This window comes from Selenomonas sp. ND2010 (assembly GCF_000702005.1).
Taxonomy (GTDB): domain Bacteria; phylum Bacillota; class Negativicutes; order Selenomonadales; family Selenomonadaceae; genus Selenomonas_A.
Map to the genome: position 1 here is coordinate 68,572 of NZ_KL370848.1, position 57,671 is coordinate 126,242.

The 57,671-nt window shown below is 50.8% G+C and carries 55 protein-coding genes (2 of these 55 only partly in view); 2 read left to right on the plus strand and 53 right to left on the minus strand.

Annotation, left to right across the window (positions count from 1 at the left end; translation table 11 throughout):
* The 5 genes in view from rnmV to T504_RS0113145 are tightly spaced (at most 23 nt apart) and all read right to left on the minus strand, a layout consistent with a single transcriptional unit that may run on beyond the window.
* Nucleotides 1-11, minus strand: the beginning of a protein-coding gene (gene rnmV / locus T504_RS0113125) for a ribonuclease M5 (RefSeq protein WP_033171507.1). Its footprint begins 535 nt before the window's first position; 11 of the gene's 546 nt are visible here — the first part of the coding sequence; the start codon lies at nucleotides 9-11; the stop codon falls past the left edge of the window.
* A 23-nt stretch (nucleotides 12-34) separates the two neighbouring features.
* Complete coding sequence (locus T504_RS0113130) at nucleotides 35-706, minus strand: dTMP kinase (protein WP_033171508.1); 672 nt, start codon at nucleotides 704-706, stop codon at nucleotides 35-37.
* The gene (locus T504_RS0113135) at nucleotides 703-2,181 is read right to left on the minus strand and encodes an aminotransferase class I/II-fold pyridoxal phosphate-dependent enzyme (RefSeq protein WP_051635407.1); all 1,479 of its coding nucleotides are present in this window, start codon (nucleotides 2,179-2,181) and stop codon (nucleotides 703-705) included. Before T504_RS0113135 ends, T504_RS0113130 begins: the two co-directional genes overlap by 4 nt.
* Nucleotides 2,181-3,458 carry a sensor histidine kinase gene (locus T504_RS0113140; RefSeq protein ID WP_033171509.1) on the minus strand — a complete coding sequence of 426 codons (1,278 nt, stop codon included), beginning with the start codon at nucleotides 3,456-3,458 and terminating at the stop codon, nucleotides 2,181-2,183. The genes T504_RS0113135 and T504_RS0113140 overlap by 1 nt, the downstream gene beginning before the upstream one ends.
* 17 nt (nucleotides 3,459-3,475) lie before the next feature.
* The gene (locus T504_RS0113145; protein ID WP_074513796.1) at nucleotides 3,476-3,661 is read right to left on the minus strand and encodes a hypothetical protein; all 186 of its coding nucleotides are present in this window, start codon (nucleotides 3,659-3,661) and stop codon (nucleotides 3,476-3,478) included.
* A gap of 176 nt (nucleotides 3,662-3,837) precedes the next feature.
* Between T504_RS0113145 and T504_RS0113150 the strand changes: the two genes are divergently transcribed.
* Nucleotides 3,838-4,299, plus strand: coding sequence for a nitrous oxide-stimulated promoter family protein (locus tag T504_RS0113150; RefSeq protein ID WP_033171511.1), 462 nt, complete (start codon nucleotides 3,838-3,840; stop codon nucleotides 4,297-4,299).
* A 114-nt stretch (nucleotides 4,300-4,413) separates the two neighbouring features.
* Here the strand turns inward: T504_RS0113150 and T504_RS0113155 are convergent, their stop codons facing one another.
* The 5 genes from T504_RS0113155 to T504_RS14075 form a co-directional block, all read right to left on the minus strand.
* On the minus strand, nucleotides 4,414-5,598 hold the full coding sequence (locus T504_RS0113155; protein ID WP_033171512.1) for an FtsW/RodA/SpoVE family cell cycle protein: 1,185 nt from the start codon (nucleotides 5,596-5,598) through the stop codon (nucleotides 4,414-4,416).
* A 12-nt stretch (nucleotides 5,599-5,610) separates the two neighbouring features.
* Nucleotides 5,611-6,261, minus strand: coding sequence for a tRNA (guanosine(46)-N7)-methyltransferase TrmB (trmB, locus tag T504_RS0113160; RefSeq protein WP_033171513.1), 651 nt, complete (start codon nucleotides 6,259-6,261; stop codon nucleotides 5,611-5,613).
* Between the two features lie 21 nt (nucleotides 6,262-6,282).
* A complete protein-coding gene (locus tag T504_RS0113165; protein WP_033171514.1) occupies nucleotides 6,283-8,199 on the minus strand; it encodes a sigma-54-dependent Fis family transcriptional regulator in 1,917 nt (638 codons plus the stop codon).
* Between the two features lie 190 nt (nucleotides 8,200-8,389).
* A complete protein-coding gene (locus T504_RS0113170) occupies nucleotides 8,390-9,535 on the minus strand; it encodes an acyltransferase family protein (RefSeq protein ID WP_033171515.1) in 1,146 nt (381 codons plus the stop codon).
* A gap of 9 nt (nucleotides 9,536-9,544) precedes the next feature.
* Nucleotides 9,545-12,901, minus strand: coding sequence for an EAL domain-containing protein (locus T504_RS14075; RefSeq protein WP_051635408.1), 3,357 nt, complete (start codon nucleotides 12,899-12,901; stop codon nucleotides 9,545-9,547).
* A 180-nt stretch (nucleotides 12,902-13,081) separates the two neighbouring features.
* Here T504_RS14075 and T504_RS0113180 point away from each other — a divergent pair, with 180 nt between their 5' ends.
* Nucleotides 13,082-13,414 carry a hypothetical protein gene (locus T504_RS0113180; protein WP_033171516.1) on the plus strand — a complete coding sequence of 111 codons (333 nt, stop codon included), beginning with the start codon at nucleotides 13,082-13,084 and terminating at the stop codon, nucleotides 13,412-13,414.
* A gap of 51 nt (nucleotides 13,415-13,465) precedes the next feature.
* Here T504_RS0113180 and T504_RS0113185 read toward each other — a convergent pair whose 3' ends face one another.
* The 43 genes from T504_RS0113185 to T504_RS0113395 all read right to left on the minus strand — a co-directional run.
* Nucleotides 13,466-13,900 carry a F0F1 ATP synthase subunit epsilon gene (locus T504_RS0113185; RefSeq protein WP_033171517.1) on the minus strand — a complete coding sequence of 145 codons (435 nt, stop codon included), beginning with the start codon at nucleotides 13,898-13,900 and terminating at the stop codon, nucleotides 13,466-13,468.
* 3 nt (nucleotides 13,901-13,903) lie between these two features.
* Nucleotides 13,904-15,319, minus strand: coding sequence for a F0F1 ATP synthase subunit beta (gene atpD, locus T504_RS0113190; protein WP_033171518.1), 1,416 nt, complete (start codon nucleotides 15,317-15,319; stop codon nucleotides 13,904-13,906).
* A gap of 23 nt (nucleotides 15,320-15,342) precedes the next feature.
* Entirely contained in the window at nucleotides 15,343-16,197 is an 855-nt protein-coding gene (gene atpG / locus T504_RS0113195) for an ATP synthase F1 subunit gamma (RefSeq protein ID WP_033171519.1), read from the minus strand.
* A gap of 19 nt (nucleotides 16,198-16,216) precedes the next feature.
* Nucleotides 16,217-17,734: a F0F1 ATP synthase subunit alpha gene (atpA, locus tag T504_RS0113200; protein WP_033171520.1), complete on the minus strand. Its 1,518-nt coding sequence runs from the start codon at nucleotides 17,732-17,734 to the stop codon at nucleotides 16,217-16,219.
* 24 nt (nucleotides 17,735-17,758) lie between these two features.
* The gene (locus T504_RS0113205; protein WP_033171521.1) at nucleotides 17,759-18,301 is read right to left on the minus strand and encodes a F0F1 ATP synthase subunit delta; all 543 of its coding nucleotides are present in this window, start codon (nucleotides 18,299-18,301) and stop codon (nucleotides 17,759-17,761) included.
* The gene (atpF, locus tag T504_RS0113210) at nucleotides 18,295-18,798 is read right to left on the minus strand and encodes a F0F1 ATP synthase subunit B (RefSeq protein ID WP_033171522.1); all 504 of its coding nucleotides are present in this window, start codon (nucleotides 18,796-18,798) and stop codon (nucleotides 18,295-18,297) included. Before atpF ends, T504_RS0113205 begins: the two co-directional genes overlap by 7 nt.
* 39 nt (nucleotides 18,799-18,837) lie before the next feature.
* A complete protein-coding gene (gene atpE, locus T504_RS0113215) occupies nucleotides 18,838-19,089 on the minus strand; it encodes a F0F1 ATP synthase subunit C (RefSeq protein ID WP_033171523.1) in 252 nt (83 codons plus the stop codon).
* A 45-nt stretch (nucleotides 19,090-19,134) separates the two neighbouring features.
* The gene (atpB, locus tag T504_RS0113220) at nucleotides 19,135-19,815 is read right to left on the minus strand and encodes a F0F1 ATP synthase subunit A (protein WP_033171524.1); all 681 of its coding nucleotides are present in this window, start codon (nucleotides 19,813-19,815) and stop codon (nucleotides 19,135-19,137) included.
* Between the two features lie 40 nt (nucleotides 19,816-19,855).
* Nucleotides 19,856-20,224 (minus strand): hypothetical protein, encoded by a 369-nt coding sequence (locus T504_RS0113225; RefSeq protein ID WP_033171525.1) that lies wholly within the window; start codon nucleotides 20,222-20,224, stop codon nucleotides 19,856-19,858.
* Between the two features lie 343 nt (nucleotides 20,225-20,567).
* Nucleotides 20,568-20,810, minus strand: coding sequence for an AtpZ/AtpI family protein (locus tag T504_RS0113230; RefSeq protein ID WP_033171526.1), 243 nt, complete (start codon nucleotides 20,808-20,810; stop codon nucleotides 20,568-20,570).
* Nucleotides 20,811-20,862: 52 nt separating this feature from the next.
* Nucleotides 20,863-22,026, minus strand: coding sequence for a non-hydrolyzing UDP-N-acetylglucosamine 2-epimerase (gene wecB, locus T504_RS0113235; protein WP_033171527.1), 1,164 nt, complete (start codon nucleotides 22,024-22,026; stop codon nucleotides 20,863-20,865).
* Between the two features lie 58 nt (nucleotides 22,027-22,084).
* The gene (locus tag T504_RS0113240) at nucleotides 22,085-23,158 is read right to left on the minus strand and encodes an MraY family glycosyltransferase (protein WP_033171528.1); all 1,074 of its coding nucleotides are present in this window, start codon (nucleotides 23,156-23,158) and stop codon (nucleotides 22,085-22,087) included.
* A 103-nt stretch (nucleotides 23,159-23,261) separates the two neighbouring features.
* Complete coding sequence (locus tag T504_RS0113245) at nucleotides 23,262-23,726, minus strand: deoxycytidylate deaminase (protein WP_033171529.1); 465 nt, start codon at nucleotides 23,724-23,726, stop codon at nucleotides 23,262-23,264.
* The gene (locus tag T504_RS0113250; protein ID WP_033171530.1) at nucleotides 23,716-24,132 is read right to left on the minus strand and encodes a RuvC family protein; all 417 of its coding nucleotides are present in this window, start codon (nucleotides 24,130-24,132) and stop codon (nucleotides 23,716-23,718) included. Before T504_RS0113250 ends, T504_RS0113245 begins: the two co-directional genes overlap by 11 nt.
* 57 nt (nucleotides 24,133-24,189) lie before the next feature.
* Entirely contained in the window at nucleotides 24,190-25,407 is a 1,218-nt protein-coding gene (locus tag T504_RS0113255) for a DUF3084 domain-containing protein (RefSeq protein WP_033171531.1), read from the minus strand.
* Between the two features lie 40 nt (nucleotides 25,408-25,447).
* On the minus strand, nucleotides 25,448-26,548 hold the full coding sequence (gene lptG, locus T504_RS0113260) for an LPS export ABC transporter permease LptG (protein WP_033171532.1): 1,101 nt from the start codon (nucleotides 26,546-26,548) through the stop codon (nucleotides 25,448-25,450).
* A gap of 14 nt (nucleotides 26,549-26,562) precedes the next feature.
* Nucleotides 26,563-27,282, minus strand: coding sequence for an LPS export ABC transporter ATP-binding protein (gene lptB, locus T504_RS0113265; protein ID WP_033171533.1), 720 nt, complete (start codon nucleotides 27,280-27,282; stop codon nucleotides 26,563-26,565).
* 27 nt (nucleotides 27,283-27,309) lie between these two features.
* Nucleotides 27,310-27,996, minus strand: coding sequence for an LptA/OstA family protein (locus tag T504_RS0113270; RefSeq protein WP_033171534.1), 687 nt, complete (start codon nucleotides 27,994-27,996; stop codon nucleotides 27,310-27,312).
* Nucleotides 27,993-28,544, minus strand: coding sequence for an LPS export ABC transporter periplasmic protein LptC (gene lptC, locus T504_RS0113275; protein ID WP_033171535.1), 552 nt, complete (start codon nucleotides 28,542-28,544; stop codon nucleotides 27,993-27,995). The genes T504_RS0113270 and lptC overlap by 4 nt, the downstream gene beginning before the upstream one ends.
* Nucleotides 28,541-29,455 carry a lysophospholipid acyltransferase family protein gene (locus T504_RS0113280; RefSeq protein WP_033171536.1) on the minus strand — a complete coding sequence of 305 codons (915 nt, stop codon included), beginning with the start codon at nucleotides 29,453-29,455 and terminating at the stop codon, nucleotides 28,541-28,543. Before T504_RS0113280 ends, lptC begins: the two co-directional genes overlap by 4 nt.
* A gap of 42 nt (nucleotides 29,456-29,497) precedes the next feature.
* A complete protein-coding gene (locus T504_RS0113285) occupies nucleotides 29,498-30,064 on the minus strand; it encodes a KdsC family phosphatase (RefSeq protein ID WP_033171537.1) in 567 nt (188 codons plus the stop codon).
* A 1-nt stretch (nucleotide 30,065) separates the two neighbouring features.
* Nucleotides 30,066-31,037: a KpsF/GutQ family sugar-phosphate isomerase gene (locus tag T504_RS0113290; protein ID WP_072022755.1), complete on the minus strand. Its 972-nt coding sequence runs from the start codon at nucleotides 31,035-31,037 to the stop codon at nucleotides 30,066-30,068.
* Between the two features lie 58 nt (nucleotides 31,038-31,095).
* The gene (gene kdsA / locus T504_RS0113295) at nucleotides 31,096-31,926 is read right to left on the minus strand and encodes a 3-deoxy-8-phosphooctulonate synthase (protein WP_033171539.1); all 831 of its coding nucleotides are present in this window, start codon (nucleotides 31,924-31,926) and stop codon (nucleotides 31,096-31,098) included.
* Nucleotides 31,927-32,005: 79 nt separating this feature from the next.
* Nucleotides 32,006-32,737 (minus strand): 3-deoxy-manno-octulosonate cytidylyltransferase, encoded by a 732-nt coding sequence (gene kdsB, locus T504_RS0113300; protein ID WP_033171540.1) that lies wholly within the window; start codon nucleotides 32,735-32,737, stop codon nucleotides 32,006-32,008.
* 36 nt (nucleotides 32,738-32,773) lie between these two features.
* On the minus strand, nucleotides 32,774-35,263 hold the full coding sequence (gene lpxK / locus T504_RS0113305; protein ID WP_033171541.1) for a tetraacyldisaccharide 4'-kinase: 2,490 nt from the start codon (nucleotides 35,261-35,263) through the stop codon (nucleotides 32,774-32,776).
* Nucleotides 35,264-35,281: 18 nt separating this feature from the next.
* The gene (gene msbA / locus T504_RS0113310; protein WP_033171542.1) at nucleotides 35,282-37,012 is read right to left on the minus strand and encodes a lipid A export permease/ATP-binding protein MsbA; all 1,731 of its coding nucleotides are present in this window, start codon (nucleotides 37,010-37,012) and stop codon (nucleotides 35,282-35,284) included.
* On the minus strand, nucleotides 36,999-38,174 hold the full coding sequence (gene lpxB / locus T504_RS0113315; RefSeq protein ID WP_033171543.1) for a lipid-A-disaccharide synthase: 1,176 nt from the start codon (nucleotides 38,172-38,174) through the stop codon (nucleotides 36,999-37,001). Before lpxB ends, msbA begins: the two co-directional genes overlap by 14 nt.
* Nucleotides 38,175-38,315: 141 nt before the next feature.
* A complete protein-coding gene (locus tag T504_RS0113320) occupies nucleotides 38,316-39,119 on the minus strand; it encodes an LpxI family protein (protein ID WP_033171544.1) in 804 nt (267 codons plus the stop codon).
* 25 nt (nucleotides 39,120-39,144) lie between these two features.
* A complete protein-coding gene (lpxA, locus tag T504_RS0113325; protein ID WP_033171545.1) occupies nucleotides 39,145-39,960 on the minus strand; it encodes an acyl-ACP--UDP-N-acetylglucosamine O-acyltransferase in 816 nt (271 codons plus the stop codon).
* A 198-nt stretch (nucleotides 39,961-40,158) separates the two neighbouring features.
* Nucleotides 40,159-40,599: a 3-hydroxyacyl-ACP dehydratase FabZ gene (fabZ, locus tag T504_RS0113330; protein ID WP_033171546.1), complete on the minus strand. Its 441-nt coding sequence runs from the start codon at nucleotides 40,597-40,599 to the stop codon at nucleotides 40,159-40,161.
* A gap of 38 nt (nucleotides 40,600-40,637) precedes the next feature.
* Nucleotides 40,638-41,468, minus strand: coding sequence for a UDP-3-O-acyl-N-acetylglucosamine deacetylase (gene lpxC / locus T504_RS0113335; protein WP_033171547.1), 831 nt, complete (start codon nucleotides 41,466-41,468; stop codon nucleotides 40,638-40,640).
* A 75-nt stretch (nucleotides 41,469-41,543) separates the two neighbouring features.
* Nucleotides 41,544-42,413, minus strand: a complete 870-nt coding sequence (locus T504_RS0113340) for a lysophospholipid acyltransferase family protein (protein ID WP_033171548.1) — start codon at nucleotides 42,411-42,413, stop codon at nucleotides 41,544-41,546.
* Nucleotides 42,414-42,491: 78 nt separating this feature from the next.
* A complete protein-coding gene (gene lpxD / locus T504_RS0113345) occupies nucleotides 42,492-43,511 on the minus strand; it encodes a UDP-3-O-(3-hydroxymyristoyl)glucosamine N-acyltransferase (protein ID WP_033171549.1) in 1,020 nt (339 codons plus the stop codon).
* Between the two features lie 21 nt (nucleotides 43,512-43,532).
* The gene (locus T504_RS0113350) at nucleotides 43,533-43,982 is read right to left on the minus strand and encodes an OmpH/Skp family outer membrane protein (RefSeq protein ID WP_051635409.1); all 450 of its coding nucleotides are present in this window, start codon (nucleotides 43,980-43,982) and stop codon (nucleotides 43,533-43,535) included.
* A 21-nt stretch (nucleotides 43,983-44,003) separates the two neighbouring features.
* Complete coding sequence (locus T504_RS0113355) at nucleotides 44,004-45,137, minus strand: hypothetical protein (RefSeq protein ID WP_051635410.1); 1,134 nt, start codon at nucleotides 45,135-45,137, stop codon at nucleotides 44,004-44,006.
* Between the two features lie 102 nt (nucleotides 45,138-45,239).
* Nucleotides 45,240-45,704 carry an OmpH/Skp family outer membrane protein gene (locus tag T504_RS0113360; RefSeq protein WP_033171550.1) on the minus strand — a complete coding sequence of 155 codons (465 nt, stop codon included), beginning with the start codon at nucleotides 45,702-45,704 and terminating at the stop codon, nucleotides 45,240-45,242.
* Nucleotides 45,705-45,847: 143 nt separating this feature from the next.
* On the minus strand, nucleotides 45,848-47,143 hold the full coding sequence (locus T504_RS0113365) for a hypothetical protein (RefSeq protein WP_033171551.1): 1,296 nt from the start codon (nucleotides 47,141-47,143) through the stop codon (nucleotides 45,848-45,850).
* A gap of 28 nt (nucleotides 47,144-47,171) precedes the next feature.
* Nucleotides 47,172-49,082 (minus strand): BamA/OMP85 family outer membrane protein, encoded by a 1,911-nt coding sequence (locus T504_RS0113370; protein WP_033171552.1) that lies wholly within the window; start codon nucleotides 49,080-49,082, stop codon nucleotides 47,172-47,174.
* A gap of 36 nt (nucleotides 49,083-49,118) precedes the next feature.
* Complete coding sequence (locus T504_RS14080) at nucleotides 49,119-49,679, minus strand: hypothetical protein (protein ID WP_051635411.1); 561 nt, start codon at nucleotides 49,677-49,679, stop codon at nucleotides 49,119-49,121.
* A gap of 163 nt (nucleotides 49,680-49,842) precedes the next feature.
* The gene (locus T504_RS0113380; RefSeq protein WP_033171553.1) at nucleotides 49,843-50,475 is read right to left on the minus strand and encodes a sigma-70 family RNA polymerase sigma factor; all 633 of its coding nucleotides are present in this window, start codon (nucleotides 50,473-50,475) and stop codon (nucleotides 49,843-49,845) included.
* 36 nt (nucleotides 50,476-50,511) lie between these two features.
* Nucleotides 50,512-54,855, minus strand: a complete 4,344-nt coding sequence (locus T504_RS0113385; RefSeq protein WP_033171554.1) for a translocation/assembly module TamB domain-containing protein — start codon at nucleotides 54,853-54,855, stop codon at nucleotides 50,512-50,514.
* A 48-nt stretch (nucleotides 54,856-54,903) separates the two neighbouring features.
* Entirely contained in the window at nucleotides 54,904-56,382 is a 1,479-nt protein-coding gene (locus T504_RS0113390) for a TolC family protein (RefSeq protein WP_081823482.1), read from the minus strand.
* Between the two features lie 71 nt (nucleotides 56,383-56,453).
* Nucleotides 56,454-57,671 carry the 3' portion of an MlaD family protein gene (locus T504_RS0113395; RefSeq protein WP_033171556.1) on the minus strand. The gene runs 69 nt beyond the window's last position, so the window shows 1,218 of its 1,287 coding nt (coding positions 70-1,287); the start codon falls outside the window, past its right edge; the stop codon is at nucleotides 56,454-56,456.

A 57,671-nucleotide genomic window follows, 5' to 3' on the forward strand; every position in this document is an offset into this window, starting at 1 on the left:
TCTTTTATCATAAAACTCCTCGTATCCTTCCGGTTTAAAGTACAGTCTTGACCGCCTCATAGACCTCGTCATGAATTGCCGCAATGCTGCGGGGCTCGCCGCCTTCACTGCAGATGACTTTTGACCAGTCATATTTGGCCGCCAGTTCCAGATAGGCCGCATGGCAGCGGTGCAGATAACTGGTATCCTTTTCGTGGATATCCTTCTCTGCCCCTGTTTCCTTGGCCCGGGCCGCAATGAGCTTGTCGGCAACATGGGGGGCCATATCGAGAAATACGACTTTGTCGGGGACAGGCAGACCGATTTTCACGAACTCGAAATCCCAAAGCCAGTCGAGGAACGCTTCGCGCTCCTTGGCATCGGTGAGCTTAACGGCCTGATGGACCATGTTGCTTGTCGTATAGCGGTCAGCCAGGATGATATCGCCATTGTCGTAGAATTCTTTCCACTTCATGCGGAACGACGCATAACGGTCAACGGCGAAAAAAGTCGAGGCCGCAAAAGCGTTGACATCCTCGGCATGGCCGCCAAAGTCCCCGCGCAGGTACATGCGCACCAGCATTGACGAGTCGGCCTCATAATCGGGGAACTCGATGCGATGGACGCGATAGCCATCCCGGACCAAATGGTCGTAAAGGGCCTTGGTCTGCGTGGCCTTGCCCGAGCCATCGCCGGCTTCTATAATGATGAGTTTTCCTTTGCTCACGATTCTTTCACTACCTTTAATGTCTCTAGATTGGTATCCTGCGGCCCCACTACTTTGAGCCCGAGCTGCTGCATGGCACGAATATAGGCAAGACTTGATGGGTCAATTCTATCCCCCGGCGCCAGTATCGGAATCCCCGGCGGATAGAACATCAACTGCTCTGCGGCGATGCGCCCTGCCGCCCTGTCAAAAGGAACCTGCTCATAGGCGGCAAAGAAGGCCTCCCGCGGCGTCATGCCAAGTTCTGGCACGGCAGGAAGCTTTGCCGGAACCGAGAATCTTTCCCCTGCGGAAAAACGCGCCGAAAGTTTTTTCAGAGCCTCCAGCAAAACAGCCGTCTCATGCTCCGTATCCGCATACGAAATAATAAATAGCAAATTATAGGCATCGGAAAGCTCGCATTGAATCTTGTACTCATGACGCAAGACTTCTTCGGCCTGTGGCCCGCTGATGCCCAGCTCCCGAAGGCTAACCGTAACTTTCGTGAGGTCAAGGCCCGACGCCCCTTCTGTCTGCAGATAATCAGCTCCAAAGGACCACAGCCCATCGATCCGATTGATATCCTGGCGGAGTTTTTCCGCGAGTTTCACCGCACGGCCAACTTTCTCGGCGCCATCTTCAGCCAGCTGCAGACGGGCGATGTCAAGTGACGCGAGCAATAACTGATTGGGACTTGTCGACTGCAAAAGGCTTGCTGCCTGACGGACACGCTCCGCGCGCACGCGCGGCCCCTTGACGAGCAGCATGGAAGTCTGCGTAAGGCTTCCGACAATCTTATGCGTACTTTGCGCCGCCATGTCAGCCCCGGCGTCGATGGCCTGCGGTGGCAATTTATCCGAAAACTTCAGATGCGGACCATGGGCTTCATCCACGAGCAGCAGCATGCCATGCGCGTGCAATTCGTCAGCAATGGCCGATAAATCCACGGTGACCCCATAATAGGTCGGATAGACCAGTGCCAATGCCTTAGCCTCGGGATGCTCGGCAATAGCCCTGCGAATATCGCTTAGGCGCAAGCCCATGGCAATGCCAAGCCGTTCGTCGATTTCCGGCTGGATAAAGACAGGCTTTGCCCCTACCAGAATGATGCCGCCAATCATCGAACGGTGTGCATTGCGCGGAACCAGCACGGTATCCCCAGGACGGAGCGCCGCCATCAGCATTGTATGGATGGCACCGCTCGTGCCGTTAATCATAAAATAGGCCGCATCGGCACCATAAAGCTCCGCGGCTAGTTCCTGCGCTTCGCGGATGCACATCGTCGGCTCATGGAGGTCGTCGAGTTCCTCCATCAGCGAGACTTCCTCGCGAAGTCCCTCCTCCGTAATGAGATTTTTGAGCAGTGGATGCGCGCCGAGCCCCTGTTTATGTCCCGGCGTATGAAAAGCGAGAGCGCCGTCTCGCGCGTAAGCCTGCATAGCCTCCGCAATCGGCGCTCTTAGCTGATTTGATTGGATTGAACGATCTTTTTTCATCACGATTTTTTACCCTTATCGGGAGTGTTGATTACCTTTACGTCTTCCTTCTTGGCACCAGGAAGCTTGTTGGGTACGCGCAGATGTATGCGGGTGCCCTTGCCAATAGTAGACAGCACATTGAGGTCCGCACCGATAATCTTGGCGCGCTCCTTCATGCCCATAATGCCAAACTGTCCGGCATGATCCGTACCATCTGCCAGGATTTCGCCCGCCGGAACATCGGGAATCTCGGGGTCAGCCTCCGCATCGAAGCCCTTGCCCTCATCCTCTACCAATACCGACAAGGCCTGCGGCTGGTATAACAGGCGAACCCGCGCCTTATCCGTTCCCGCGTGATGCGCGACATTGTTCAAAGCCTCCTGCACCACACGGAAAATGGCAATCTCTACGTGTTTCGGCAAATCATACGATTTGCCATCGACACTGAAATCCGTCGACAGAATGCCACGGGAAGCCAGCCGTCCCACCAGCTGATTGATTGCCGGGGCTAGTCCCAAGTCATCCAGCGCCATCGGACGCATGTCGAAGATAACCTGACGCACATTGCTCAAGCAGTCACGAATCTGCTGCCGCAGCTCCTGCAAGGTACGCTTAGCTTCTTCCGGGTCATAATCAATGAGTTTTTCCGCAATCGAGGTCTGGAAAATGAGGTTTGCCAAATCCTGCGCCGGGCCATCGTGAATCTCTCGCGAGACACGATAGCGTTCCTCTTCCTGCGCCTTGATGATGCGCGCCCCAACGAACTTATCCTTCTGGACCGCTTCGATTTTCCAGACTACCCCGCTGACCTGCGAGCTCAAATACGAAAGCACCGAGCCAATCGCCAGTGCCAGATGCTCTGCCTGAACCAGCATCACCTGCAAATGGCGCAGGCGAAGTTCCAGTTTGTCACGCTGCTGTCGCAGGGCCTGTTCCTTCTCCCTCTCGACACCGAGCTCAACCTGGACGTTCTTGACTGCTTCATAGCTGGCACGGATTTTCTCTTCGGAATAATCCTGGAAATTGCCGCTGACCATGACCAGATGCTGTTTTTCCCGCTGCTCTTTCTTCGCCAGCTCATCCACCCGGTCAATCGTCTGCCGCGCCTGCTCTTTTAATTCCTGCAGCTGCTTTTTACTATTTTCAACCTCTGTACGGGCTGTTTCGTATATTTCAAAAATCTGCGATTTACTATTTTCAATCGTGTCAATGGTATTCGTCAGGATGCTTTTCAGGGAACCTTCCTTGATACCACCATTGCCATCCATCAGGGATTCATTGTTGAGGGCTGCCATACTGTTCCTCCCTATTTTTACTTCTTATGCCGCTTGTTAAACCAGCGAATTACCAGCAACCCCAAAATCGCTCCTGCCAAAATCTGCAAGTCCGACATCCTGAATAAGGAATCCGCTCCGTTTTCCTGGACCTTTGTATAAATTGCACCAATTACCAGCAATACCACCAGTAAATTGGATATTGCTTTGCCATGTTGTTTCAAGAAAGAAATACTGCTCACCTCCGGGTATGCACACTTATCCCAACTTACTCTCCTTTAAATTTTACTATGAAAAATCGGGAAGTCAAGCGAGACTTGCTTTTATCCCCAAATACCTTTAAAATAAAAGAAGTGTCAAAACTTTGACCCATTTCTAACATACTGAAAGGTGATTCAATATGAGCATTTTTTCTCGTTTCTTGCCGACAAGGAAACCGGTAGAAATAAAGAACAACATCCCGAAAGAAAAAGCCAACATCCGCAAGACCTTCGGCATCTATTGCCATAGCCATCACAAAACTTCCGGCGATACGCTTTGCCCCAAATGCACAGCACTACTCGCCACGGTTATGACCAAGATGAACCGCTGCCCGTACGGTATCACCAAACCAATCTGCGATCGTTGTGACCGCACCGTCAACTGCTTTGGCTCCAAACAGGCCCAGGAATTCCTGCATGTCATGGGTTCCAGTCAGAAGCGCATGTTCCTGCGCCACCCCATCATGGCTTTCAAACACAAACTGGCCAGCATGGGCGTTGATTATGCCAAATATCAGCAGGCAAAAAAAATCGACGACAAGGTCAAAGCCAAAGAAGAAGCGTCCAAGAAACGCGCCAAAGACAGAAAAGCAAAAAAATAACCAGCTGAAATACAGCGCCCCGTTGACCTATTTGCCAACGGGGCGTTTTCTATCATTACGCAAAAAGTCCGAGGACTCTTCGCCGCGAGTCCTCGGACTTTTTATCGCTGATATTTATTTTACCAAATGCAAGGAAGGGCGTTCTTCCTTGTCTTTTTTTTCTTCCGAATCGGATTGCTTCGAGGCAAATTGGGGCTGCGGTTTATGACCGTGGTCGCAGATGTTTAATAGAATTCCCATCGCTATCATCGTGACCAGCAGGGAAGATCCGCCATAGCTGATAAAGGGCAGCGGTACACCGACGACGGCGAACATGCCGCCAACCATGGCCATATTCGCCAAAGCCTGTCCCAAGATGAGCAGCATGATGCCCGTAGCCAAAATCTGTCCGAATTCATCTTCTGCTCGATTCGCAATGCGGACACAAAAGAAAATCATCAAGGCGAACAACAGGAAAACCATCAAGGCACCGACATAGCCATGCTCCTGACAGAAGATCGCGAACGCAAAATCCGTATGGGCCTCAGGCAGATACTCGTATTTGCTGACGCCATCGCCAAGCCCCATGCCCCAAAAGCCACCGGAGCCGATAGTCGACAACGACTGAACGGTCTGATAACCGATTCCCTGCGCATCCGACCATGGGTCAAGCATGATCTTGATTCGGTTCAAGCGATAGGGCTGCAGGAAAATCAAACCTACAACACCGGCTAGGACAACAGCTCCCATGCGAACGATTTTCATAACGTTCATCCCGGCTACCACGGACATGATAAGCGGCACACCGCAAATAATCGCCGCCGTTCCCAAATCCGGTTCCAACTCCGTAAGACCGGCCATAATCGCGATAATACCATACTGCAGATTGACGACCGATATCTCTTTGCCCCGTTTTATCTGACTGGCCAAAACCGCCGCTGCCAGCATCAGGCTGAGCAATTTGGCAAACTCCGCCGGCTGGAAGGCGATAGCACCGACGCCCAGCCAACGCTTAGCACCATTGACGCTGTTTCCCACCACGAGAACGGCCGCTAGCGACACAAGCATCACCATCAGCAGCATCGGCATCCAGTTGCGCCAGCGCCGGTAATTGATGCGCCGGCAAACCAGAAAAGCAATCAACCCGATTCCGAGCCAAATCGTATGGCGAATCAAAAAGTGATACGGTGTCTCATAATCGATTGTCGACAGGACGAAACTAGAACTAAAAACGTTAATCGTCCCCAAGACCAAGAGAATAACCATGATGACGATGATCGGTTCTGCATCATTGCTCCACAGGGTCTTCCTTATCCGCATGATATTGCCCCCTTACGGAAAGATAACCTCACAGCGGTTAATCTTCTCACCAAAACCGCTGAACTTGCGTTCATACTCGGTCATGATGTTGTCGGGACGGTTCTCGGCATGAAGGTCAAACGAAACATCGCGGACCGGCAATTTTGCTTCCTCGAACTGCTCCAGGGAAAAATCAAAAAGCGGACGATTATCCGTCTTGAAATGAAGCTCACCCGGCTTCTTCAAAAGACGGCGGTATTTCTCCAAAAAGCCCACATGGGTCAGGCGGCGTTTCGCATGACGCTTCTTCGGCCATGGGTCACAGAAATTGATGTAGAACCGATCTACCTCATCTTCCGCAAAGATGTTTTCGATATTGTTAATATCAAAAACGAGCAGACGCACATTGGTAAGTTCCTTTTCCGCAATCTTCTTGGCAGCGGAATAGAGCACATCCTGCTGAGCTTCAATGCCAATATAGTTGATATCGGGGTTGCGCTCTGCCAGCTGGCTGATGAAATCGCCTTTTCCCGTTCCCAATTCAACATGAAGCGGTGCCTGACGGCCAAAAATCTCCGCCCATTTCCCCTTTTTCTCTTCACCAATCTCCTGATCGCGGCTGATGACAAATGCATCAAATTCGTGGATTGCCTCATCCACCCAGGGTTTTCTTCTTAAACGCACAATCTTGCTCCTTTATCCTCGTTATTTCTTCTCCAGGCCATATTTCTTGAGGTAACGATACAGCGTAACACGGCTGACATTCAAGAGGTTTGCCAAGCGGCTGACATTCCCACCGGCTGCCTGCCAAGCCTTGACGAACACCTCTTTATCTTCTTTCCATTTGTTATCAGGTTTAACATCGCCCATCAGGCTGATGTTAGCCGGGCCGATTTCAGCTCCCGGCGTATTGAAGAACGCATACTCCAACACGCTTTGCAACTGCTTGATGTTGCCTGGCCAATCGTATTCTTCCAGAACTTTCTCCGTCTCCGGCAGAATGCGTTTCGACTCCATCTGATGCTGTTCAGCCAGCTCGCCGATAATATGACGGGCAAGCGCTGGGATATCTTCCCGACGACTTCTAAGGGCCGGTACGCGAACCACGCTGCGGCTCACAATGTCATAGAGCTCACGTGCAAAGAGCCCGCGCTCGGTAAGGCGTTTGAGATCGCTGTCGCACGCCGCGATGATGCGGACATCAATCGTGCGCTCGACGGATTCGCCCACACGGCAAGTCTTGCCTTCATCCAAGGCACGCGCCAGCTGCTGGGCAATGTTCTTCGGCATTTTCTCGATCTCGTCGAGGAACAGCGTACCACCCGAAGCCAGTTCCAGACGCCCCTGATGGCTAACCTCTGGATTCAGCATGACACCGAAAAGCTCCTGCTCGAGAAGTTCCGGCGTAGCATCGCCGCAGCGAAGCGTGATAAGCGGACCTGCGGCGCGCGAGCTTGCCTGATGGATACCATGCGCCATGCGCTGCTTGCCGGTACCAGCCTCGCCCTGAATCAATACATGATGGTGGTTCTTGGCAACGCGGGCCGCCTTATTGCGAACACTCTGGAACGTCGAACCGTCACCGACCATAGAGTTGAGGCTGTATTTTGCCGTGTAGCCAGCGGCATGTGCCACCAGGGTACGCAAATCTTCAATCGGCATGGAGACGACAACGACGCTCTGAACCGCCTGATCCTCATCCCGTTCCAACGGCACAACCGTCGTAATATCTTCATACGTCTTAGCCGGCGTAATCCAAGTGACTTCTTTATTGTAGGACGGCACCCCACGGAATCCCTTGTAGATTGGGGTGTGCTGATAGTTCATGATGACATCGTTGAGGTTGGACGTATGGCGGCCGGCCTCATTCTTCTTCGCACCGATGCCCTCAAGACGCGTATGACCGAGCTGGTTTGCATAAGCGACCTCACCACCTGGCATGACATGATAGACGGCAAACGGCGTTGCGTCGAGGATTGCCTCCTCGGCCTTGATGCGCATTGCCTCAGTCAGATGCTCCTCCAATGCGGTCTTCATCGTCAAGAGCAGCGAAATGACCGCATCCTGCGGCATAGCAATCTGCTCCATCGATACCAGCGTGATGATGTAATGGAACTCGCCATTTACCTTGACTGGCGCCGAGCAAGCGTCACCGAGCTGACACTCTTTGACCCACATCTCCGGTCCAAACATCCAGAACGGCGTCTGATGCTCGTAAGCAATGCAGATGGACGACGTACCGACTTCTTCTACACCGACGCGGGTTCCTTCGATTTCTCCCGGCGTCATTTGGTAAAACGGCAGCGAATAGCTCTTGAGCACCGTGCAGTCTGCATCGACGAGCAACAAACTCAGATTGTACTCCTGGAAAAATTCGCGAATCCCTTCGCTGAGTTTGCTCAAGTAATCAATCGCATCGCGGTGCTTGTTCTGCAGCTCCAAGAATTCCTCCTTGGACAGCTTGTGCTCCACTTCCATTTTCTCGCGATTGATGGCAAGACTCTGGCTCTTTTTCCAGGACTCCGCCACCCAAGGATGGACGTTCGGGTCGAGTATCCCCTCTTCCGTGAATTTCTGATAATAAGCTTCGAGTTTGCTTCTGCTGCGATGTTCTCTAATCATAGCTCAGCCTCCTGTTAATCCTCTATTTCCTTTTCCGGATCTCTTCCGGAATTTTCTCGTTTCGTAAATATCGTAACTTACATTTTACCAAGCATCCCGTTATCATGCAATTCCTTTTGTCCTATTTCCCAGCAAAATCTATAAATTTGACTCGCTAAAAAGAACAAACTTCAAATAACCGCCGATGTGGTTAAATCTTGATAAAGATACGGCGACGATACAAGTACTCTGCCAATCCCCACCAACAGCTGCACCAAAGAACCGTAAACAAAAAAATACTAAATGGAATTCCCCCGATTCCCTTGACCGTCATCCCCCACAGCCGTGGAAAAAGTGCCGCCTCCGGCGAAGGCAACATCCATAAAAGCGTAAGTGCTGCTCCCGTCAACATATAAATCAAAATAGGATTCATGCCAAAGACGCGGAACGGATGAAAGCAAAACGACGACAGTTTCGGCAGAAGCGAAAACAGGACATGCAACAAGAGCGCGAGCAACATAAAGGCACTGCTGGTAAAGAGTACATAAGGGGCTGTCCACAACGGCTTGCTTATGATGTCCACCTGATTCCAAATAACCCCTGCACCAGCCAATACGATGCCATAGCTTAACAATTGCAATAGCGCCTCCGGCGTGTTCTCCAACAGCAACCGTCCTGCAAGCATTCCCAGCAGCATCGAAGCCGTGCAGGCAATGGTCCCATAAAGCCCTTCCGGATCAAAGGATGCCCCCATGTAGCAATGGGCTGATCCCGGAATGACCTGATCGATAGCCGAACTGATATTGTCCGCTTGCGCAAAAGGCGCATCCGGCGAAAAGCAATGAAATCCCACGGATGATACCAACAGAAAAAAAAGTGCGGCCATAAGCAAATCGATTTTCGTATGCAAAACGCGTCCCAGCACAATGCCCACGGCATAAACCATCGCCAAGCGCTGCAACACCCCAAAGAGCCTTCCCTGGCCCCACAAATCCGACCAAAGCGACCCAACTGCCGTCCCCGGCAGAAGTAGATGCTGGAAAAGAATCGGCATGACGTTGTATAAAATGCCGAGCAGGAACAAAATCCCAGCCCGATGCATTACCTTGCCGAGCATCTCCGGCCACCATTCCCGCTCATGCTTTTGCAGCCAGATGGCAGCTGCCGCTCCCATCGCAAATACAAATCCTGGGAACGCCATATCGGCAAACGATATTCCCTGCCACGTCGTATGAAGCATCCAGGGATATGCCTGCTCAAAATCTGGCACGGCATCTACCATTATCATGCATACGATGGCCAATCCTCGAAATACATCGAGGGATTCCAACCGCTCTTTCTTTGCTTTGATCCGCATCAAAAATCCTCACTTTTTCAATTTCTTTTTGCCAACCTGGTAGAGTTTCTCCACAGAATCTGCTTCCGTGCAAAGCGTGATGCTGCACAACAGCTTTAACTCTACTGTCTTTTGCTGCACCACAAACGCGCCTCGAAACTGCTGCTGGATATCCGCCACCCGGTTCTCAAGTTCCCCAGGTTTCTCAAAGTAACTAAGCACCCCGAATACGCCACCTTTTATCCGCGCCACCGAGCACTCTTTTCCACAACTATTACGCAGCCGGTCCGCAATCAAACGCAAACATTCATCCACCGAAGCAGATTCCAGCGGCCTCATCAGACTCCTATAATCCTCCCATTCTACAAGAATAAGGCCAAATTTACGGCCGTGATACTGCATCTGTTCCTCATAATCAAAATACACTTCATAAAAGCCTTTTTCGTTCATGAGATCCGTTACCTTATCCTGCCGCACATCGCTCAGAATATTTACCATGCGTTGCTGCAGCCTGTCCGCATCCCGAAAATATCCCATCAATCCAACAATCCGGCCGCGATCATACAGCGGCCATTTGTTGCAAACAATCGAATGCGCAATCCCCTTGATGATGCAATTCCCCGGTGCATCACGAACCACCTGCCCCTTGGCAATAACATCAAGCTCATCGCTCTTATAGGGCTGATCGTCCACATGCCAGTGCATCTCCTCGTCATTTTTGCCGACGATATCCTCCAACGATTTTATCCCGTAATAATCGAGGAATGCCTGACTGACCCCCAGAAAGCGGCGATTTTCATCTTTCCAAAAATAACAATCCTGGGTCTGTCGCATAAGATTGCGCCAAAGCATCGCTTGCTGCTGCTGGTTACGCCGCGCCTGCGAAAAGGTCTCTTTCCCCTCAACATCGCGGTTTTCGCTCTGCATGATGGTTTCTACCAAGGACACATCTTCGAGGTTTGCCTGTTTTACGCACAACAATACAAGATTATCAGAATTATTGTCCATATGCAACCAAATATACTGCCGCCAGGAATAGGTTCCATCCTGATTTTTGGTTCGGAAGAAGCCTTCCACATAACCCACCTGACTCTCAGCAATGTGCTCATGCACGTCCATCTCGGTCACAAAATCCAAATACCGCTGCCGGTCATCCGGATGAAGCAGCTCTTCAACCATATACCGGCGATAATCTTTGAGACCATAGGCATTACCCTTCGCCTTGCTCCCATCCTGTTTGGAGACCAGCACCGGCTCGGCACAATCCCGTTCGAAATCAATCAGCACGATATCCTCAAACAGCGTACTGACCTCGCGCATCACGCGGTCTAGCCGCTTCTTTGCCACATTCTCACTATCGGACGATAGATTGATCAGGGTGACCCGGTACAAGCATTTATGCTCATACGCCGCTGAACACTCAAACTTCATCATCAAATACTGCCCGCGATTGGAATAGAACATCACGTCTTCTCTTTTATTCTTTCGCAGTTTATTGACAAATTCCCTAAGCCGCAAATGAAGCGAAGAAAATCTGGAATTTATCGTGCGCTCAAGCTGGGAAATTCCTTGAAGTTCCATTTCCTTGAGCTGTTCAAAAAACGCCCCATTGGCATATAACACCCGAAATACTTTCCCATCATCTTCAAAAATCGCCGTTGGCTGATCGGTAATCACATTGATGCGGCCAGCCTGATCGTAGTAGTGCTGCCAATCCAGCGAGGCAATCTTCAGTCCCTTGCTGATGATATTGTCGATGGATTCCTGGAACGGAAGTGGCTTGCCAAACAAATATCCCTGCACTTTCTCACAACCAATACTGCGCAAGAATTCAAACTGCTCCTCCGTCTCCACTCCTTCTGCCAAAGTTTGGATGCCAATTTTCTTGGCCATATCGACCGTCGAAGTAAGAATTGCCTGTGACCGGTCGTTGAAGGACGATAAAAACATCATATCGAGCTTTATCTCATCGAATTGATAGTCCTTCAAAACGTTAAGGGACGAATAACCACTGCCGAAGTCATCCATCCAGACCTGATAGCCGGCATCATGGAATTTCTGGATCTCTGTCTGCATGCAGAGCCCATTATCAAAGAGCATACTCTCCGTGATTTCGATATGGATCATATACCGTGGAATCCGATACTTATCCACGGCTTCTTCAATCTGCTGGAAAATATTGCAGAGCAAAAAATCCAGCCGCGACAAATTGAACGACACTGGCACGACTACCAGCTGCTTATCCATGCGCTCCCGCATCAACCGGCAGGTCTCACGAACAATATAGATATCCAGCTTATAGATCTGCCCGCTGTCCTCCAAGGCACTGATAAACTGACCAGGATTCAAAAAGCCATAGATCGGGTCTATCCAACGAGCCAACGCCTCCATACTGCAAAGCTCTTTCGACAGCGTGCGAACCACTGGCTGATAATAAAGCTTTATCCAATGGTATTCAAGTGCCACGTCGATATGGCTCGATACGTATTCGTAGATTTCCAGTTGCTTATGAATCTCCTTCGAATAATACTGTACCGAAGCGGTAATCTTATTCCTGATACTGTCGCATGCTATCTTAGCAAAATCAAGCGCAACAATCGGTTGAATCGACTGCTTGTCTTCCCACTCAAATACCCCGGCTTTCATTTCCAGCAGCATTTCATCGCTTATCGCTTTTATTGCTTCTCGGACCTTTTCCAGACGCTCTTGAATGCTATTTTCCTGTGTCAACACCCCAAAGTGGTCATTATTGAGGCGCGCCACATAGTCCTGCGGAAAAATATCCTGCAGGATTTTCCCCACTGCTTTGAGGCAGGCATCCCCAGCCTCAAGCCCATAGCGAATGTTATAGTGCTTGAAATTATGTATGTTTACGAAAATAAATGCCACCGGTCTCGCCACCGGTGAATTCATCATAGATTGCAGTAATTTCTGCGATGCCTCCAAAAAACGCCGCAGACTCATGAGCCCGGTCACCCGATCGACTTCGAACGTTTGCGACTTTATCTCGACATCCGCAATAAAGACATAATAAAGAAGCCCTTCTTCCGGATCATCCACCAAGCGGCCAAAATCCTCGACATAGGAAATGGCCCCTTTTTTCGTCGTAATGAAATAAGCCACATGATCGAACCGTTTATCATGCGTTTCTACCTGATACGCGATATCCTGTTCAACCGCCTCGAGTTCATTGCGATTTACCATACCGCGAAAACTACCGCCTACATATTGATAAAACTCCGAAAAAGTCTCACACTCAAAAAGCCTCAATACCTGCTCATTCGCATATAAGATTTCTTCTGACTCATCAGCTCTATAAATAAAGAAACCGCCTGGCAAAAAATCCGTTTTCGCCGCCAGTTTTTTTCCTACTGCTCCGATGTTCATCGTTATTCACCCTATCCTTTCAGGCGAGTTCCGGCATATTAGTATTTATAATCTTCGCGCAAAAAAATCGTATTCCTGCTATCTTTACGCCGAATCCGAAAATATGCTTCACGATTTGTATCGTTGCATCGTGTCATGGTATAATGATTTTGTTGATTTTAAAGCAAAGGAGCTTCCATTATGGCAAAGCAATATAAAAAATTACAGAAAAAAGTTTATCCTAAAGTCGAAGACCCACGCAAAAAAGAGCAAGAAAAAATCGGAAAAGACTATCTGCTGTTGGCTGTCATTTCCTTTACCCTGGTAGTTACCCTGTTCGGTTGGCAGACTTTCGATGCCCTGAACCGGGCGATGTATGTCCTGCTCACCTTCTCGCTTGCCATGACGTATATTTACCGCCATGCAAAGATTTCCGAGAACGCTCGTATTTACGTAAATCGAGCCAGCCTTTGCTCGATGGGTCTTGCCATCGGCATGTTCTGCCTTGCCCTCTGGCATGAGTTCAACAAATAAAATTCTATCAAAAAAGAGCTATCCATTCGGATAGCTCTTTTTGCTGTTTGGTTATTCCTGAAACTCGGTCTTCGTTGCCCGCAGGCGTGCCATAGCACGCTGCATAGCGAGCTGAGCCCGCTCCACATCGATATTCTTGGCTTCAGGTGCCCCCTGATGAAGAAGGGCCAGACGCTCTTTGGCGCGAGCCATAGCATCTTTGGCGCGATTGATGTCGATATCAATCGGCTGCTCGGCTGCCGTGGCGAGCACCGTAATCTTATCCGGCGTAACTTCCATAAAACCACCAGCCACTGCAATGAGCTGTTCATCGCGGTCAGCGCCAAGACGCACGCGCATGGCATGCGGTACCAGCCCTGTAACCAGCGGAGCATGTTTCGGCAGGATGCCGAGCTCGCCGCCCGTGGAACGGACGATGAGCATGCTGATGTCTGCGGAGTAAACAACTTTATCCGGAGAGACAATCTCTAGCTTGATAGTCGCCATAGATTATTCCTCCTCTTTAAGTTTCTTAGCTTTCTCCACAGCTTCGTCAATCGTACCTACCATGTAGAATGCATTCTCCGGCAGGTCGTCATATTTACCTTCAAGGATTTCCTTGAAACCGCGAACCGTCTCTTTGAGCGGTACGTATTTACCCGGGGAACCCGTGAACACCTCAGCAACGTGAAACGGCTGCGAGAGGAAACGCTGGATCTTACGCGCACGGGATACCGTGAGTTTATCCTCATCGGAAAGCTCTTCCATACCGAGGATGGCGATGATATCCTGCAGCTCTTTGTACTTCTGCAGAACGGCCTGAACGCCACGAGCAACTTCGTAATGTTCCTGACCCAGGACTTCCTGGTTGAGGATACGGCTCGTGGAATCGAGCGGGTCAACGGCCGGATAAATACCGAGCTCAGCAATCTGACGGGAAAGAACCGTCGTTGCATCAAGGTGCGTAAACGTACCTGCCGGAGCCGGGTCCGTAAGGTCATCGGCCGGGACATAGACAGCCTGAACCGACGTGATGGAACCCTGCTTCGTGGACGTGATACGCTCCTGCAGAGCACCGATATCCGTGGTCAGCGTCGGCTGGTAACCTACTGCCGACGGCATACGGCCGAGCAGTGCGGATACCTCCGAACCAGCCTGAATGAAACGGAAGATGTTGTCGACGAACAGCAGCACGTCCTGATGCTGGACATCACGGAAATACTCTGCCATCGTAAGGCCCGTCAGAGCAACGCGCATACGTGCTCCTGGCGGCTCATTCATCTGACCATAGACGAGCGCGGTCTTGTCGATAACCTTCGACTCCTTCATCTCGCCCCAAAGGTCATTACCCTCACGGGTACGCTCACCGACACCAGCGAATACCGAGTAACCGCCGTGCTCTTTTGCGATGTTGTGGATAAGCTCCATGATGAGGACCGTCTTGCCGACGCCTGCACCACCGAACAGACCGATTTTACCACCGCGGGCATACGGAGCGATGAGGTCAACGACCTTGATACCCGTTTCGAGAACCTGCGTGCTGGTCTCCTGCTCATCGAATTTCGGAGCTGGACGATGAATCGGCCAAGCTTCCTTGTTGCCGACCGGAGTCGGGTCATGGTCAACCGTCTGACCAAGGACGTTGAAGATACGGCCGAGAACTTCGTTGCCGACCGGAACCGTGATCGGAGCACCGGTATCGACTGCTTCCATCCCACGGGTAAGACCATCGGTAGAGCTCATAGCGATGCAGCGGGTTACGCTGTCACCCAGATGCTGCATAACCTCAACGACGAGGTCGATGTCAACATCACCAGCTTTGCCTTTGATCGTGATTGCATTGAGAATTTCCGGCAGCTGCCCTGCGGGGAATTCAATATCTACGACAGGTCCGATAACCTGTACAACTTTACCTTTTGTTGCCAATGGTAAACCTCCTAACGATGCTCTTATTTCAGAGCTTCAGCGCCGCCAACGATTTCAGTAATCTCGTTGGTGATGCCTGCCTGACGTACCTTGTTGTAGTAGAGGTCCAGCTTGCTCATGAGTTCTTCCGCGTTATCCGTAGCGTTGCTCATTGCATTCATGCGGGAACTCAGCTCCGATGCAGCGGACTGCAGCAAAGCCGCGTAGACCGTCGTATACAGATACTGCGGAAGCAAGAAACCAAGTACCGTAGCCGCATCCGGCTCATAGATGTACTCGGCATGAACTCCCGTATTCTCCCCGGCCTCGGACTGGAACGGCAGCAACTGAACGGACTGCGGCTCACAGTTGATGGCGGAAATGAACTTCGTATAGACCATCTGCACTTCCCGGTACTGCCCGGATTTGAAGCGCTCCACGATATCATCTGCAATATTCCGGGCATTTTCAAAGGACGGGCGCTCGCTGATACCGATGTAGCTCTCAGCGATCTTATACCCACGGTTCTTGAAATGGGCTACGCCTTTGCGTCCTACCACGACGAGTTCCGTGTCGTCCTTCGATTCTACAATAGCTTCTGCTGCTTTGCAGGCATTGCCGGAATAAGCGCCAGCCAGTCCTTTATCGGCCGTGACCAACAAGATGAGCTTCTTGCCCTCTTTATGGGTCTCGAGAAGCGGATGGGAAAAATCAGCCCCGGCATTCGCGGCGATTTCCTTCACGACTTCCATAACCTTCTCGGCATACGGGCGATTGGCACTAGCTGCTTCCTTTGCATGACGCAAACGCGAAGTTGCAACCATGTTCATGGCACTCGTGATCTGCTTGGTACTCTTTACGCTTTTGATGCGCTGGCGGATATCCTGTAAACTAGCCAAAAAGAATCACCTCGCTGTCTTATGCCATTTTGTATGTGATGGTTTCCTTGAACTCCTCAATAGCCTTCGAAAGTTCAGCCTCAAGCGCATCATCGAGTTTCTTCTGCTCGATAATCTTGTTGCCGACTTCCGGATGCTGCGTGCGCATGAATTTCAGGAAATCATCCTGGAATTCTACCACCTTCTCCACAGGAATATCGGTCAGGAAGCCTTTGACAGCCGTATAGATGACCATGACCTGTTCCTGGACTAAGAGCGGGCTGTACTGAGCCTGTTTCAGCGTCTCTACCATACGAGCACCGCGGTCGAGCTGTGCTTTCGTAGCCTTGTCCAGATCGGATGCGAACTGCGAGAACGCAGCGAGCTCACGATACTGAGCAAGGTCAAGACGCATGGTACCAGCAACCTGTTTCATAGCCTTGATCTGAGCGGAACCACCGACACGGGATACCGACAGACCGACGCTGATAGCCGGACGGATACCGGAGTAGAACGAGTTCGTCTCGAGCATGATCTGACCATCGGTGATGGAAATGACGTTGGTCGGAATATAAGCCGAAACGTCACCAGCCTGCGTCTCGATGATTGGCAATGCCGTAATGGAACCGCCGCCGAGCTCATCGCTGAGTTTTGCCGCACGCTCCAGCAGGCGGGAATGTAAGTAGAATACATCGCCCGGATAAGCCTCACGCCCTGGCGGTCTTCTGAGCAGCAACGACATAGCGCGGTATGCAGCTGCATGCTTCGTAAGGTCATCATATACGCAGAGGCAGGCTTTGCCCTGATACATGAAGTGCTCAGCCATAGCGACGCCGGCATACGGAGCCAGATACTGCAGCGGAGCGCTGTCAGCCGCCGTAGCAGCAACGACAATCGTGTACTTCATGGCGCCAGCTTCTTCGAGCGTCTTGACGACACGAGCAACCGTCGATGCCTTCTGACCGATGGCAACATAAACGCAGATACAATCCTGATCCTTCTGGTTCAAAATCGTATCAACGGCGATAGCCGTTTTACCAATGCCGCGGTCACCAATGATGAGCTCGCGCTGGCCACGGCCGATTGGTACGAGGGCATCGATAGCCTTCAGACCAGTCTGCAGCGGTTCATGGACCGATTTACGGTCAGCGATGCCCGGTGCATGATACTCAACCGGACGCATGGTCTCCGCTTTGATTTCGCCTTTGCCATCGATTGGACGGCCGATAGCATCGACAACGCGGCCAATCATAGCTTCGCCTGCCGGTACCTGCATGATGCGGCCCGTGCGTTTTACCTGCGAGCCCTCTTTGATTTTCGTCTCACCGCCTAAGATAACGGCACCGACGTTGTCCTGCTCAAGGTTCAGGACCAAACCATAAATATCATTGCCGAAATCGAGCAGCTCGCCAGCCATTGCCTTCTCGAGGCCATGGATATGGGCAATACCGTCACCGATTTCGATAACCGTTCCAACATCATCGACGTTAAGATCTACATTGTAGTTCTTAATCTGGTCTTTGATGATGGCTGTTATTTCTTCCGGATTCATTTTCATAACTTCGCTGTCACCCCAGTTTCATCAATTGTTAGCCAGTAGTTCTTTTCTAAGCGATTCGAGACGTCCAGCGACACTGCCATCAATACGGCGGTCGCCAATCTTGACAACTACGCCGCCAATAATGTCCTTGTCCTCATGCAGGCGGAGTTCCACCTGTTTGCCGGTAATGCTCTCAAGCTTAGTCTTGATTGACGAAGCCTGTGCGTCATCCACCGGTGCTGCCGTCGTCACATCCGCAATCAGGATGCCTCTGGCTTCATTCGAAAGCTCACGATACGACTCCTCGATGGCCTCGAACAGCGCGATACGGCGCTTGTCGATAAGCAGCATCAAGAAATTGTACACGTTCGCGGAAAGCTCACCTTCAAAAAGCTTCTGAATCAGCTCTTTTTTAGCCTTTGTCTCGACCTGCGGATTGGAAAGGAACGCGATTGCTGCCGGAACGGTTGCAAGACCGCTGCGGACCTCAGCCAGTTCCCTGCCATACTCCACAAGCTTATCTTCCTCCTGGGCAATCTCGAAGATTGCCGTGGAATATTTACGTGCAAGCTGTAAGTTTAGCATGGCAGATCACCAATCTTATCTTTATCAAGCTTATCGACGAATTCCGTGATAAGCTGCTCATTCTCAGCTTTATCGATGTTTTTGGAGATGATTTTGCCAGCAGCAGCCATGGAAAGAGCCACGACCTCGCCCCGGAGCTGTGCCACAGCACGCTCGCGGTCACGCTGGATTTCAGCCTCAGCAGCCTTCTTCATCTGCTCAATTTCGCGTTTCGTCTCAGCACGAGCGGCCTCGCGTTCTTCGCTGGCGCGCTTTTCCGCGTTGCGGATAATATCCTCAGCTTTGACGTTGGCAGCAGCCAGCTTCTTTTTGTAATCAGCCAGCAGCTTATCAGCTTCCGCTGCATCGGCATCTGCTTTATCAAGGCTTTCTTTGATTCTATCCTCGCGGGCTTTGAGCATGTTGACGACCGGCTTATAAGCCACAGCGCGCAGCAGAACTACGAGAATGACGAAGTTAATGATCTGCGCGAAGAATGTCATATTTAACTCGATCAATTACTATGCCCCCCCTTTTGTCGTTTTTCACCAAAAAAATTATTTGATGAGCGGGTTAGCATAGAGCATGATCAGAGCGACAACCGTTGCGATGATTGCCATTGCCTCGATCAGACCTACGGAAATCAGCGTATTGGTGAACAGCGTGTTTTTAGCCTCCGGCTGACGCGTAATACCCTCGATGAAACGGCTCGTTACCATACCATCACCAAGGCCTGCACCGACTGCTGCAAGACCCATGCAGAGACCTGCACCGACTAAAGCTGCTGCTACCATAATTGCATTTTCCATGAAAAAATCCTCCTTAAAAATGTAAAAACTTCTCAGATAGTAGAGTTATGATTCCTCTTCATCTTTCTTTACTGCGTTGGCAAGATATGCCATCGACAGCATTGTGAAGATAACGGCCTGAACTCCGCCGATAAAGATACTGAATGCGAGCCAGGCAACAGCCGGGATTGGCATCCAGATTGGCATGAGTTTCAGCAGGACGACAATGAGAATCTCGCCTGCCAGGATGTTACCAAATAGACGAAATGCCAATGTAATTGGTTTGGCAATTTCCTCGATTGCGTTGATGATTACGAATACCGGCGTCGGCTTGAAGAAATGAGCGATATAATGCCCACCTTTCATAAAGATTCCCAGTACATGTACCATGACAATAACCAGGAGTGCTAATGCCAGCGTAGTGTTCAAATCATTGGTCGGCGATGCCATCTTCGGTACAAGTCCCAGCCAGTTGGAAACCAGCAGGAACATGAACAACGATACGATAAACGGAGCCAGGAAACGGCCGCGTTCGCCCATCATTGCATCCAGCTGTTCATGCAGCCACAAAACGATAATCTCCACGACATTCTGCCAGCCCTTCGGAATGATCTTCAGGCTGCGGGTGGCCAGAAAAGCAATCAGTAATACGATAGCCATGGCTAGCCAAGTCATGTACAGCGTTTCCATATTGAAGGAAAAGCCCATGATTTGTTCTGTTCCGCGATGAACGACCTCTTCGCCCATACACTCAACCTCCTTCCCAATAAAACCTAGAAAATATCCTTTACCGCAAATTCATGTGGATCAGCAAGAACATCGCCATTCCATAGCAAAGAAGAAAGCCCAATGCAGTCACACCGAATACCTTCGCAGAAATATTTATGGCTGTCAGCAGAACCAGCAATAATACCACGATCCGCAAGACCAGTCCCCAAAGCATCTGCTTCGCTGCGCCACCAGTGGGTGCCTCGGCAATCCTCCACAATCGCCAGGCCATGTTCCAGACAAATACCAACGCCGCCATATAGCCCAGCAGCAAAGCTCCGATCAGTCCGCCTTCTCCCCTTGCGAGCAAAAGGCTTCCCAACATCAGCGTCAACACTGCCAGTCCCCAAGACAAGCGCTTTATGAAAATCGATAAAACTTCCTTCATATTCCTCCTCCAACGTCAGGCAGAAAACTGTCCATCGTCTTCGTTGAATATCGGCGCGACAAGGACGATCCCATAGAAGAGACGCGCCCCGCCTAAAAATCATATTTCGACATGAAACGATAAAACCCTTTACTAATTCTGCAAATAAATACAAAAAAAAATCAGCCGTTTATCCCTCATTTTGTCATAAATAATGATTATTTATACTACGATAAATCAATACAATTGGTTTATCGTAGTCGGTCGCAATGCCTATTATATTCGATTGATTAACGAATAGCAAGACTTTTTTCGCCAAAATATAAAGATAGCAACAATTCACGAAATATCGTATTTTTACTCATTACAAGAGATTGCCCTGTTTGAGCTGACGATATAGCGTATAGAGTGCTCCCGGAAAGCCGATAAGGATGCCCGCCAGCTTTCCCATATAGCCAAGGCCAAAATTCTCATCCGCCAGATTTCCCAGGAATACACAGATTCCTACAAAAACCACCAGATAAATCCCGATACCGCCCAGCACCGAAAAGGCCTTGACGGCCTGGCGCAGGCCTTCATGCCTTTCTTCCCCCGATTGTTTTTCCATCGGTTTCCCTCCTAAAAAAGGGACTGCCGCCAATGCAACAGTCCCTTGCTTATTATTTTCCCATGAATACCGTCGGGCGTTCCCCTACCATCTCATAATGGTAAAGAATTGCCTGAATGATGCGTTCCGATGCCTTGCCGTCACCGTACGGGTTGACCGATTCCGCCATGCGGCCGTATTCTTCCTCATCCGTGAGCAAAAGTTTTGCTTCCTGATAAACGCGCTCACGGTCCGTACCGATGAGTTTGACCGTACCAGCAGCAACAGCTTCTGGACGCTCCGTGGTATCGCGCAAAACGAGGACCGGCTTGCCCAGTGCCGGAGCTTCTTCCTGTACTCCGCCCGAATCCGTAAGAATCAGATGCGCACGGCTCATCAGATTGGCAAACGGCTCGTAATCCAGCGGATCGATCAGATGAACTTTGCTGAGTCCGCCCAGCTCCTCACGCACAACTTCGCGGACCTTCGGGTTCTTATGAACCGGGAAGACGATTTCCACATCATCAAACTCTTCCGTCAGCTGACGCAGGGCCTTATAGACATGACGCATCGGTTCCCCAAGATTTTCGCGGCGATGAGTCGTCACGAGAATGATGCGCTTGTTCGTGAAATCGATATGACGCAGCATCTCATCGTCAAACTCATAATCATCACGAACCGTGTGATGGAGGGCATCGATTACCGTGTTGCCCGTTACAAAAATACTTTCCGCCGGAACATTTTCAGCCAGCAGATTTGCCTCACTGGTTTCCGTCGGGGCAAAGTTAAGATCCGAAATACAGCCCGTAAGCTTGCGGTTCATCTCCTCCGGGAACGGCGAATACTTGTTATGCGTGCGCAGGCCAGCTTCAACATGACCCACCGGGATCTGATGATAATAGGCCGCCAATGCACCAGCAAAGGTCGTGGTCGTGTCACCATGAACCAAAACGATATCCGGTTTTTCCTCCGTCATAACCTGATCCAAGCCCTTCATCGCCTTTGTCGTGATGTCGAAAAGCGTCTGTCCCTGCGCCATGATATCAAGGTCGTGGTCCGGCGTGATACTGAAAAGATTCAATACCTGGTCCAGCATTTCGCGATGCTGGGCGGTTACCGCCACCACCGGCGTAATCTTATCGGAATGCTTCTGCAGTTCCAAAACGATTGGCGCCATCTTGATTGCCTCCGGACGCGTGCCGAAGACCGTCATTACCTTGATTTTCTTCTTGTCCATTAAAAATCCCCTTTCTATAAATAAAGGCAGGACTTACGCCTGCCTTCCGGGTTCTGTTTCACTGTCTTCCCGCAGCAGCACTGTGCTGATGCGAAGAATCATTCATGTGGAAAATGCCAATCTTCTTGGCGCCAAAAAATACAGCCAAAACAACCACGCAGACGATGAGAATAGCAAATTGACTGCTTACCTCGGTGAGTGCTACGGCACTGAGTCCAAGAAGTGCACTGATGACATACATCAAGAGAACCGCCTGACGCTGGCTGAAGCCAAGATCCAGCAGACGGTGATGCAAATGCCCCTTATCCGGCTTAAAAATAGGAACGCCACCGCGATACCGGCGCACAATCGCAAACGTCGTATCCAGGATTGGCAATCCTAAAGCCAGGATTGGCACGATAAGCGCAATCGTCGCAGCACATTTCACTGCGCCGATGACCGAAATGCCAGCCAACATGAAACCAAGGAACATGCTGCCGGAATCGCCCATAAAAATGCGTGCTGGGTTAAAGTTGTAATAAAGGAAGCCAAATGCTGCACCGGCCAACGCTGCGGTAAGCACGGCTACCAAAAGGATATTCTGCTGCAAGGCCACGAGGAAGATGGTGATTGCCGCAATGGTGGATACACCAGCAGCCAGACCATCAAGGCCGTCAATGAGATTAACCGTATTGGTAAGGCCAACAATCCAGAAAATCGTTGCGGGGATGGCAAACCATTCCGTGTAGATATAATCCCCAAATGGGTCCGTGACGAAATCAATGCGGACATCAAAGGCGATAACCAGAACTGCTGCTGCGATTATCTGACCAAGCAGTTTAACCTTCGCCGGCAGGTTTTTGTAGTCATCGATGATACCTACCAGAACGATAAGCGAACCGCCCACCATCAGGCCAACCAGCTCCGTCATGACTTCATCCGTAACTTGTACGAAGGAAAGAAGCGTGAGCATTGCCACCATGAAGGCAGCATAAATGCCAAGTCCACCAATACGTGGAATCGGCTTTTTATGTACTTTTCTCGCATCAGGAGCATCCATCGCTCCCGTCTTGGCCGCCAAAAAGATCACGCCTGGCGTAATAAGCAGCGCCACACCGGCAGCAATAACAAACGCCAACATATAATCTGGCATACAAGTTGCACCTCTTTTTCAAAAACATTCATTTTTTCATAGCAAGCCTATTTTACCGCAGTGGGTGTCTAGTGTCAATGGAAAGAAGCTGAATGGACCGGAATTAATCGTGAATCTCATCCGGCCGGCAGGTTACGATACTGCCATCGGTTTCGTAATAAACGACTTGGGCCAGCTTCGCATTGCGGAGCATCCTGCGACAAAGCAGGCACGGTTTGCCCGAAGCCAGGCTGCCGTCGGCATTGATGCCGACAATGTAAATCGTCGCGCCTTCCATATCAGACGGGTCTGCGTTGATAATAGCATTCTGTTCGGCATGAACGGCTACGCATAATTCATAATTCTGCCCCTTCGGTACGTGAAGCCTTTCCCGTTCACAAATGCCGGTATCGATGCAGTTTGCCTCACCGCGGGGAGCACCATTGTACCCCGTGCTGATGATGATTTTATCCTTGACGATGATCGCTCCATAACGGCGGCGCAGGCAGGTTGCCCGGCGGCCAACGGCTTTCGCAATATCCAGAAAATATTCCGTCCAATCCGGACGCTGTTGTTTTTCACGACTCATGATGACCTTCCTCCAAACTCTTTAAATAGCGATGTCCCAGTATGACCGCTACGAAATCATCCACCGGCTCCGGCGGGACCTGCATCGTTACCGGCAGCAGCCGCCGCCAGCCCTTGGGCGGATGAGCCTTCCAATATTCGCCCTTAGCCAATTCCGTCGTGCGGTACTCATCCAATACCACAACAGCAAGTTCTGGCAAAGCCGTTTGGATGCGCGCCCGGGCCTCTTTGCTCGTCGTCCCATTGCCTTCTACTAAAACTTCATAACCGTATTTCTGGCGGGCTTCTGCCAATTCTGCCTCCAGCCTTGCCGTTTCAATGACCTTCTGCCAAATCACCCGGCCGTCTTGGGCTAGTACGGCAAAGCCGCATTTGTCGCGGCCCGGGTCCAATGCTGCTATATTCATCGATTCCTCCTGCAAGAAAGCCTCCCTCAAAGAGGAAGGCTTTCTTTCTCATTCCTGTTAAGGTAAATTCCCTTGTTGTTCGACTCGAATTTTCAGCCGCAGCGGTCCAATCGCATCGGTTGCGCCATTCGCATAAGCCGATAATATCCAGGAACCATGCTTTCCGCGCAAGGATCCTACGATATCATAAAACTGTGCTCCCTCAATTACTCCGACAGTGCCACGAATGGGGTCGGGAAGGATCCCTTTGGCCGTAGCCGCCCGATTGACCTCGTTGAGGAAGTCCATGACTACCTGCTCCGGCTCGCTGTCCGACTTACCGGTCAGCATATACGGCTTAGCCAGAATGAATTCCTTATCTTCGTATACCGTGCTGTTCTTGTAGAGTTCCAATGTCGTCCGGATTGCCTCGCCGCGGACAAGATTGCCGGCAGCTACAATGCGGACAACCATATCGTTGCGGCTGGCTGCAATCGTCTTCACAGCCTCGGCGTATTCGGGCTGATAAATCCAGATATCCTGGTCCGATTTATCCTCACCGAGCTTTTCCGATACGTTGCGGTTGGCCAGTTCCGCCAAGGCCCGCAGATCGTTATCGACTTCAAACTGCGTGCGGCCGCCACGAACCACACCACTGGCTATGACTTCCCCGGCCTGATAAACGATGTCTCCCTCACGGATGGTAATCAAACCATCGCGGAGATTCTGTGCATGCCGTTCCAGCACTGCATTATTCTCGGTAAGCGTCTTATTGGTGCCTGTCAGCAATTCGTTCTGGGCACCCAACGTGGAATTTTCGGCTGCCAAAACGTCATTGCGATGCAGCAAATCGAGTTTTGCCGCCTCCAGCAGGCGATTGCCCTCCTGCAGCCGGGCCGATTTTTCTTCGAGCTCCTGCTGCTGTCCCTTGAGCTTTTCCACATCGTCTTTCGACTTTGCCAGTGCCTCATCGGTCTGCTGCTGCTCAACCTGTGCCTGCTGCAAGTCGGCCTGTGCTTGATTCAAGCTGTCCTTTGTCTCCCGCATCGTGCGATTAAGCTGCTCCATGCCAAAAAGCGCTGTGCGGACATTTTGTGAAGCAGCCGCCATGACGCCAAAGGTCAGGGTAGTAATACAGATACCGGTAAAAATCGTGATGACAACGGATGTATGGCGTGGCCTAAGGCCAAAAAGCGACAACCGCTTCTTACCGATTTTTGTTCCGAGCCGATCGCCAATAAACGCAATTGCGCCACCGGTAATAATCAGCACGACAATCAAAAGGACTCCATACATCCTTCCTCAATCCACCTTTCACAATAATCAGCAGTCATCGTCAGCGTGATGCTCTGCGTATCAGGAAGAAACCAGCAATCAAGCCGACGATATTCGGAATCCATACCGCCAGCATCGGCGCAATCGCACCGCTGCGTGCCAAGGCATTGCCCATTGTCATCAACGCATAATAGAAGAAAATGATGATGACACTCATGGCAAATCCTGCCGACGAAGAATTACGCGTCGGCTGCAGGCCAAGCGGCACACCAATCAAAGCAAAAATCAAGCTGGCCATCGGCACCGTAACGCGCTGATAAAGTTCCGCCTCGAGCTTATTGGTATTGATATACTGCGTCTTCATGATTTCGATTTGGGCTTTGAGTTCCTTCATCGTTAACTCTTCCGGGTCTTTTTGTTCCCGGACAATCTGCTTCGGATTCGCCTTTATGGGAAGCTTTTGGGAATCGAAGCGCATCGTATGCTCACTCTTGCCAGCTTCCGTCGCAATATCGTAAATCATGCCATTGTGCATATTCCACTCATTGCCACTCCACTCCGCATACTCAGCATTCTCGACATGGCTGACCTGGCCCTCATCATTAAATTCCTGCAGGGTAATCCCCTGCAGAGTCTGCGACTCTGCATCATAGCGGCGCGCATAAACCAACCGCTGGATCTTATCGTGGTTGAGGTCTTTCAAAATGATGTGCTCTTGCGACTTCATCCCGGTATTGCCCTGGATTTCATAATAAAGAACGTTGCGATAAGCCGTATTGGCCCATGGCACAACATATTCATTGAACGCAATGGCACACATGCTGACGATAAGCCCCATCAAAATAGCCGGTGCCGCAATACGGCCAAAACCGATACCACAGGACTTCATCGCCGTAATCTCGCTGGAGCTCGACAAACGGCCAAACGTCAGCAGGCTCGCCAGCAGCATCGACATCGGGAAGGTCCACATGATAACGGCTGGCAGACCAAAGATGAAGATTTTTACTACGGCTTGCAGCGAAGCACCATAATCCGTAATATACTTGGCGATCTTAAAAAGCGTTCCCGAACCGATAAAAACTGCGGAGAAGGCACAGATGCCGAATAAGAAGGTCATGAACACTTCCCGAAATATGTATTTGTCTAAGATTCTTATATGCATCGTTTGTTCTCCAATCAAAGGGTGAAATTCTCACCCAGATAAAATTTCTTGGCGATTGGGCTGCTCGCAATCGTCTGGCTGTCGCCTTCCAGCAGGATTTTGCCTTCACTCAGGATATAGGCGCGATCGACAATCTGCAGCGTCTCACGGACATTGTGGTCGGTAATCAGGATGCCCATGCCGCGCTGGCGAAGATACTGGATAATATCCTGAATATCGGCTACGGCCAGCGGATCGACACCGGCAAACGGCTCATCGAGCAGAATAAACTGCGGCTCAAGTGCCAGGCAGCGGGCAATCTCAACCCGTCGTCTTTCACCACCGGAAAGTTCCGTTCCCTTGCGCTCCTGAACATGACCGATATGAAACTCTTCGATGAGCTCCTCATATTTGGCCTGCTGTTCCGCCGGGGACAATTTTGTCGTCTCGAGAATTGCCATGATATTTTCGCGCACGGTCAATTTCCGGAAAATCGAAGCTTCCTGCGTCAGATAACTGATTCCCAGTTCTGCCCGCTTATACATGGGCGAACTCGTGATGTCAATGTCCGAAAGGTATACTTCGCCAGATGTCGGATGCTCAAGTCCCACAATCATATAAAACGTCGTCGTTTTACCGGCACCATTCGGACCGAGGAGACCAACAATCTCCCCCTTTTCCACACGCAGGGAAACACGGTTCACCGCCGTGCGTTCCTTAAATTTCTTTACCAGATTCTTCGCTTCGATATGCAAAGCCCTAACCCTCCAACAATATACTGCTTATTTTACCTTAGCCGCCCCATCGCTTGCAAGGTAAATCGTCAAACGATTGCTCTTCATCGTATTGTTATCCTGAACTGCCCAGGCATTGCCCGTTACGACAACGCGTCCCTGTTCCTTACCATAGTAATCCATGCGATCGCCACCGGCTTCCATGTCCTTCGGCGGACTAACGAGATGCGCATTGCCCGAACCGACATAATGGGCATCGTCCAGCCAACCTTCCAGGCGATTGGCCGTAAAGGTGCCGTCCGCACTAGAAATCGTACCGCCGGATGCAATCAACACATATTTATTCTGGTTCGGGTAGTAATCCACCTGCTCACCACTGAAACTTTTATCGCCCTGAGTGCCATAAACACCACCAGTAGCCAGCATGTGATTCTGTCCATCCGTCATGACTTTCGCACAGGTAATGCGCGTATCATCCGTAGTCGCAACGACATTTCCCTCTACAGTACCTTCCTGCGTTTTGGTATTATACGTTGCCCGCTGGCCCGTGACGCGCGAATTCCCACGCGTCATCGTCACACCGCCATCGGCTGATGCCAGCCCTGTGCTCATATCGTATTCCACCGTATCGGCATTGAGTTCCGCCGGCTCTCCTGCGGCACTGATACCATGCATTGGCAGGACCGCGCTGACGGCTAATGCCAGCAATATCTTTTTCATTTTGCTCGATTTCATTCGCTAGTTCCTCCCTTGACAAGGTGTGCCTTGCCGACAATTTTGATTTTATTGAAGCCATCGGTGCTCTCGATGCGGTCACCAGTTGCCTTCATATCATCTTTCACAGCAGTTGCATCACCGACAGCTGCCAGCAATTCGTCTTTCGCAGTCCAGCGAAGCTCTTTGCTCGAAAGCTTTGCCCCATCACTGGTCGTGATGGCTACGTTACCGGTAATCGCAATATCCTTGGTCTCGTTGTCATAGTTTCCACCATCGGCATGAACCTCGACCGTGCGGCCATCCTTTGCATAAAATTTGCCGGTAAGTTTCTCAAAGGTAACATTTTTCGACTCCACATCCACTTGGATATGTTCCGCCGTCAGTTCCCAAATAGTCCGGCCATCTTTTTCCTCACGGATGGTGTTGCCATCATAAGTCATTACCTTAGTTTCCTGGGACTGTTCCGTTTGCTGCGGTGCCTCCGGTACAGTTGCCACCGCCCAGATTACCAGTGCGGCAAAAGCTGCGATACCGAGGGCCAGCAAAATCTTATTTCGCTTGCTCATTTATCTGCCCCCTGCGATTTGACCGTATGATGTTTGCCGGTTTTCTGCTCCTCAGGCGGCGTATTCCAACGCTTCTGGAACCACAGCCACTGCGTCGGATTATCGCGGATAACCTGCTCAACGATTTTCGTCATACGTACCGTAAAATCGAAGAGATCCTTGTCCGTATCACCGGTATCCTCATACCGCATGATTTCCCCTACAAGAACTTTATGCTTACCGTTCGGCTGACGGATAATGAAAGCTGGCACGACCGGCGAGTTGAATTTATGCGCAAATACAGCAGCTCCCATCGGCGTCGAGGCAATCTTTCCCAAAAACGGGATAAATGCACCACCTGGTCCGCCATCCTGATCCGACAGGAAGCCAAGAATTTTCCCCTGGCGAAGTGCCCGGGCCGCTGACAAAAGTTCACTGGTACCACGGGAGAAAATCTCCACATGGATGGTCTTACGAAGGTCGTTCAACGCATTGGTGTACTGCATATTGGGCTGCGGTTTAGCAATCGCCGTAACGGGCAGACCATTTAACGTGAACGAAGCCGAAAGCCATTCCCAAGTACCGATATGGCCGGTGACAATTACCACGCCTTTCTTTTCGGCCAGTGCTGCTTTCAAACGCTCCAGATGGTCAATTTCAATATACTGCTCAAAATTTTTCTCGTTAAGATGCGGCATATAGAGGATTTCCAGTACATTGCGCGCGAGATTCACAAATGACTCCCGCACGACCTTGCGGGCCTCATCTTCCGAGAGATTGAGTGCTGGCATCATCTGGGCCACGGCCCGCTCCCTCTCCTTTTTTACCAGGAGATAATAGAGATTGCCCAGCACCCGGCCAGCTGCCATGAGCAGCCGGTATGGCATATGGCATACCAGCCAGCTCATGAACATCACAAATTTATAATGCATGGATTACGTTCCCCCAAATACACTTGATTCACTGTTTCCTGATTACTGCGCCAGCTCCCCACTAGTCGGCGAAGCTGACGGATAAAAATCCTGCATGAGCGCCTGCCATTTTCCCTGCGCTTTCAGAATGAATTCGATGAGTTCGCGAACGGCACCACGGCCTCCTGGATAGCTTGCCGTGAGCAAAGCTTCCTGGCGAACCTCCGCAACAGCATCGTTTACCGCCATCGGTAAACCAACCTGTAACAGGATTGGCAGGTCGATGAGATCATCGCCAATATAGCCGATTTCCTCATCGCGCAGGCCTAATTTCTCCTTGAGTTCCTGATAGGCAGTCCGTTTGTCGAGCTTACCCTGGAACACTTCCGAAATATGAAGCTCTTTGGCGCGAAAAGCCACTTGTTTCGAATTTCTGCCCGTTATAATGGCGGTCTTGATGCCAGCTTTATGCGCCAGCGTGATGCCAAGCCCATCGCGGCAGAAAAACGGTTTATATAGCTCCCCCTCAGCGCCGATATAAATCCCACCGTCGGTCAAAACCCCATCGACATCAAAAATAATCAACTTGATGTGTTTTGCCCGTTCGAGGGCACCGCATTTCTGGTCCATATCAAACAACTCCTTGACGCAGCAGGTCGGTCAGATGGACAATGCCAACCGGATTGTGGTCATCATCCACTACCGGCAGAACTGTAACCGGACGCGGCTTGTGCTTCTCCATAACAGAAAGTGCCGAAGCTGCCAAAGCGTCCTCGCGAATCATCAGCGGATTCTCAAACATGATATTATGCACTGGTTCATCGAGGAATTTATAATCCTTAGCCAGCGCACGGCGAATGATTCCATCGGTGATCAGGCCGACAAACTTACCATTTTCATCCACGACAGAAGCAGCGCCAAGGCCCTTGTCCGTCATGATAAAGAGCGCATCTTTCGCCGTCTTATCCTGCGATACAACCGGATTGTCTTCCCCGGTATGCATGACATTTGAAACCTTCAGGAGCAAACGGCGTCCCAGTGCTCCACCTGGATGGAACAGGGCAAAATCCTGACTGGTGAAGTTACGGACCGACATCAGCGCTACCGCCATGGCATCCCCCATCGCCAGCGTTGCCGTCGTGCTGGCCGTTGGCGCCAATCCCAGCGGGCAGGCTTCCTTTTCCACGCCAATATCGATGAAATAATCGCTGTTCTTTCCGAGCTGGGATTCACGCCGGCCACTCATGGCAATAATCTTGGCACCAATGCGGCGGATAATCGGCAGGATATTGACAATTTCCGACGACTCGCCACTATTGCTGATGGCAATGACTACATCGTTCTCCGTAACCATACCCAAATCACCATGGAAGGCCTCTGCCGGATGCATGAAGAACGAAGGCGTTCCCGTGCTGGCAAAGGTAGCGGCAATCTTGCGGCCGATGTGGCCAGATTTTCCCATGCCCGTAACAATGACACGGGCCGGACAATCCAGAATGCACTGCACCGCCGCCATGAATTCATCGTCAATGCGTTCTTTCAGCTTTAATACCGCATCGGCTTCAATTTCCAGCGTTTCGATGGCCTTTTCTTTTACCTTTATCACAAGTCTTTTCCCCTTATGTAACAATCATTCCAACAAAGTGTCTTAATAGCAGGCATCAGCCCTTGAATTTCTTGCGCACAATTTCATGGATTGCCACGGCATCTTTCAAGAGATCTTCGAGTTTATCGAGGTAAACCATGTTCGCGCCATCCGAGAGAGCTTCTTCCGGATTGTCATGGACTTCCAGGAACAGCGCATCGATGCCAGCACCGACCGCAGCACGGACGAGGAATTCCACATACTCACGATTGCCAGCTGAAGTCGTGCCATTGCCGCCCGGCAGCTGTACGCTGTGGGTACCGTCCATAACGACCGGATAGCCAAAGGACCGCATGATCGGCAGCGAACGCATATCTACGACCAGATTGTTATAGCCAAAGGACGCCCCGCGTTCCGTCAGCATGATCTGCTCGCAGCCACTCTCATGGAGCTTGTCCACGACGTTGCGCATGTCTTTGGGCGCCAGGAACTGACCTTTTTTGACGTTGACCACCCGCCCCGTCTGGGCAGCAGCATGAAGCAGGTCCGTCTGGCGGCACAAGAAGGCCGGAATCTGCAGGATGTCGGCGACTTTTGCCACGGGTTCGGCCTGATAGGTCTCATGAATATCCGTTACAACCGGAACCTGCAGTTCTTCTTTGATCTGCTGCAGCATCTCCAAGCCCTTTTCCATCCCCGGGCCGCGGAAGCTGTGGAAGGAGGAACGATTTGCTTTGTCAAAGGAAGCTTTGAAAACATAGTTGATGTCGAGTCGCTCACAGATTTCCTTGATGGTGCGGCCAATCAACAGGCAGCGGTCCATTTCCTCCAACACGCAAGGGCCAGCCAACAGCGTCAGTTTCTCGCCGCCGCCAATTTCAAAATTTCCCACTTTTACCTTATTCATAATCGTCTCTCCTTTATAAAGAATTTACATTGCTTATATTTCCCCACACCCATAAAGGCAGGGGCCATCTTTTCCCAAATTATAACGCCATTTTACGATAAATCTCGTTGACTTTTTCCAGGTCTTCTGCCGTATCGACGCCCACGAATTTCGCCTTGGTTTCCACCACTTTGATACGATAACCATTTTCCAGCGCCCGCAGCTGTTCCAAGGATTCCGCAGACTCTAACGGCGTAGACTCCATTTTGGCATACTGCAGCAGGAATTCGCGTTTGTAGGCATAAATCCCGATATGCTTATAGACCGGACAACCCTCATGACGTGGATACGGCATCAAGGAACGAGAGAAATACAGCGCATAGCCATTCTTATCCGTTACGACTTTGACGTTATTGGGATTTGACTTCTCTTCCTCATCGGTAATCTCCGTCTTGACCGTAGCCATCTGGAGCTCCTCATCCTTTTCAAATACTGCTGCGAGTTCATCAATAAGCGACGGCTCGATAAGCGGTTCGTCGCCCTGTACATTGATGATTAGATCTGCCTCAGGGAAGGAAGCCGCCACCTCAGCTAAGCGATCCGTCCCCGTCGGATGGTCTTTCCGTGTCATCATCGCCTGACCACCATGCTCTTTTACGGCGTTCAGAATACGTTCGTCATCCGTAGCGACGATTGTCTGGCTGACTTTTCCGGCCTTTGATGCGCGGTCATAAACACGGCAAATCATCGGTTTGCCGGCAATATCTTTCAGCGGTTTACCCGGCAGTCTCGTCGAAGCGAAACGAGCCGGGATGACACATAATACATTCATGGATTGTACCATCCTTTCATGAACATTTCCTTGAGATTAACGGGAACCAAGCCGTTCGGCCAAACGATTTACCAACAGCTGGCGGAATTCTTCGCTGCCCTGCTGGAACTTGACCTCAACGCAAATGACATACACGGGGATGTCCATGCCCGCCTGGATGATTTCCGCCGGCACCTTAACCGCATCCTTCTCCGTGATGATAATTGCCTCTGCTCCCATATTTTTCGCCTGCTGCAGGATATCGGTCATTTCCTGCATATTGTAATCGTGATGGTCGGGATAACGCAGGCTTTCAATGATGACCACCCCGAGATCGGACAGCGTCTGTTCAAAGGAAGCCGGATTGCCAATAGCCGATACCGCCATGATCTTCTTCCCACGCATCTGATCTACTTCAATGCCATCACCGGCAATATCCACGTACCAATCCGACAGTGGGATAAAGCAGCGTGGCTGATGGATGCTCTCGAGTATTTGAGCATCCGCATTATTTTTCCGGACGGTCTGGCGAATGTACTCGCAGGACCCTTCGGCTGCCTGATCGACTTTTGTCATCAGGCAGACATCGGCACGGCTGATATGCGATACTGGCTCGCGCAATGTTCCACGCGGCAGGATGTAGCCATTGCCAAACACGTTAACGGCATCAACGAGCAAAATATCCATATCGCGTTCGAGCTGCCAATGCTGATAACCATCGTCGAGGATGGCCACTTCCGCACCAAAATGCTCTATCGCATACTTGCCTGTGAGCGAGCGGTCCGCACCGATGAGAACGGGTACGTTCGGCAGATGCTTTGCCAGCATAAAGGCTTCATCGCCAGCTTCGGCAGCACTCATGTGGAGCTTTTTGCCATCGGATACGATACCGACTTTCCCATGCCATTTCGCCCGATACCCACGGTTCAGGATTACCACATGATAGCCCATATTGCGGATATCGGTTGCCAGCCGCTGTGCCGTTGGCGTCTTACCCGTGCCGCCCACGGTCACGTTGCCCAGGCTGATGACAAAGCAGTCCAGCTTGCGATGGGTAAATATCCCCACGCGGTAGCCGGCCAGTTTGAGATTCACCAGACCCGCATAAATCAGCGAAAATACATAGAGGATGCCCATGATGATATGCATGAAGAAACCATGAACTTCCTTACTGTGCACCAAATCGATAAAGTACGTCTGGAAATTATCGATTTTTTGCGTAGCGCGGGCGCGCTGACGGTTCTCCGGACAACTTTCATAAGCCTCGAGCATTTCCCGCAGAATAACCGCCGATTTACGCGATGCGCCTTTATTTTCATTGACGATGGCGAGCGTTTCCGCCTCCATGCGGGCGCGGTGCTCTGGGTCATCGAAAAGACGAACTACCTCTTTGGCGAGTTCTTCCTCATTGTTTACGGTAATGCAAGCATCGCGGTTCTTGAATAGCGCATGGGTGTCTTTGAAGTTGAACATATTATGACCGACGATAATGGCCTTGCCATGTGCTGCCGGCTCCAAAATATTGTGCCCACCATGCGGGATCAGACTCCCGCCTACATACACCACATCACCCACACTGTATACCTTGCCAAGCTCACCGATAGTATCGAGAATGACAATATCTTCGTTATGGGACTCTTCCTGCTGGAGCTTTGTACGGGTGGTCACCGTGAAGCCCGCTTTTTTGCAGAGGTGAATGACTTCCTGGGTACGAAGCAATTCTCGCGGTGCGATGACCAATTTGGCACCGCGATGTTTTTCCCGAACTGCCTGAAAGGCTTTCAGCACATAGTCCTCTTCCCCACGATGGGTGGAACCAGCCAGGAAAATCCCCTCGTTATCCGTGAGCCCCATCTCCCGGATAATCCGTTCTTTTTCCTCCGCACTGACATCCGTATAGGTCTGATCGAACTTCGTATTGCCTGTAACCGTGACCAATTCTGGCGGCGCACCGAGCCGCATGATGTAATCCGCATCAATCTGAGACTGCATCGCAAACTTCTTAACCGTACCAATCATTTCCGTAAGCAAACTGTGGAGATGCTTGTACTGTTTGACACTCCGGTCACTGATGCGGCCGTTGACCATCATGACCGGAATGTGCAACTGACGGGCGGTTTTCAGGAAATTCGGCCAAAGCTCCGTCTCAACCGGCAAAAACACCCGTGGATGAATGCGGCGCAATACATGTCCGGCCAAGAATGGCAAATCCAACGGAAAATAAATGATGGAATCCGCATCCTTGATGATACGGTTCGCCATCTCGTAACCACTAGTCGTTACTACTGACACCAGAATAGGGCTCGTCGGGAACTCCTTGCGGAATTCCTTGATAAGCGGGCTTGTCGCCACAATCTCGCCCACGGAGGCAGCATGTACCCAGATGCAATGCTTCTTGGCCACTTTTTCCAAAGCATGCTCGGGAAAGAAACCGAGGCTCTGCCGGATTCGCATCACAAATCCCTTTTCACGAATCGATCGCACCATGAAAACGGGAATGATCATGATGGCAACAATGATCGCCAAGATATTATAGAGTATCTGCATATCTCTATCTTTCCCTTCTTACACGTTCTTCTTGTTGAATTGAATATTATACAAATAGCTATACAAGCCATCAAGTTTCAAAAGTTCTTCATGTGTACCATGCTCTTTTACATGACCATTGTCAATAACAAAGATCTGGTCGGCATTGAAAATCGTCGAAAGGCGATGGGCAATGACAAAGGACGTACGACCCACCATAAGCTTGTCTAGGGCAGCCTGAACGATTTTCTCACTTTCCGTGTCCAGAGCTGACGTCGCCTCGTCAAGAATCAAGATCCGCGGATTCTTGAGGATTGCCCGGGCAATGGCCATGCGCTGGCGCTGCCCGCCCGAAAGGTTCATCCCGCGCTCCCCGATTTTCGTTTCATAGCCCTGGGGCAGGTTGCGGATGAATTCATCGGCATTGGCCGCCTTGGCTGCCTCGATGACCTCCTCATCCGTAGCATCCAAACGGCCATAACGGATATTTTCCATTACCGTTGTCGAGAACAACAGGGTTTCCTGCGGAACAATACCAATCTGTTCCCGCAGCGACGAAACCGTAACATCGCGGATATCCGTTCCATCGATTGAGATGGAACCATCCGTAATCTCATAAAAGCGCGGAATCAGGTTGGCAATCGTCGACTTGCCTGCACCACTCGGCCCAACGAAGGCAATCATCTGGCCTGGCTTAGCATCCAGTGAGACATCCGACAGGGCCGGAACCCCCTTCTTATACTCAAAGGATACGTGATTGAGCTTGACCGCACCGGAAATCTCCGGCAGCGGTTTTGCCCCTTCTTTATCACTGATAGGCTCTTCCAAATCAATGACCGCAAAGACGCGGTCAACCGCAGCCATAGCGCGCTGCAGGTTGCCATATACGCGGGACAAACGCTTGACCGGATTGGCCAGATTGACGGCATACGTCAAAAATGCCACCAATGCACCAGCCGTCATTTCGTCATTGACAACCTCATAGCCGCCAAACCACACGATAAAGGTGACCGATATTGCCGCCAGAAATTCTACTGTCGGCGTCAACAGGCTCGTAAGCTGAACATTTTTCATAGCCGCCTGGAAATTGAGCTGATTCTGATGGGTAAAACGATCCGTCTCATACTTTTCACGGACGAAAGATTTCACCACGCGAATCGCCGAAATGCTCTCCTGCAACAGGGAAGTGATGTCCGCCATGCGTTCCTGGATAACCGTACCATTGCGCTTGATTTTCCGGCCAAAGATTTTCATCGCCTGCCCCACCAAAGGAATGACCACCAAAGTCAGCAGGGAAAGTTTCCAATCCAGGTAAACCATCAAAACCAGCGAACCGATAAGAATCGAACCTTCCGTGACCATCTCAATGAGCTGGTCCACGAGTGCTGACTGGATGGCCGCAACATCGTTGGTGATGTAACTCATCGTCTCACCGGTCTGATGTTTATCAAAATACGCCATCGGCATGCGCTGGAATTTACGGAACATAACCTCACGGACATCGATGATTACCTTTTGGCCAATATACGACACCAGATAGGACTGCCCATAAAAGAATATGCCACGAATAAAGAACACCACAACGATGCCAACGCAAATCATATTGAGCATCATCATATCCTTATCCGCTAACACTTTATCGATCATATCCTTGATAATCCAAGGCAGGTACAGGTTACAGCCGGCTGCTACAATAATGCAGATAATAGCCAGGACCAGCTGCTTCAGATATGGTCGAATAAACTGAAGCAGTCGCTTATAATTCTTCATGTTCTTCCCCCGATAATTCTTTACTTTCCGAAAAGCGGCGGGCAGCCGTCAGGATTTTTTCCGCTACCCTTGCCGAAGCTCCCGGTGCCCCCAGTTTTTCGCAGGCGGCCGCAAGCTTGGTCACCACAACTTCCCGGCTCTCCTCGCCTGGATAGAGGCGCAGGAGCTCTGTGGCAATATTTTCCGGAGTCACTGCATCCTGCAGCAGCTCCGTTTCAAACTGCTCGCCGAGCAGAATGTTCGGCAGGCTGAAATTCTCTACATGTACTAACAATTTTCCTACGGCATAGGAAATTGGCGACAACCGATAGAGCACCACGCATGGCAGCCCCATAAGGGCAGCCTCCATGATAACCGTCCCTGAAGTTGCCACAGCAGCATCGGCCGCCCCCATCAGCGAATAACGCATCTCATGGGTGAGCGTCACCGGCACACCAGCTTCCTCGATGAGCTGGCGAATCCGCGCCTCATTGATTCCATCGGCCACCGGCAGCAGCAGCATCGTATCCGGCTTCTGCTCTAAAAGCTTCTTCGCACCAACCAGCATCGAAGGAAGCAACAATTCGATTTCCTGTTTGCGGCTGCCAGGCATCAGCAAGACTGCCGCCTTATCCGCAGGAATGCCGAAGTGTTTCCTGGCCTGTTCGCGCGGCAGTTCCGCCTTTACCTTGTCTACCAACGGATTGCCGACAAAGGAAATATTAGCCCCAGCCTTTTCATATACGGGAAGCTCGTGCGGGAAAATAGCCACAAATTCGTCGGCCCATTTCGTGCATTCCTTTGCCCTTCCCTTGCGCCAAGCCCAAGCCGACGGCGGGATATACGAAAACACGGGGATACCGAGCTTCTTGGCCCGCTTGGCCAACCGCCAGTTGAAATCCGGATAATCGATCAACACCAAAAGATCTGGCTTTTCCTGTTTCATGAATTCCGTCAGACCATCCAACAGATTCAGAAGGCGCCGCAGGTTCTTAATCACTTCCCACACGCCCATTACATTATAATCGGCAAAATTCTCATAAAGCCGTACGCCAGCCTCTTCCATCCGCGCACCGCCAAAACCGATAAGTTCAATGGACGGGTCCATCCTAAGGATAGAAGATGCCAGCTGTTCTCCATGCACATCACCGGACACTTCACCGGCAGAAAACATGATTTTCATGCAGAACACCTCCTGCTATTTCACATAATAGTCCACTCTTTATTATACATAAAGTTGATGCAGAGTGCAAAGCACTCCACACCCCCTCTTACATGAAAAAGACGCAAATGGACACATTTTTGTATCCACTGCGTCTACGAATTACATTGCTACAATCGTTATATCGTTTTCATCCGCCAGTTTCAGGACCTTGTCCTGTTCAACCAATAAGGTTTCACCGGCCTCAATGACCAAAGCCTTGGCGCCTACTTCCACCATTGTGCGCAAGGTGGTAAGACCTACCGCGGGCACATCGAAGCGCTTATCCTGCTGTGGCTTGGCCACCTTGGCCACCACAGCGCCGCCTCTAGCCAGCTGACCGCCACGACGGATACAAGCATCGGTGCCTTCAATGGCTTCCAAAGCCATGACAGCCAGTCCTTTCACGACCACAGTCTGACCTACGTCCATGCGGCCGATTTCCTTTGCCATCCGAAAACCGAACTCCATGTCCTTCTTCTCATCCTCAGTCGGTTTGCGCTTGGTAAGCACGCCTGCTGCCGGCATCAATGGCCGAATCAACGCGGTCTGATCGACAACTTTGGCCCCGGTGCTCTCGACAGCAGCCACCAAGGCCTCCATAACCGTATCATCTTTACGGTCCTTGAGGCTCATGAGAATCTGCATGGTCTTAAGATCCGGCATCGCCTTATGCGCATACAAGAGTTCCTTGGTAACTTTGCCAATCATCGTCACCTGGGTAATCTTGTTCTTCTTCAAATACTTGAGAATCTTACCGACCTTAAAGACGCTGATCTCCTGATAGTCCGTAGCATATTCCTTCAGGCATTCTTCCGTCTCCGGAAGCAAGGAAACAATATATACCTCATTGCCCTGTGCTCTGGCTGCTTTGGCACATTCCACCGGCAAAAAACCGATGCCGGCCAGCAGTCCGACTCTTTCCATGGAAATCCTCCAAATCAATCAAATCTCAGTCATTATCACGACGTTCCCGGCAAATGCCACGGTCAGCATTGCGCAGGAAGCGCAGCAGATGATCGACCTCATCACAGGAATCTACTTCCTGCTCGATTACCGATATTGCCTGCTCCAACGTGAGACCAGCACGGTAAACAATTTTGTACGCCTGCTTGATATTGCGGCGGGCCTCCAATTTGATGCCAGCGCGGGAAATTCCGACGCTGTTAAGGCCTACGACCTTGGCCGGGCGTCCATCGACAATAGTGAACGGAACGACGTCCTGCGTAAGCTTTGACATGCCGCCAACCATGGCATTGCGGCCAATTTTGACGAACTGGTGCACACCAGCCATGCCGCCGACAACGGCGCGGTCCTCTACGACAACATGACCAGCCAGGCTTGCCAGGTTCGACATGATGACGTGATTGCCCACGATGCAGTTATGCGCAACATGGGTCAGCGCCATCAGCAGGCAGTCACTGCCAATACGGGTTTCTTCGCCTTCACCGGTAGCACGATGAACCGTTGCCCCCTCGCGAATGGTGGTCCGGTCACCGATTACGGTATAACTCTTCTCCCCCCGGAACTTGAGGTCCTGCGGTTCTTCGCCAATCGATGCCCCCTGGAAGATATGGCAGTCTCTGCCGATTTCCGTCCAGCCTTGGATTACTACGTGCGGGCCGATTACCGTGCCCTCACCGATCTCGACATTCTCGCCGATAACCGAGTACGGACCAACCGTGACGTTCGCGGCAATCTTCGCCCCCGGTGCGATAACTGCAGTCTCATGTATATTATTTGTAATACTGGTTTTCTCAGTAGTCATCTGCTCCAACTCCTTCAACTATCCTTAAACTGACAGCCATTCACCCCTGAATATGGCTGCAGGTTTCTTTGCTCTGTCCTTATATTTATATATTCCCCAAGAAACTCCAAATTCTCGTATCTTATATGACAGCAAATCCAGGCGTTTTTCGAGTTGAACAAAGATTATCTCTTTCTCTCATGCAAAAATCATTGAAAATCAAAGATTTTCGCTCTTTCTCATAGCAAATTTGAAATCAGCCGAAGCAGCAAGCTTACCATCCACATAACCATCACAGTGAAGCATACCAAAATCTCCACGCACACGAACGAGGTGAGACTTCGTCACCAGCTGATCGCCCGGCACTACCGGGTGTTTGAACTTGACGTTCTCCATGCCGCCAAACAGTGCAATCTTGCCACGGTTTTCTTCCGGATACAGCATCATAACACCGCCGACCTGAGCCATCGCCTCAAGAATCAAAACGCCAGGCATGATGGGATGATCCGGGAAATGTCCACGGAACTGCGGCTCCATCATCGTCACGTTCTTGATGCCTGTTGCCGATTTCATCGGGTCCAGTTCAATGATGCGGTCAACCAGCAGCATCGGCGGACGATGCGGCAGGATTTTCTGAATTTCGTTGATATCTAAAACCATGATTTTTCCTTCTTCCTTTAATTAATCACAATCCAACATTAACCCAATGAACCAGCAATCACTTTTGCCAGCTGCGTATTAAGCGCATGACCAGAAGCCACCGCGATGACATGACCGCGGATTTTTCCTGCCAGGCGCAAATCGCCAATCACATCCAAAATCTTATGACGGACCAACTCATCTTCAAAATGAAGCGGATTCAGCCATCCCTCGTCATTGTAAACGATGACGCTTTCCAGGGTTCCGCCCAGCCCCAGTCCCATATTACGAAGTGCTTCAATCTCTTTTTCGTAAGCAATCGTACGGGCCGGTGCAATTTCCTTATGATAAGTTTCTGGTGTAATCTCGAAATTCTGGTACTGAACACCAATGAGCTTGTGCGGATTCAGCGACGTAAAGCTTACACGGAAACCATCGTAAGGAACGACCATGACAAACCGTTTATTTTCTTCATCATCAATACGATAGACCTTGTCGATAACGATCTCATGGCATTCCTTTTCCTGCTCCTGACGGCCAGCCTTCTCCAGCAACTCAAAAAATGCCAGCGAAGAGCCATCTGCCACTGGTGGTTCCTCCGAATCCATTTCCACCACGCAGTTATCGATGCCCTGCGCATGAAAGGCACTCATCAAGTGCTCGATCGTGAATACTTTATAGCCATTTTCCTCAACCGTTGTCGCGCGCAGCGTCGACGTGACGTTTGAGGCTGCAGCATGGATTGACGGCCGTTCTGCAATATCGGTGCGAACGAACAGGATTCCCGTGTCAACCGGTGCTGGTTTGAGCACCATGTGAACCTCCCGGCCCGAATGCAATCCGATGCCGGTATAGGAAACCTCTGCCGCAATCGTAATCTGTTTCTGCAAAACTACTCCCCCCGAATAAAAATTCCTTTCTCTATTTTACCCAACAATGTTCGGTTGCGCAAGTAGCCGAAGTACTCACCACTCTTCACGGACAGACTTCCAGCGGTCGTGCAGCCAGAACCATTCTTCTGGATATTTCCGGACATGGTCTTCGATCGCTTTCGTCAACAACTGAGACATCTGACGAATATCCTCACGCTTATCCTTGGTCTTTTCCACATGGAACGGTCCCTCGACAATCAACGTATGCCTGCCATTTTCTTCCCGATGCATAAACGAAGTGAATATCGGGACGTTCTGAAAACGAGCCATCGAAGCCGCCCCCGGCGTACAGTTCGTCGGCTGATTGAAGAAATCCAGGATAATGCCGTCATGACGGTTGGTATCCTGGTCCATAATCAAACCAATGGCCCAGCCTTTTTTCAGCATCGCAAACATCTCCCGCACATCCGTCTTGTAGGTGATATGCATGCCAATCATGGTCCGATACTCATTGATGAAGCGGTCTGCTCCTGATGACTTCTGTTTCATGGCCACTCCGACCAGCGGAATACCAGCCATGGCAAACGCGCCGCCCATGAGCTCCCAGTTGCCACTGTGTGCTGCCGCGATAATTGCTCCTTTTCCCTCAGCCATGCCTTGCTGAAGTTTTTCCAGGCCCTCGATGCGAACGTATTCCTGTGGTTTCTTCTTGATCAGTGGAAAGCGAAGCACCTCAAACAGCATCGGTCCAAAGCGGACAGCACTGGCCTTGGCAATTCGCGTTGCCTCCGCTTCACTGACCTGCAAACATTTCTTTATCTGTTCCCGTGCCAACCGCTTGCGTTTGCTTGGCAGGACCAGCCAGGCAAAATTTCCCAAGCCGCGTCCCAATGCCTCACACACGGTTCGTGGAAGCATGCAGGCAATCGCACTGATTGCCTTCATCAGATAGTAGGAAAACATCTTTTTTCCTCCCTTTTCCTAACGATTCCATACTCTTGCAAAAAGGCCCCCTCAAAGGAGGAGGCCTCTGCTAAGCAATTACTCTTTTTCGTACTTTGCCAGTTTCTTTTCCAACTGTTTGAGCTTTTTATTCATTTCCGGCAAATGCTTCATAGCTGCCTGCATACGAAGCCATTCCGTATGGGACTGCACAGGGAAACCAGCACAGAATACGCCCTCCGGCATATTGCTGATAATACCGGAACGAGCTGCATAAACCGAGTTGGCGCCAATATTGATATGGCCAACCGTTCCGACCTGACCACCGAAGGTAACATTATGACCAACGGTCGTCGAACCGGAAATACCCGTCTGGGCAACAATCAAGCAGTTCGGGCCAATTTTGCAATTGTGGCCGATATGAACGAGATTGTCGATCTTCGTACCCTTGCCAATAACCGTCGACCCCATAGCGGCGCGATCGATACCATCATGAGCACCAATCTCCACATCATCCTCCAGGATGACATTGCCCACCTGCGGCACCTTCGTATGAACACCGTCTTTCGTTGTAAAGCCAAAGCCATCGGAACCGATTACCGCGGAGCTGTGTACGACGCAGCGCTTGCCCACATGACAATGCTCACGAACCGTAGCACTAGAATAAATAACACTGTCGTCCTCAATCTCTGCATACTGGCCAATATAGGTGTGCGGATACAGCGTTACGCGATCACCGATAACGGCATGGTCATCAACCACGGCAAACGGCATGATTACGACATCTTTCCCGATTTTTACATCTTTGCCGATATGTGCCTGTTCACTTACCCCCATTTCAAACTGAAGCTTCGGCGTAAAAAGTTCCAGCAATTTGGCAAAAGCAGCCCGCGGCTCCTCGACATACAATGCCGTTTTCGGGAAATCCTCGATTCCCTCAGGCAGCATGACAGCTGCCGCCTGACAGCTTTTCGCCTCTTCGATATGCGGGTCAACCGCGAAGGTCAAATCGTTTTTTCCCGCACCTTCAATATTATCCAAGCCATGAATCTCTACAGATGCATCACCCACAATACGACCGCCGACAAACTCTGCGATCTCCTGCAACGTCTTTTTCATGTTTTCTCTCCATCCTTTTCCTTACTGAAGCTTCGAGATGACTTCATCCGTCACATCGACAGCACCTGTGATGGCAATGGGCTGTTCCTGAGAGTTATTGACCACGGCATCCAGTTTCTTTTCCTTGGATACGCTTCCGAGAGCAACATCCATCTTCTGGCGAAGCTGGAGGGAATACGACTGATTGATCCCCTGAAGTTTACGCTGAGCATCCATCTGGAGTTTCTGCGCATCTTCCTGGCTCATATTCGGATTTTCCTTCATCTTCTGCTGAATCTCAGCCTGCGACTGCGCTCTGGCTTCATTCAGTTTCTGATTGCCCTCTTCTACCAAAGCCGAAATCTGCGGTGCTTCCTTGGAAACACGCTCGCCATCAATATAACCAATCTTAGCCTGGCCACAACCACTCATGAGCATCATCGATGCGAATGCTGCTGCCAGCAGGGCCGTAGATCTTTTGCGTAATTTCATGTTGTTATTCGCTTCTTTCTTTCAACTTTTATTATCTTCAGTACCCTCTTCCGCTTGGGACGGAAGGGTTCTGATTTCCTGTACCAATTCATCCGTCACATCGACGGTATCAACACCTACCACCATACCAGTCGAACGAGTAACCCGCTCAAACATTTCCTGGTGCGGACCAAAATTCGAAAGCAGCTGTGGCCGGTTGGCGAGGATCAAGGTAAAGTGATGAAGAATGGCAACCTTCGCAGCCTTCCCCGCCACATCGTTCAAAATGTGACTTTCCAAAGCCTGAAGTTTTGCCCGTTTGTCCGCCAACTCTTTGCGTTTTTCCAAGCGCTGCTGAACCATCTGGACTTTTTCCATCTGCTTCTGCATGGCTTCGGCATTCCGCTTTTCTGCCTCGGTCTTCTGCGCCGCAGCATCAGCCTTTTGCGCATCCCGCTTCTGTGGCAAATCCTGGCGCCAAGCCTCAAGTTCCGGTGCCAGCTCCTGCTTTACATGGTCACTTATCTGCTGTTGATATTCCCGATAAAGTTCCACCTGACGCAGGCCACGCTCACGCCGAAGCTGTTGACGCTGTGCCTCCCACTCGGCCCGCTCAGCCTCTCTTTGCTGCTTGCTGTCCAAGGGGTTGTGCATAGCTGCCTGATTATCCAGCTTGATGTTGATGTTCAACAATGCATTGAGGTATTCCTCGTTGATTGCATTGCGGCGGGCTTGATATTCGGCATCCGTCGCCGTGCGATATTCTTCCGTAAGGCGCTTGCTCTTCCGTTCGATTTCCGCCCGCTTGCCAATTACATCTTGCGCGTTCTTAGCCCAGACCGAATCGTCAAACGTCTTTTTATCAAGCTCCGGTGAATTAACGGTAAAAAGCTCCGCCAAGTCTTTCGATTCAAGTTCTAATACCCGGCAGTCTTCTCGAAGATTCTTGAGCTTTTCATAGTCCGGATGAGCCTCAATGACCTGCTGCCAATCGATAAGGCCGGTATCGGCCCGAGCGGCCGCCTGCTCATTATCCACCACAGTACGGGTGACAAAGGAACGAAAGAGTCCCGCTCCTGCGGCCACCAAGCAGGCAGCGACAATAGCACCTGCGATGATATTGCGCCGCCGCTTGGACAAACGCATCGATTTTTCCGCGGGCTTATCCTCTCCCATCTTTGTCTCACCTCTTTAAAAGAATTACCGAGCGCAACGAGTGGCTCGGTATTTCCAGGTCCATATACCCTTATCGGAACGTCCGCTTACCGGCGTCCTGGATTATTTGCTGATCTGCTTGATGACATCCTGCGTGATGTCCTGGCCACCGTAAACTACAGCGCCCTTCTCCAGGACAACCGAGAGGCCCTTCTGCTCAGCAACTTTCTTGACAGACTCCTCGACGCTCTTCTGCAGCGGCTCGGTGAGTTCCTGACGCTTCTGCATGAGGCGCTGCTGCGTCTGCATTGCATAGTCCTGCTTCTCCTGATCGTTCATGTTGGCCGTCTTGGAAGCGAACTCTTTCTGTGCTTCCTCATAAGCCGTATTGAATTCCTTTTCCGCATCCTGTGCCTTCGGATTCTGGCTCATTACCTGATTATAGTCAACAACACCAACATTCGAGCTGGCAGCATTGGCAATCCCCGTACCAGACTGCGTAAGAGCCAGAACAACCACGGAACCGACAAAAACGATAGCGATAAGAACGCTGATGATCTTTACCTGTTTCTTCTGTAATTTAACCATTTCAAATTCTCCTTTTCCCTTGCGGGGCTTGGTAGTGTTAAATTTCCGCTATGGCAAGGCCTAAACCGCCATACACGAATTTCATTATAACAAACTCTTATTCCTTATTCAAGCATATTCCTTCAATTCTCCTGTGCCCAAAATCAGAAATTGCCAACTAAACGAAGCCAATTCTGATGACGGTCGGCCAGATATTCCAAACCGAGGAAATCATGCATTTTGTAGCACAGGGCCGCCTCACCAATCTTATCCAAGAAGCGATACTCATACCGCAGCAGCCAACGCGGGGCTAACTGCTGGGATGCTGCCATGATAAAACGCCGTTCGTGTAAATCATAGCGAAGCTGTGCATGGGTACGCGAGCTAAGGCGGCGGTCATAGCCAGCTGCCCAGCCCCAATCCATATCCTGAGGCATGAGATCTACGAGCAAAAACAACTCATCCTGCTGGGACAGCATCGTTCCGGCATGGAACCGGAACAACAAGCTCTCGTTGTCCTCATGGCCATTTTTATCTTTGCGCCCAATATCCAGCCAGCCAGTCAACCGGAGCCGATAACGGCTCGTATCCGAGCGGCTCATAACATGCAGCCTTTCCGCCACATCCATGCTGACCGTCGTTTTCATATGATAGGAACGAAAATCCGTCAGCGCATCAAGTTCCTGTGCAAACTGCTCGGAAAGTTCCCGTTCATGCCGCTTGATAAATTTCACGGGAACACCGACTAAATCATCCACCTTATCCTGCATCACCTCGCGGCGGGATAGCAGCGTGACATTAGGCACCGTATCCGAACGCATGGATAAATCCACCGTCCGCACCACCGGAAGCTTTGGATAAACTACTAGTTTTACCCTGGCTTCGCGTTCCGGGTCAATCTCAAAATCGCCACGGAATTCCGGCAGATGTTCCGCCAAATAATCGTTTAGATGATGCTTGAGCACCCCATTGGTCCAGTCTGTTGCTGCTGTGGGAAGTCCCGTCAACGCGTCCTGGAAAACCTTATCCACATCTGCCAAGTCCCTGCGGACCAAAGCCTCCATACGCGGCGGCATTCCCTCCACCTGCACATCGACATCCACCTTGCTAATAACCTCTGACCACGGCAAAAGCAGTACCTCTACCCTTGTATCAGCCGCCGGATGAATCGTCACTTGACGGACCGTATAGCCTACCAACACCTTATCGAACACCTCATGAATAAGCTGTTCCTTCTGCTGGCATGACGCCTCGACTGACGCTACCGTCTGACCATCGATAAGTTGTCCAGCTATCGCCTGAACACTCTGCTGCATGCGCTGCTGCACCAATGGCGGCATGCTATCAGCGGCGGCAACAACAGCCGTCACCTTCTCCACCCGTTGCACGGACACCGCTTCCACTGGCTGGCAGACAGACAGCCAGCCAAGAGCCATCAGCAAGGCTAGGATGGTCTTCATGCGGCCAGACACTTCCTTTCTTCGGCAATCAGAACGTGCCACCTACCGTGAAGTGGACACGACCGCCATTCTTGCCGCGGCCATAATCGAGGCGCAGCGGTCCGATTGGCGTATTCAGGGAGAGTCCGACACCTACGCTGCCCTGGATATTGTCCGCCCCCGGTACCCAATCATTGTACCAGGCACCGCCCCAATCAGTGAACAGGGCGCCCTGTACTTTCGAAACAATGGGGAAGCGGTACTCAAGGGTCGCCAGTGCCATACGGGTGCCGCGGAACTGGTCCTCACGATAACCGCGCAAGCTGCTCTGGCCACCAACCTTGAACAAGTTGAACTCCGAAATATGACCACGGCCTGCACCATACTGGCCACGCATCGCCAATACCTGCGCATGGCCCACCTTTACATAACGCTGGTCTTCAATGGTCATCTTCTGGAAGTCAAAATCTGCCCCCAGGCCAGCCACCTCACCAGAGATGCTGATACGTCCGCCCGTTGTCGGATTGTAGATATTGTCACGGGTATCCGTTACATGCTCCAGGGTAACGCTGCGGGTCGTACCAAAGTTGTCCTTCACCCACTGAGTGCCTTGGCGATTACCGGCATTACCATTCTCCGTATGACGTACGTACTGATCCTTGCGGTTGCGCAGCGTAATGTAGTTCGTAGAGTATTCGCTTACCGGACGGCTCAACGTAATCTCACCACCGGAATATTTCCGCATATAAGACTCTTTATGATGTCCGTCCGTATCATAATCATCATATTCATAAGTACGGTTATAAATGCGGAAGGTTCCCGCTGTTTCCTTATCATCAAGCCATGGCTTGCGATAGGAGAAAGAATACCCATGGGCGTCAGAATCGTCGCCACTCTTCTCAAAGGTCAGGCTGACAGCATCGCCCGTGCCGCGGAAGTTTGTATCGCCGACACTGATCATGCCGATGACACCGTCTTCGCTGCTGTAACCAGCACCGATGCCGAAGGAACCCGTGCGTTTCTCTTTGACATCAAGCTCTACCTCTACGGCATTCGGCTCAACGCCCGGATTCATCTTGATATTTACATCTTCGAAGAAACCGAGGTTGTAAACGCGCTGAAGACTGCGGCGTGCCTGCTTCGAGTTGAAGGGCTCACCCGGCTTCTGGCGCATCTCGCGCAGAATGACACGCTCCTTCGTCTTGGTATTGCCTTTTATCTTGTAGCTCTCCAGCGTTCCCTCGTTGATTTTCAAAACGAGATTGCCGTTACGGTCAATGTTCATATCCGTAATCTTCGCCAGAATATAACCGTCTTTGCGATACTGATCCTGGATCGCCTGGACGTTCTGCTGGAGTGTGCGGCTGTTCAAGAGGTCGCCCTGCTTGACCGTAATCAGACCGTAGAGAACCTCATCAGACTCCACGGTATTGCCAACGATTTTGACACTGGAGAGGACTGGATTTTCCAATACATGATAGGTGATAACTACACCTTCCGGAACCTTTTCAAATGTCGGATAGAGGTCGTAGAAATAACCGGTATTGTAAATCGCATCGCGATCCTTGTTCAAGCCCTTAACCGTGAACATATCCCCTGTATGCATCGTAATTGCAGCTTTGGCCGTAGCCTCTGTCGACTTCGTCGTTCCCTCAAAAGCCGTATCGACAATCGTCTGACCTTCAAACGACTTCATATGTTCGGCGATTTCCTTTTCCTGGGGGCGTACTTTTCCCCACTCCTGAGTACGCGTATCGACAGCATCCTTTGCCTGTTCTTTCGTTTCCTCTGCCGGTTTCTGCTCGGTTGCAGCACTTTCTGCAGCTGCTTGCGTCGAAGCCTCTGCACTGGCGGCTGGAGCCGTCACATCGGCAGCAGCATAAGCAGCGCCTGGGAATACCGAAAAGCTGGCAGCAAGCGCTACCGCATAAGCAAGGAATCTTTCATTCTTTTTGTTCAAGGATCAAAACCTCCTAGGTGTAAATATCTATCATCACTACTGCCGCAGGGCTTTGCCCGCTGACTGCATGAGTTTCTGTGTTTCTGCATCCGGTACATGGCCGGATTTCTTGGTGGCAGGTGCCGCTTGTTCTTGCGGGGGCAGGACACGCGGCTGTTCCTTGGCAGCTTCTGCCGGCAGAGTCCTCGGCCCCTCCGCTTTTATTGGCGGCTGCTCGGGTGCCGGCGCAGCCGTTTCGGCGGGGCGGTTCGGCTGGGACTGATCTCTCCCTCCCAAAGAACTGCCTTCGGCCACGGATTCCGAAGGCAGAGAAACATCCTGCTGCGGCGCCAGCGGCACACTTTTCCCCTGAGGGAGTACCGCCATTCCCGCCACCACCAAGATGACTGCCACCAGCGCGGGCAACAGACGGCCGCCCCAGCGCTTTAGCTTAGCACTGCGCGGGCTGTCTTTTACCTGAGCCAGCTCTGCCTTAGCCAGCATCAAGTTCAACTCCCCCCGGACATCATTTTCTTTGTCCAGGGAATGTTCTGCCTGTCCCAGCCAATCACGGGCCGCACGTATATGATTTTTTTGTGCTTTGCGCCGATCCGACATAGAACCCCCTCCTGTGATTCCAATCCTCAAAACTCTCTAGAATTATAATCCAACACGAAGTTCGCTATTTGACCTGCTATTTTGCACGATTATCCTAAAGCAACCCTGTTTATTGCCATTTTTTAGCATTTTTTATCGGTTTTTTACTGATTTTCATCAGAATTCACCAGTTATGCATAAAACGTGACAACATTCCCCGCACACGGCGAATTCCGTTTTTCTGCAAACGGTAGACATGGGAGATACTGACCTGCAACCCCTCCGCCATATCGCCAGCTGCCTCGCTTTGCATATACAGCCCTTCCAAAACGGCTTTTTCCTTTGCCGGCAGGCGATCTATCGCCTGGTGGAGACGGCTTGCAAGCTCATGGCTTTCCGCCTGTTCCATCACCGATGGGCTCATATCCGCCAAATTATCCTTGAGGGAATCTCCACCATCCGCAGGCAGTGCATCCATGCAGGCCACATCCGAACTCCCTTCCTTCTGAAGAAAATTCAGCATGCGCCCACGAATGCGATGGACGGCAAACAAACTGAATGCCACCCCGCGTTCTGGTTCGTAATGTTCTACGGCCTCAATAAGTCCCACCGTGCCTTCCTGTACCATATCCATAACGGATTGCAGTTGACGATACGGCAAAGCCTGTTTAAAAACCAACGGCTGATAGGACTCTATGAGCAGGCGCCTTGCCTCTTCATCGCCCTCTTCTTTATACCTGTGCCATAACACTTGTTCCTGTGCTGGCTCTAACAACCGTACCCGGCTCAACTCTGCGATGTACTGCTCAAATTGCATCCTGCTCACCTCCTTTAATCATTATTCGGATAATGCTCAGAAGGACATTCTCGCCTCGAGGCCGACGATGTAGCCACTGCCTTCCCGGTCAAAGGTCAATCCCAATTTATCATTCAGGTCATACTGAATACCATATCGATTGACATTCTGACCACCAAGGCTGCGCGTATACTTTACCATCACCCGGTCTGAGATATATTTTCCCATCTGAACATTAAAATCGTATTTGTTTGTTTCATTTTCTAAATCGTGATGGTCGTAAATCGAACCACTACCACGAGAAATCGTAAACTGATCCAGGAACAAGAAATCCCGCAGGACGTCTTCGACCTCTGATAGGAAACTCATCTGAATCCCTACCGAAAGCATATCTCCTGCATTCATATTCTTTTGACCATTCTTATAAGCATCCCGTAAAGTCAAAAGCTGAATAATCTGTGTCTGACTCATTTCCGGACTGGACGTCAACTTGATTTCCAGCTTGTCAAGCGGTCCCTTAGCCGAAAGGAATACCTTCGCCTGCGTCAAACGAGTATCCGCAAAGAATTCGATACTTGGCAGAAATGAAGCCACCTGGTCAAACGTCGCCAACCCTTCACGAATCTTAAACTCGGTCTTGAGATAATTTATCGTGCCACCGCGTTTTACCTGCAGACTGCCAGACATCTTCGGATGGCTGACAATGCCTCCCATATGGAACTGACCACCCAAATACAAATCGTAGAGATAAGAACTATAGAAGTGAACTTTATTCCCCACATTGACCTGAATATCCATGACGGCATCGGGAAGATTACTGTCTCCCTCAGGAATTGTCGGAACAGATATCATACAGTTCTGGAAATCCACCGTTCCCGAAATCTTAGGCATATGACGCCCGTAAAAATCGGTATCGAAAACATGCATTTCGCCAGTAATTGGCCCACGGAAAAAATCACTCTGTATATCCAGCTTGTCAGCCTTTAAAGTGAAATCGTATTTATCCGGAGAAACGCCATCCAGCAACAGCGAACCCGTAAGAGAGTACGTACCTTCGCCCATTTTACCAGAAAATTCCTGGACTGTCACTTTGCTGCCGGCGAAGGTGATTTTTGCATTCATATCCGTTATCGGCTTTTCAAGTGCCTTCCATTTCACCGCGCCGCTGGCCAGTCCTACCGTACCATCGATCAGTGGATGAGCGAGCGTTCCATGGACTTTTAGATTTCCTGTCGTTGCGCCCACTGCCCAATCAACCTGCTTAGAAACAGTCGGCAGAAGTGATAAGTCCGCCTGATCGAGCGATACGGTAAGCTGAATTTGCTCGATATCATCAAGCTGCTCATTCTTATCGGCAAAAATCGCCCGTGAAGGAATGATTCCCTGGGCACTCGCCTGATACGTTTTATCCCCGGCAGCTTTCTGGACGGTGAATTTGTCCACCGTTATCAGGCCATTTTTCAAATGAAAAGCACCATCCAAATTATCAAAAGTGGAACCCTGTACGCCCCCATTGTGCCCGCTAATCGTTACGTCAGCTGACGGGTTCGTGACAAAGCCACCGAAATCCGCTTCAATATCCGCGGTGCCGATGACATTGGCCTGTATTCCAACGGCCTTGGCAAACATGCCCATTTCCAGATCAGATGCCGAAAGTTTTCCCTGGATAGGCTGCTCTGCCGCTACGCCAACAGTGCCGGTTAAGGTGAACAAACCCTTGCTGCCTTGTTTCCCTGCGATTTCCTTAACGGTCACCACCTGATCGACCAGCTGCATATCAATGTCCACATCATGGACATCATAGCCGCCAACAGTCCCCTTCGACATGCTGCCATCGACGGATACCTGCGGGTTATCCACCGTCCCCCCAAAAGTCGCACTGCAGTTCAGCCGCCCCTGAACCAAATCGTTTTTCTGATTCAGCAGCGCCGTAATCGCGTTGATATCGGCATTCTGGACAACGACATCGCCGGTAATCACCTTGGTCTCCGTATTGATGGAAGCCACCGCATCATAGGTACCACCATTCTGCTCGAAGCCGAACTGGTCTACATCCACACTACCATTGCGGTATTTGACCATGCCGTGGAGATTCTTGATTTCCTGATCATTGAGTACAATATCCGGCGCATCCAAAATTCCGTAAAATTCCGGTCGGTCCACATTGCCTTTGATGTCGCCCTTGAACGTCCCGTGTCCGCTTACCTCATAGGGAAGTTTGTGTTCAATGCGCTTGAGGTCAATATCCTTCGCCTCAACCTTCATCGAAAGATTCCGATTCTGATCGATCGTACCATTGAGAATCATGTCAATCATCGGCGAATAGGCATGAAAATCCTGCAGGCGAATTACGCCATCGTCCAAGAAATAGTCGCCATCCATTCCGGACAGCAGGATTCCACGATAGCTTCCGCGATAAAAATGAATATAGCCGACGCCTTTCGGATTATCCAGCGTACCCGTAAACTTGATGATGTTATCCACATTACCGGTTATCGGTTGGTCCGGTGCCACCAAGGCCGCGATATCTTCCATCCGTGCGCCCATGGTATCAATCTGCAAGTCGAGTTTCCGTTCCCCGGCAAAACCGACAGACCCAGCTACCCGCCAGACTTCCTTGCCATCTTTCTCCATCAGGAAATCATCGATATGAACCCCATCCAAACTGCCGCTCGCAGTCAGTTTAAGGCTGTCGAACGGCTGCTTGAATAAAGTTCCCTTCAAACCTGAGAACTTGACAACCACCTGCGGATTCGCCAAATCCCCCTGAACCGTTCCCTTGAAATCACTAAGGCCTGTAACATCAGCATTCGGCTCAACTTTCTGCAATAGCGATAAGTCAAAATGCGCACCATAATACGCCAAATCCAATCGGGGCGCTGTCAAAAGATTTGCTATCGTTCCTTCGGCTGCCAACCGGCTATGATTGGGCAGATTGATGCTTAAAAAATCCAGCTGCAGGCTGTCACCAGCCAGGTAGAAGGAAGTATTGATATTTTCAATCGGCAACGCACCATAGGAACCATTTTCAAGTTTTGCACTACCGTAAGCCTGAAGCTGGTCGAGGCTGGTCCCTACGCCACTGATTCCCAGATCCGCAGTTACCTTGCCAGTCACAACAGCTGCCTGCGGCAGCTTCTCGGACAATGCTCCCATGTCAACCCCTAACGCCTTGACATGCGCCGTATACGAAAGATTATCCGCCGCGATAGCAGCCTCTCCTTCGGCCTGACCGCCAAATACCTGAACACGCAAATCCTTCACGAACACGTTTTGGTCCTGATAACGAACCTTCGCAGAAAGATTCTGGAACGGAATATCCATCGCCGAACCTTCCGCCACTTTTACCTGTCCCTCGATGGACGGATCCTTGATGGTGCCACGTACTTTCACGTCAAAAGCAGCCGCCCCCTGATAGGGAAGATTTTTAAGGACCAGGCTGGGATCGAATGATTCCGACGAAGCAGTAAGATCAAGATACGGATTTCCGGTGTCAAAACGTATTTTGCCATGTGCCTTGGCATGCTGTCCCGCTGCATCAGCCTCTACAGAAACCAAAGCCTCCGCATCGGTAAACGCCGCATGTCCCTTGATTCCCGTCACATCCGTTTCCATGATATGAACGGCGCCATCCGTGAAATCCGCATCACCAGTAAACGATAATTTACTGCCATCCCGGAAGGCGTGGATTTGAGCAGCCTCTACCTTGCCGCCGGTTACAGAAATATCCTGAGGAATCACACCAGCTGGCACAAGCTCCAGATAATTGGCCAAATCCATATGATTTATTTTGGCATTCACAATCTGCCGATCGTCATCAAAGGTGCCGGAAGCTTCCACCAACGTTCCTTGATTTTCGCCGCTTATCTCGGCTTTCATGACCGGATAATCCGCCATATCCAAGGACCCGCAAACCTTTTCCAGCGTAAGCTCCTTCCCCTGCATGCGTCCAATGACGCGTCCATTTTCCACGCGAACCAGGCCATGGAATTGCTGGCCGCCTGATGTCTTGCTGATGAGATCCTCAAAGTTCCAGCTGCCATCTTCCCGCTGTGCTACCACTGCCTCCACATTGGAGATTTCGATTTCCTTGACCGCCTCAGCCGGCGCAGAAAGCGCAGAAAGCAGGCGGTAGGTCACCTGCGCCTTTTCTGCACGCGCAATGATCTCTGCCTGCTTATCATAAACTGCCACATCATGGACTTCGAGAGTGCGGAGAGACTTCACCTCTATGCTGCCGACATCAATACGTACGCCGAGCATCTCCGACGCCGTCGATGCCGCAGTACGACCTGCCGTTTCCATAAAAGCACTGGTCTGCATATAGTACCAAAGGCCAGCCAGCACCAAGAGCACGAGGCCCAGGCCTGCCGCCAATATTCCCAATGTTTTCCGCTTCATGATAATCCCCTCAAAAAGCCGGTCCGTGGCTGTATTTTAACGGGTGAATTACTTCACCGCTTCCTCTTTTACTGCTTTTTTGTCGGCATGCTTAGCCTTCGCAGCCTTACGTGCCTCACGTTCCGCTTTGCGGCCAGCTTTTGCCTCTTCCTTCGAGTTCTGTTTCGCCTCTTCGGTCAATTCGAGGATAGCATCATCATGCAGCTTTGCATCCTCGCGGACCTGTTTCAGGCGATTGCCCTGCAGGCGCGATGCGCGGTATTTTTCCACATCGATATCAATCGGCAGTCCCATCGCACGATCCAACGACGCCTTGCTGGTATTGTAGTTATAAAGCGCCGTGTAGTAATTGGTCTTGGCCTCCGTCAGTTTTTCATTGGCATCCATGACGTCAAGGTTTGTACCGACGCCGGCACTATAACGGACATTGGCAATCTTATAATCCTCTTCTGCCTGCGTCACAGCGGTTTTCGTCGTATCGATGTTCTTCTCTGCAGCCTGGAGGTTCAAGTAAGCCGTACGGACATCGAGCTTGATGGATTCGTCCTGCTGGCGGGAAGCCTCCTGCGCTTTGAGCAGCGTTGCCTCAGCCGCATGAACACTTGCCGACGTAACCCCGTTGTCAAAAATATTCCAAGTTGCCTGAGCACCAGCCTGCCAAGCCTCCGACTGTTCGTCCTTAAAAGCCTTGCCTCCAGCGATTGACTTGCTGGCCACAGCATTTACCGACGGATAGTTGCCAGCCTTCGCGGCATTGATTCCAGCCTCTGCCTGTTTAACTGCATAGTAGCAAGCGGCTCCATCAGCCCGATTCGCCAGAGCAAATTTCGTGCAGTCATCCAGCGACAAATCATAATGCGTATAACCGAGCTGATCGCGGATATCCAGCACCGTATCGGTATCCAAGCCGATGACATTGTTGAGGGTCGACACGGCCACATCATAATTGTTCTGGGCCGTTACCAGCGCCTGCTGGGCATTTGCCAGCTGAACCTGCGAAGCCAATACATCCGATTTCGCTACCGTACCGACATTGTAATGCGCATTGACGTTATCCAAATGCTCGCGAAGCGTATTTACAGCATCCTGCTGAACATTGATAAGGTTGCGGCACTGCAGGATTTGATAATAATCCGCCGTAGCCTGATAGCGGATTGCCTGCTTCGTATTCTCAAGCGTTACATCAGCGGCATTGATGCCATAACCAGCTTTATCGATTGCAGCGCGCAAGGAACCATTATAAAGCGGCATTCCCACCTGCAGGGCATTGCTGTACTGCGAATCGATTTTCTTCGCATCATAGTCACGACCGCCCAACGAAAACGCACCAGTTGTCCAGGAAAGCGTCGGCCCCATCTGGCGGCGGGCATTCGAAAGATTCCATTTCGCAGCATCAACGTCAGCCAGTGCCGATTTGATATTGCGGTTGTTTTCCAGAGCCATCTGAATGCTGTCATCCAAATTCAGCTGAATCGTATCCGCAGCGAGCGCCGTCCCAGAAATCGACACAGCCGTCAAAGCCCCCATAACCAGAGCGGTTAATTTTCTATAAAATCTTTTATTCGTCTTCAAGATAAAATCCTCCTTTATCCAAATCCTTAAAAGGACTGACGCAAACCAATGTAGGCAGCGCGCCGTTCTCTATCATTGACATTATTCCACTGCCCCAACAGCGAGGTTCCATTGCTGCCCAGGTCGTATTGAGCCCGCAGCCGGACTGCCAGATCATCGAAATCATAGGCATCGGCTGACACCTTGAAATGCGACCCGATTCTCGAATCGAGTCCCACACCAGCTTCGCCATAGATCAGGCCACCACGGGCATCAAAAGCACCAAAGTGTGATCCCAGCTGGAAATTACCACGATCGGCGTTGCCGATATCATCAATCCCCATCATCAAAAAGGCCCCCGACTGAGAATCCACATTCATATTGAAGTTTGTGCTCCAATCATGCTTCATCCCGCTGTAAAGCAAATCGGCATTCGATGACACCTCAATGGTATCCAGCTTCTTCTTTAGCTTGTCTGCCTTATCCGTCAAACTGCGGGCATTGTGAATAATCGCCTTCGTATCCTCAATGGTTTTCTCATCACCGGCTACCTTGGCAATCCCTTCGGAAATCACGCGGATTTTCTCACTGGTATCGGCAATATTATTAAGCGTCAACCGTAAATTTTCCGCCGTCTGCGGGTCAGCTCCCACCGTAGCCAGATTCGTCATCATTGACTCCACAGCACTGGCTGTACGGTTAAGGCTAGCAGTCATCGTGTTCATGTTGGCCAGCATCTGATTGATATTGCCCTGATTCGTCAAGGCCATGTTTTCAAAGGCCGCCATCATGCCATTGATATGTGCCGTAGCATCCCGCATATTCATGGCCATCTGGATTACGGAGCCTTGGAACTCTGCATTACCGACAATCTTATTCATACCAGCCATAAGTTCCTGCGCCTGATCCACCACTTTGCTGAGTCCAGCAAACATGGTATCCATGCCGGCCTCATCCTGTCCGATAAGGTAATCTCCATTTTCTACCCAGCCGAGCGATGGGTCAGCCGGCAGGATGTTGATGAATTTTTCTCCCATGACGCCAGAGGAACCGATTGTTGCCTGGGAACTTTTCGGTATTTTTACATCACTATTGATGGAAAGCGTCACAGTAACGCCCTGTCCATCGTTCTGGATTTTCTTGACCTTTCCAACGGGAACGCCTGACAGTCTTACCACCGACTGCGGTTCCACCCCAACGACCTGATTGAAGCCAGCATAAAGGGTATAGCCCTTATCGCCGCCCAACTTAAAACCACTGAGCAT

What these genes read in the sequence shown, in the direction of transcription:
- T504_RS0113280 (WP_033171536.1), bottom strand. Translation starts at nt 29,455, where the DNA reads ATGCATTATAAATTTGTGATGTTCATGAGCTGGCTGGTATGCCATATG.
- T504_RS0113255 (WP_033171531.1), bottom strand. Translation starts at nt 25,407, where the DNA reads ATGTATGGAGTCCTTTTGATTGTCGTGCTGATTATTACCGGTGGCGCA.
- fabZ (WP_033171546.1), bottom strand. Translation starts at nt 40,599, where the DNA reads ATGGTTTTAGATATCAACGAAATTCAGAAAATCCTGCCGCATCGTCCG.
- kdsB (WP_033171540.1), bottom strand. Translation starts at nt 32,737, where the DNA reads ATGAATGTATTATGTGTCATCCCGGCTCGTTTCGCTTCGACGAGACTG.
- T504_RS0113245 (WP_033171529.1), bottom strand. Translation starts at nt 23,726, where the DNA reads ATGAGTCGTGAAAAACAACAGCGTCCGGATTGGACGGAATATTTTCTG.
- T504_RS0113350 (WP_051635409.1), bottom strand. Translation starts at nt 43,982, where the DNA reads ATGAAATTACGCAAAAGATCTACGGCCCTGCTGGCAGCAGCATTCGCA.
- atpB (WP_033171524.1), bottom strand. Translation starts at nt 19,815, where the DNA reads ATGGGCGAAGAGGTCGTTCATCGCGGAACAGAACAAATCATGGGCTTT.
- T504_RS0113390 (WP_081823482.1), bottom strand. Translation starts at nt 56,382, where the DNA reads ATGGGGGCTTTGACGGCTGTGTCGATTTCTGGGACGGCGCTCGCTGCG.
- lptC (WP_033171535.1), bottom strand. Translation starts at nt 28,544, where the DNA reads ATGAGCAAGCGAAATAAGATTTTGCTGGCCCTCGGTATCGCAGCTTTT.
- T504_RS0113320 (WP_033171544.1), bottom strand. Translation starts at nt 39,119, where the DNA reads ATGGAAAGAGTCGGACTGCTGGCCGGCATCGGTTTTTTGCCGGTGGAA.
- T504_RS14080 (WP_051635411.1), bottom strand. Translation starts at nt 49,679, where the DNA reads ATGTCGGATCGGCGCAAAGCACAAAAAAATCATATACGTGCGGCCCGT.
- T504_RS0113355 (WP_051635410.1), bottom strand. Translation starts at nt 45,137, where the DNA reads ATGGGAGAGGATAAGCCCGCGGAAAAATCGATGCGTTTGTCCAAGCGG.
- lpxA (WP_033171545.1), bottom strand. Translation starts at nt 39,960, where the DNA reads ATGACTACTGAGAAAACCAGTATTACAAATAATATACATGAGACTGCA.
- lpxB (WP_033171543.1), bottom strand. Translation starts at nt 38,174, where the DNA reads ATGAAAATCATGTTTTCTGCCGGTGAAGTGTCCGGTGATGTGCATGGA.
- T504_RS0113365 (WP_033171551.1), bottom strand. Translation starts at nt 47,143, where the DNA reads ATGAAGACCATCCTAGCCTTGCTGATGGCTCTTGGCTGGCTGTCTGTC.
- T504_RS0113385 (WP_033171554.1), bottom strand. Translation starts at nt 54,855, where the DNA reads ATGAAGCGGAAAACATTGGGAATATTGGCGGCAGGCCTGGGCCTCGTG.
- T504_RS0113225 (WP_033171525.1), bottom strand. Translation starts at nt 20,224, where the DNA reads ATGAAGGAAGTTTTATCGATTTTCATAAAGCGCTTGTCTTGGGGACTG.
- msbA (WP_033171542.1), bottom strand. Translation starts at nt 37,012, where the DNA reads ATGAAGAATTATAAGCGACTGCTTCAGTTTATTCGACCATATCTGAAG.
- atpA (WP_033171520.1), bottom strand. Translation starts at nt 17,734, where the DNA reads ATGAAAATGAATCCGGAAGAAATAACAGCCATCATCAAAGACCAGATT.
- T504_RS0113180 (WP_033171516.1), top strand. Translation starts at nt 13,082, where the DNA reads ATGGCAAAGCAATATAAAAAATTACAGAAAAAAGTTTATCCTAAAGTC.
- T504_RS0113285 (WP_033171537.1), bottom strand. Translation starts at nt 30,064, where the DNA reads ATGGACCAGAAATGCGGTGCCCTCGAACGGGCAAAACACATCAAGTTG.
- T504_RS0113250 (WP_033171530.1), bottom strand. Translation starts at nt 24,132, where the DNA reads ATGAATATAGCAGCATTGGACCCGGGCCGCGACAAATGCGGCTTTGCC.
- T504_RS0113140 (WP_033171509.1), bottom strand. Translation starts at nt 3,458, where the DNA reads ATGGCAGCCCTCAACAATGAATCCCTGATGGATGGCAATGGTGGTATC.
- lpxK (WP_033171541.1), bottom strand. Translation starts at nt 35,263, where the DNA reads ATGCAGATACTCTATAATATCTTGGCGATCATTGTTGCCATCATGATC.
- lptG (WP_033171532.1), bottom strand. Translation starts at nt 26,548, where the DNA reads ATGCATATAAGAATCTTAGACAAATACATATTTCGGGAAGTGTTCATG.
- wecB (WP_033171527.1), bottom strand. Translation starts at nt 22,026, where the DNA reads ATGGACAAGAAGAAAATCAAGGTAATGACGGTCTTCGGCACGCGTCCG.
- T504_RS0113150 (WP_033171511.1), top strand. Translation starts at nt 3,838, where the DNA reads ATGAGCATTTTTTCTCGTTTCTTGCCGACAAGGAAACCGGTAGAAATA.
- atpE (WP_033171523.1), bottom strand. Translation starts at nt 19,089, where the DNA reads ATGGAAAATGCAATTATGGTAGCAGCAGCTTTAGTCGGTGCAGGTCTC.
- T504_RS0113270 (WP_033171534.1), bottom strand. Translation starts at nt 27,996, where the DNA reads ATGAAATCGAGCAAAATGAAAAAGATATTGCTGGCATTAGCCGTCAGC.
- T504_RS0113380 (WP_033171553.1), bottom strand. Translation starts at nt 50,475, where the DNA reads ATGCAATTTGAGCAGTACATCGCAGAGTTGAGCCGGGTACGGTTGTTA.
- T504_RS0113240 (WP_033171528.1), bottom strand. Translation starts at nt 23,158, where the DNA reads ATGCCAGATTATATGTTGGCGTTTGTTATTGCTGCCGGTGTGGCGCTG.
- T504_RS0113205 (WP_033171521.1), bottom strand. Translation starts at nt 18,301, where the DNA reads ATGCTAAACTTACAGCTTGCACGTAAATATTCCACGGCAATCTTCGAG.
- T504_RS0113170 (WP_033171515.1), bottom strand. Translation starts at nt 9,535, where the DNA reads ATGCGGATCAAAGCAAAGAAAGAGCGGTTGGAATCCCTCGATGTATTT.
- T504_RS0113360 (WP_033171550.1), bottom strand. Translation starts at nt 45,704, where the DNA reads ATGGTTAAATTACAGAAGAAACAGGTAAAGATCATCAGCGTTCTTATC.
- T504_RS0113185 (WP_033171517.1), bottom strand. Translation starts at nt 13,900, where the DNA reads ATGGCGACTATCAAGCTAGAGATTGTCTCTCCGGATAAAGTTGTTTAC.
- T504_RS14075 (WP_051635408.1), bottom strand. Translation starts at nt 12,901, where the DNA reads ATGAACATCGGAGCAGTAGGAAAAAAACTGGCGGCGAAAACGGATTTT.
- T504_RS0113135 (WP_051635407.1), bottom strand. Translation starts at nt 2,181, where the DNA reads ATGAAAAAAGATCGTTCAATCCAATCAAATCAGCTAAGAGCGCCGATT.
- kdsA (WP_033171539.1), bottom strand. Translation starts at nt 31,926, where the DNA reads ATGAATAAGGTAAAAGTGGGAAATTTTGAAATTGGCGGCGGCGAGAAA.
- T504_RS0113230 (WP_033171526.1), bottom strand. Translation starts at nt 20,810, where the DNA reads ATGGAAAAACAATCGGGGGAAGAAAGGCATGAAGGCCTGCGCCAGGCC.
- lpxD (WP_033171549.1), bottom strand. Translation starts at nt 43,511, where the DNA reads ATGAAAAAGACGTTGCAGGAGATCGCAGAGTTTGTCGGCGGTCGTATT.
- T504_RS0113155 (WP_033171512.1), bottom strand. Translation starts at nt 5,598, where the DNA reads ATGCGGATAAGGAAGACCCTGTGGAGCAATGATGCAGAACCGATCATC.
- T504_RS0113165 (WP_033171514.1), bottom strand. Translation starts at nt 8,199, where the DNA reads ATGATTAGAGAACATCGCAGCAGAAGCAAACTCGAAGCTTATTATCAG.
- T504_RS0113340 (WP_033171548.1), bottom strand. Translation starts at nt 42,413, where the DNA reads ATGTTTTCCTACTATCTGATGAAGGCAATCAGTGCGATTGCCTGCATG.